At 66.0% G+C, this 56,123-nt stretch carries 54 protein-coding genes and 1 tRNA gene (1 of these 55 cut by a window edge); 32 read left to right on the forward strand and 23 right to left on the reverse strand.

What is annotated here, in order from left to right:
* Positions 1-837 carry the 3' portion of a methylmalonyl Co-A mutase-associated GTPase MeaB gene (gene meaB, locus E0501_RS11870; protein WP_137701558.1) on the forward strand. The gene continues 141 nt to the left of window position 1, outside the view, so only the last 837 of its 978 coding nucleotides appear in the window; the start codon falls outside the window, past its left edge; its stop codon occupies positions 835-837.
* Between the two features lie 96 nt (positions 838-933).
* Here meaB and E0501_RS11875 read toward each other — a convergent pair whose 3' ends face one another.
* Positions 934-1,557: an ImuA family protein gene (locus tag E0501_RS11875; RefSeq protein WP_137701559.1), complete on the reverse strand. Its 624-nt coding sequence runs from the start codon at positions 1,555-1,557 to the stop codon at positions 934-936.
* Between the two features lie 145 nt (positions 1,558-1,702).
* On the opposite strand from E0501_RS11875, the gene E0501_RS11880 reads away from it, so the two are divergent.
* Genes E0501_RS11880 through E0501_RS11900 form a run of 5 tightly spaced genes read left to right on the forward strand, consistent with a single transcriptional unit; the run spans position 1,703 to position 5,691 of the window.
* Positions 1,703-2,617: a BKACE family enzyme gene (locus E0501_RS11880; protein WP_137701560.1), complete on the forward strand. Its 915-nt coding sequence runs from the start codon at positions 1,703-1,705 to the stop codon at positions 2,615-2,617.
* Positions 2,614-3,000 carry a hypothetical protein gene (locus E0501_RS11885; protein ID WP_137701561.1) on the forward strand — a complete coding sequence of 129 codons (387 nt, stop codon included), beginning with the start codon at positions 2,614-2,616 and terminating at the stop codon, positions 2,998-3,000. Before E0501_RS11880 ends, E0501_RS11885 begins: the two co-directional genes overlap by 4 nt.
* Positions 2,997-3,452, forward strand: a complete 456-nt coding sequence (locus E0501_RS11890; RefSeq protein WP_137701562.1) for a lipocalin family protein — start codon at positions 2,997-2,999, stop codon at positions 3,450-3,452. The genes E0501_RS11885 and E0501_RS11890 overlap by 4 nt, the downstream gene beginning before the upstream one ends.
* 5 nt (positions 3,453-3,457) lie before the next feature.
* Positions 3,458-4,936: a carnitine 3-dehydrogenase gene (locus E0501_RS11895; RefSeq protein WP_137701563.1), complete on the forward strand. Its 1,479-nt coding sequence runs from the start codon at positions 3,458-3,460 to the stop codon at positions 4,934-4,936.
* Entirely contained in the window at positions 4,936-5,691 is a 756-nt protein-coding gene (locus tag E0501_RS11900) for an SDR family oxidoreductase (RefSeq protein ID WP_137701564.1), read from the forward strand. Before E0501_RS11895 ends, E0501_RS11900 begins: the two co-directional genes overlap by 1 nt.
* 97 nt (positions 5,692-5,788) lie before the next feature.
* On the opposite strand, the gene E0501_RS11905 is transcribed toward E0501_RS11900, so the two are convergent.
* Positions 5,789-6,646, reverse strand: a complete 858-nt coding sequence (locus tag E0501_RS11905) for a helix-turn-helix domain-containing protein (RefSeq protein WP_137701565.1) — start codon at positions 6,644-6,646, stop codon at positions 5,789-5,791.
* Between the two features lie 105 nt (positions 6,647-6,751).
* Between E0501_RS11905 and E0501_RS11910 the strand changes: the two genes are divergently transcribed.
* The 3 genes from E0501_RS11910 to E0501_RS11920 are packed head-to-tail and all read left to right on the forward strand — an operon-like array spanning position 6,752 to position 8,760.
* Positions 6,752-6,955 carry a DUF2061 domain-containing protein gene (locus E0501_RS11910; RefSeq protein ID WP_137701839.1) on the forward strand — a complete coding sequence of 68 codons (204 nt, stop codon included), beginning with the start codon at positions 6,752-6,754 and terminating at the stop codon, positions 6,953-6,955.
* On the forward strand, positions 6,948-7,844 hold the full coding sequence (locus tag E0501_RS11915) for a fatty acid desaturase (RefSeq protein WP_137701566.1): 897 nt from the start codon (positions 6,948-6,950) through the stop codon (positions 7,842-7,844). Before E0501_RS11910 ends, E0501_RS11915 begins: the two co-directional genes overlap by 8 nt.
* A 19-nt stretch (positions 7,845-7,863) precedes the next feature.
* Positions 7,864-8,760: a DMT family transporter gene (locus E0501_RS11920; protein WP_137701567.1), complete on the forward strand. Its 897-nt coding sequence runs from the start codon at positions 7,864-7,866 to the stop codon at positions 8,758-8,760.
* A gap of 17 nt (positions 8,761-8,777) precedes the next feature.
* On the opposite strand, the gene E0501_RS11925 is transcribed toward E0501_RS11920, so the two are convergent.
* A complete protein-coding gene (locus E0501_RS11925) occupies positions 8,778-9,515 on the reverse strand; it encodes an NUDIX hydrolase (RefSeq protein WP_137701568.1) in 738 nt (245 codons plus the stop codon).
* A gap of 27 nt (positions 9,516-9,542) precedes the next feature.
* Positions 9,543-9,944, reverse strand: coding sequence for a DUF983 domain-containing protein (locus tag E0501_RS11930; RefSeq protein ID WP_137701569.1), 402 nt, complete (start codon positions 9,942-9,944; stop codon positions 9,543-9,545).
* A gap of 228 nt (positions 9,945-10,172) precedes the next feature.
* Between E0501_RS11930 and E0501_RS11935 the strand changes: the two genes are divergently transcribed.
* The 4 genes from E0501_RS11935 to E0501_RS11950 all read left to right on the forward strand — a co-directional run bounded on the left by E0501_RS11935 (position 10,173) and on the right by E0501_RS11950 (position 12,318).
* Positions 10,173-10,742 carry an EF-hand domain-containing protein gene (locus E0501_RS11935; RefSeq protein ID WP_137701570.1) on the forward strand — a complete coding sequence of 190 codons (570 nt, stop codon included), beginning with the start codon at positions 10,173-10,175 and terminating at the stop codon, positions 10,740-10,742.
* Between the two features lie 103 nt (positions 10,743-10,845).
* Positions 10,846-11,430, forward strand: coding sequence for an RNA polymerase sigma factor (locus E0501_RS11940; RefSeq protein WP_235857830.1), 585 nt, complete (start codon positions 10,846-10,848; stop codon positions 11,428-11,430).
* On the forward strand, positions 11,423-11,812 hold the full coding sequence (locus tag E0501_RS11945) for a hypothetical protein (RefSeq protein ID WP_193555894.1): 390 nt from the start codon (positions 11,423-11,425) through the stop codon (positions 11,810-11,812). The genes E0501_RS11940 and E0501_RS11945 overlap by 8 nt, the downstream gene beginning before the upstream one ends.
* Positions 11,809-12,318: a periplasmic heavy metal sensor gene (locus E0501_RS11950; protein ID WP_137701572.1), complete on the forward strand. Its 510-nt coding sequence runs from the start codon at positions 11,809-11,811 to the stop codon at positions 12,316-12,318. The genes E0501_RS11945 and E0501_RS11950 overlap by 4 nt, the downstream gene beginning before the upstream one ends.
* Positions 12,319-12,329: 11 nt before the next feature.
* Here the strand turns inward: E0501_RS11950 and E0501_RS11955 are convergent, their stop codons facing one another.
* Positions 12,330-13,745 carry a diguanylate cyclase gene (locus tag E0501_RS11955; protein WP_137701573.1) on the reverse strand — a complete coding sequence of 472 codons (1,416 nt, stop codon included), beginning with the start codon at positions 13,743-13,745 and terminating at the stop codon, positions 12,330-12,332.
* Positions 13,746-13,828: 83 nt separating this feature from the next.
* Between E0501_RS11955 and E0501_RS11960 the strand changes: the two genes are divergently transcribed.
* The 7 genes from E0501_RS11960 to E0501_RS11990 all read left to right on the forward strand — a co-directional run bounded on the left by E0501_RS11960 (position 13,829) and on the right by E0501_RS11990 (position 22,203).
* On the forward strand, positions 13,829-14,113 hold the full coding sequence (locus E0501_RS11960) for a DUF3572 domain-containing protein (RefSeq protein WP_137701574.1): 285 nt from the start codon (positions 13,829-13,831) through the stop codon (positions 14,111-14,113).
* Between the two features lie 15 nt (positions 14,114-14,128).
* Complete coding sequence (locus E0501_RS11965) at positions 14,129-14,860, forward strand: HAD family hydrolase (RefSeq protein WP_137701575.1); 732 nt, start codon at positions 14,129-14,131, stop codon at positions 14,858-14,860.
* Between the two features lie 484 nt (positions 14,861-15,344).
* Positions 15,345-16,901 carry a trimethylamine methyltransferase family protein gene (locus E0501_RS11970; RefSeq protein WP_137701576.1) on the forward strand — a complete coding sequence of 519 codons (1,557 nt, stop codon included), beginning with the start codon at positions 15,345-15,347 and terminating at the stop codon, positions 16,899-16,901.
* An 84-nt stretch (positions 16,902-16,985) separates the two neighbouring features.
* A complete protein-coding gene (locus tag E0501_RS11975; RefSeq protein ID WP_137701577.1) occupies positions 16,986-18,626 on the forward strand; it encodes a Na/Pi cotransporter family protein in 1,641 nt (546 codons plus the stop codon).
* A 74-nt stretch (positions 18,627-18,700) separates the two neighbouring features.
* Complete coding sequence (locus E0501_RS11980) at positions 18,701-20,491, forward strand: DUF4153 domain-containing protein (protein ID WP_137701578.1); 1,791 nt, start codon at positions 18,701-18,703, stop codon at positions 20,489-20,491.
* Positions 20,492-20,559: 68 nt separating this feature from the next.
* A complete protein-coding gene (locus tag E0501_RS11985; protein ID WP_137701579.1) occupies positions 20,560-21,147 on the forward strand; it encodes a heme NO-binding domain-containing protein in 588 nt (195 codons plus the stop codon).
* Positions 21,148-21,150: 3 nt separating this feature from the next.
* A complete protein-coding gene (locus E0501_RS11990) occupies positions 21,151-22,203 on the forward strand; it encodes a GGDEF domain-containing protein (protein ID WP_137701580.1) in 1,053 nt (350 codons plus the stop codon).
* Positions 22,204-22,207: 4 nt separating this feature from the next.
* Here E0501_RS11990 and E0501_RS11995 read toward each other — a convergent pair whose 3' ends face one another.
* The 6 genes from E0501_RS11995 to E0501_RS12020 are packed head-to-tail and all read right to left on the reverse strand — an operon-like array spanning position 22,208 to position 29,380.
* Positions 22,208-23,578 (reverse strand): FAD-dependent oxidoreductase, encoded by a 1,371-nt coding sequence (locus E0501_RS11995; protein WP_137701581.1) that lies wholly within the window; start codon positions 23,576-23,578, stop codon positions 22,208-22,210.
* Positions 23,578-24,447: an isocitrate lyase/PEP mutase family protein gene (locus E0501_RS12000; RefSeq protein ID WP_137701582.1), complete on the reverse strand. Its 870-nt coding sequence runs from the start codon at positions 24,445-24,447 to the stop codon at positions 23,578-23,580. Before E0501_RS12000 ends, E0501_RS11995 begins: the two co-directional genes overlap by 1 nt.
* The gene (locus E0501_RS12005; protein WP_137701583.1) at positions 24,444-25,064 is read right to left on the reverse strand and encodes a cysteine hydrolase family protein; all 621 of its coding nucleotides are present in this window, start codon (positions 25,062-25,064) and stop codon (positions 24,444-24,446) included. The genes E0501_RS12000 and E0501_RS12005 overlap by 4 nt, the downstream gene beginning before the upstream one ends.
* Before the next feature lie 4 nt (positions 25,065-25,068).
* Positions 25,069-27,129, reverse strand: coding sequence for a hydantoinase/oxoprolinase family protein (locus E0501_RS12010; RefSeq protein ID WP_137701584.1), 2,061 nt, complete (start codon positions 27,127-27,129; stop codon positions 25,069-25,071).
* On the reverse strand, positions 27,126-28,820 hold the full coding sequence (locus tag E0501_RS12015; RefSeq protein ID WP_137701585.1) for a hydantoinase B/oxoprolinase family protein: 1,695 nt from the start codon (positions 28,818-28,820) through the stop codon (positions 27,126-27,128). The genes E0501_RS12010 and E0501_RS12015 overlap by 4 nt, the downstream gene beginning before the upstream one ends.
* A complete protein-coding gene (locus E0501_RS12020) occupies positions 28,817-29,380 on the reverse strand; it encodes a tautomerase family protein (RefSeq protein WP_137701586.1) in 564 nt (187 codons plus the stop codon). The genes E0501_RS12015 and E0501_RS12020 overlap by 4 nt, the downstream gene beginning before the upstream one ends.
* A gap of 192 nt (positions 29,381-29,572) precedes the next feature.
* On the opposite strand from E0501_RS12020, the gene E0501_RS12025 reads away from it, so the two are divergent.
* The 7 genes from E0501_RS12025 to katG all read left to right on the forward strand — a co-directional run bounded on the left by E0501_RS12025 (position 29,573) and on the right by katG (position 37,732).
* Complete coding sequence (locus E0501_RS12025; RefSeq protein ID WP_235857831.1) at positions 29,573-30,382, forward strand: GntR family transcriptional regulator; 810 nt, start codon at positions 29,573-29,575, stop codon at positions 30,380-30,382.
* Complete coding sequence (gene leuC, locus E0501_RS12030; RefSeq protein ID WP_137701587.1) at positions 30,379-31,776, forward strand: 3-isopropylmalate dehydratase large subunit; 1,398 nt, start codon at positions 30,379-30,381, stop codon at positions 31,774-31,776. Before E0501_RS12025 ends, leuC begins: the two co-directional genes overlap by 4 nt.
* Entirely contained in the window at positions 31,776-32,381 is a 606-nt protein-coding gene (gene leuD / locus E0501_RS12035; protein ID WP_137701588.1) for a 3-isopropylmalate dehydratase small subunit, read from the forward strand. The genes leuC and leuD overlap by 1 nt, the downstream gene beginning before the upstream one ends.
* Positions 32,382-32,473: 92 nt before the next feature.
* Positions 32,474-33,487 (forward strand): TRAP transporter substrate-binding protein DctP, encoded by a 1,014-nt coding sequence (gene dctP, locus E0501_RS12040; RefSeq protein WP_137701589.1) that lies wholly within the window; start codon positions 32,474-32,476, stop codon positions 33,485-33,487.
* A gap of 52 nt (positions 33,488-33,539) precedes the next feature.
* The gene (locus E0501_RS12045) at positions 33,540-34,046 is read left to right on the forward strand and encodes a TRAP transporter small permease (protein ID WP_137701590.1); all 507 of its coding nucleotides are present in this window, start codon (positions 33,540-33,542) and stop codon (positions 34,044-34,046) included.
* Entirely contained in the window at positions 34,046-35,353 is a 1,308-nt protein-coding gene (locus E0501_RS12050; RefSeq protein ID WP_137701591.1) for a TRAP transporter large permease, read from the forward strand. The genes E0501_RS12045 and E0501_RS12050 overlap by 1 nt, the downstream gene beginning before the upstream one ends.
* A 201-nt stretch (positions 35,354-35,554) precedes the next feature.
* Entirely contained in the window at positions 35,555-37,732 is a 2,178-nt protein-coding gene (gene katG / locus E0501_RS12055; protein WP_137701592.1) for a catalase/peroxidase HPI, read from the forward strand.
* 87 nt (positions 37,733-37,819) lie between these two features.
* On the opposite strand, the gene E0501_RS12060 is transcribed toward katG, so the two are convergent.
* From E0501_RS12060 to E0501_RS12095, 8 genes are all read right to left on the reverse strand, one after another.
* Entirely contained in the window at positions 37,820-39,022 is a 1,203-nt protein-coding gene (locus E0501_RS12060; RefSeq protein ID WP_161594609.1) for a class I SAM-dependent methyltransferase, read from the reverse strand.
* Between the two features lie 99 nt (positions 39,023-39,121).
* Positions 39,122-40,507, reverse strand: a complete 1,386-nt coding sequence (locus tag E0501_RS12065) for a M20 family metallopeptidase (RefSeq protein WP_137701594.1) — start codon at positions 40,505-40,507, stop codon at positions 39,122-39,124.
* Between the two features lie 3 nt (positions 40,508-40,510).
* A complete protein-coding gene (locus E0501_RS12070; RefSeq protein WP_137701595.1) occupies positions 40,511-42,094 on the reverse strand; it encodes a gamma-glutamyltransferase in 1,584 nt (527 codons plus the stop codon).
* Between the two features lie 4 nt (positions 42,095-42,098).
* Positions 42,099-43,094: an ABC transporter ATP-binding protein gene (locus tag E0501_RS12075; RefSeq protein WP_205123489.1), complete on the reverse strand. Its 996-nt coding sequence runs from the start codon at positions 43,092-43,094 to the stop codon at positions 42,099-42,101.
* Positions 43,091-44,086, reverse strand: a complete 996-nt coding sequence (locus tag E0501_RS12080) for an ABC transporter ATP-binding protein (protein WP_137701596.1) — start codon at positions 44,084-44,086, stop codon at positions 43,091-43,093. The genes E0501_RS12075 and E0501_RS12080 overlap by 4 nt, the downstream gene beginning before the upstream one ends.
* 3 nt (positions 44,087-44,089) lie before the next feature.
* The gene (locus E0501_RS12085) at positions 44,090-44,986 is read right to left on the reverse strand and encodes an ABC transporter permease (RefSeq protein WP_137701597.1); all 897 of its coding nucleotides are present in this window, start codon (positions 44,984-44,986) and stop codon (positions 44,090-44,092) included.
* Position 44,987: 1 nt separating this feature from the next.
* Positions 44,988-45,905 carry an ABC transporter permease gene (locus tag E0501_RS12090; protein ID WP_137701598.1) on the reverse strand — a complete coding sequence of 306 codons (918 nt, stop codon included), beginning with the start codon at positions 45,903-45,905 and terminating at the stop codon, positions 44,988-44,990.
* Between the two features lie 100 nt (positions 45,906-46,005).
* Positions 46,006-47,526 carry an ABC transporter substrate-binding protein gene (locus E0501_RS12095; RefSeq protein ID WP_137701599.1) on the reverse strand — a complete coding sequence of 507 codons (1,521 nt, stop codon included), beginning with the start codon at positions 47,524-47,526 and terminating at the stop codon, positions 46,006-46,008.
* 155 nt (positions 47,527-47,681) lie between these two features.
* Here E0501_RS12095 and E0501_RS12100 point away from each other — a divergent pair, with 155 nt between their 5' ends.
* Positions 47,682-48,467: an IclR family transcriptional regulator gene (locus E0501_RS12100; protein ID WP_137701600.1), complete on the forward strand. Its 786-nt coding sequence runs from the start codon at positions 47,682-47,684 to the stop codon at positions 48,465-48,467.
* A 404-nt stretch (positions 48,468-48,871) separates the two neighbouring features.
* Here E0501_RS12100 and E0501_RS12110 read toward each other — a convergent pair.
* Positions 48,872-48,945, reverse strand: a tRNA-Cys gene (locus E0501_RS12110).
* Positions 48,946-49,019: 74 nt separating this feature from the next.
* Complete coding sequence (locus E0501_RS12115; RefSeq protein ID WP_137701601.1) at positions 49,020-49,952, reverse strand: dienelactone hydrolase family protein; 933 nt, start codon at positions 49,950-49,952, stop codon at positions 49,020-49,022.
* Between the two features lie 178 nt (positions 49,953-50,130).
* On the opposite strand from E0501_RS12115, the gene E0501_RS12120 reads away from it, so the two are divergent.
* From E0501_RS12120 to E0501_RS12130, 3 genes are all read left to right on the forward strand, one after another.
* Positions 50,131-50,787 (forward strand): protein-L-isoaspartate O-methyltransferase family protein, encoded by a 657-nt coding sequence (locus tag E0501_RS12120; protein WP_137701602.1) that lies wholly within the window; start codon positions 50,131-50,133, stop codon positions 50,785-50,787.
* A gap of 45 nt (positions 50,788-50,832) precedes the next feature.
* Positions 50,833-52,254, forward strand: a complete 1,422-nt coding sequence (locus E0501_RS12125; RefSeq protein WP_137701603.1) for a TolC family outer membrane protein — start codon at positions 50,833-50,835, stop codon at positions 52,252-52,254.
* 72 nt (positions 52,255-52,326) lie between these two features.
* On the forward strand, positions 52,327-53,379 hold the full coding sequence (locus tag E0501_RS12130) for a hypothetical protein (RefSeq protein ID WP_137701604.1): 1,053 nt from the start codon (positions 52,327-52,329) through the stop codon (positions 53,377-53,379).
* A 12-nt stretch (positions 53,380-53,391) separates the two neighbouring features.
* On the opposite strand, the gene E0501_RS12135 is transcribed toward E0501_RS12130, so the two are convergent.
* Positions 53,392-54,843 carry a cobyric acid synthase gene (locus E0501_RS12135; protein ID WP_137701605.1) on the reverse strand — a complete coding sequence of 484 codons (1,452 nt, stop codon included), beginning with the start codon at positions 54,841-54,843 and terminating at the stop codon, positions 53,392-53,394.
* A gap of 106 nt (positions 54,844-54,949) precedes the next feature.
* Entirely contained in the window at positions 54,950-55,279 is a 330-nt protein-coding gene (locus E0501_RS12140) for a DUF6280 family protein (protein WP_137701606.1), read from the reverse strand.
* A 215-nt stretch (positions 55,280-55,494) separates the two neighbouring features.
* On the opposite strand from E0501_RS12140, the gene efp reads away from it, so the two are divergent.
* Entirely contained in the window at positions 55,495-56,058 is a 564-nt protein-coding gene (gene efp / locus E0501_RS12145) for an elongation factor P (RefSeq protein ID WP_137701607.1), read from the forward strand.
* The last annotated feature ends 65 nt before the right edge of the window (positions 56,059-56,123 follow it).

Here is a 56,123-nt window from a genome sequence, read left to right on the forward strand (position 1 = left end):
GGCCGGCAGGCCGTCCGTATCGGGCTGTCGGGTACACCGGGGGTGGGCAAATCGACCTTTATCGAGAGCTTCGGCTGCCTTCTCACCGAAAAGGGCCTGAAGGTGGCGGTTCTGGCGGTCGATCCCAGTTCGGCCCGGTCGGGGGGCTCGATCCTGGGTGACAAGACGCGGATGGAGCGGCTGAGCCGCGATCCGCGGGCGTTCATCCGGCCCTCGCCCAGCCAGTCGCACCTGGGCGGCGTGGCGCGGCGCACGCGCGAGGCGGTGGCACTGTGCGAGGCGGCGGGGTTCGACGTGGTGCTGATCGAAACGGTGGGGGTGGGCCAGTCGGAAACCGTGGTGGCCGAGATGTCGGACCTCTTTATCCTGCTCCTGGCCCCGGCAGGCGGCGACGAGTTGCAGGGCGTCAAGCGCGGCATCATGGAGATGGCCGACATGATCCTGGTCAACAAGGCCGACGGCGATCTGAAACCGGCAGCGACGCGGACCTGCGCCGACTATGCCGGCGCGCTCAAGCTCTTGCGCAAGCGGCCGCAGGATCCCGAAGGGTTCCCCAAGGCGATGATGGTCTCGGCGCTGGCCGAAGAGGGGCTGGAAAAAGCCTGGGAGGAGATGACCGCGCTGGTCGAGTGGCGCCGGCAGAACGGGTTTTTCGACGGCGCCCGCGAGGCGCAGGCGCGCTACTGGTTCGGCGAAGAAGTGCGCCAGGGTCTCCTGAAACGGCTGGAGGGCGAAGCCGCGCGCGCGGTGATGGACGAGCTGTCGCGCCGTGTGGCCGAGGGCGATATCACCGCCACGCGCGCCGCCGAGGAAGCCCTGGCACGGATCGGCGCCTGATCCCCTGCTTCATCTGACCCCAAATACCTTCGGGGGTCAGGGGGGCAACGCCCCCCTGCATGTCTCATAGGGTGCGCCGCAGGCGCGCAATTCAGGTCAGGCATCGGCGGCCTGGAGCGCCGGGCCCGGGTGAAACCCGCCGTCCTGCCAGCCGATATCCCATTCCCTGACAGGCTCGGTGCGCGCGCGCAGGCGGCTGAGGCGCCAGCGCTGGCCGCCCGGGTGATGGGCGGGCTGCATCCGCCAGCGGGTTTCCACCCCGGGCGCGCCGCCCTGTCCGGGGGTGAGGATGAGCCCCAACGGCCGGTGCGCACCTTCGCGTGCGCCGGTTTCGGCCGCGAGGTGCAGCCGCCGCACCGGGGTGAGCGGCGGCGGTTCGGGCAGGTCGGCCACCACCAGCGGCACCGCGCCCGCGCGCAGGCATTCCTCCATGCTCCACAAGAGATCGACGGGCCGTTCGGGCGCGACGAAGATGAAGCGTGCGGGATCGGCGATCGGGGCCATGCCATCGGGGTTGAGGGCGGATTTTTCCCACCGCAGCGCGATCCAGAACACCGGCCCCTGCATCTGCCCCGCGACCCAGAGCGCGAAACTGCGCCGGGCGGCGCCGCAGGCCTCGTGCAGGCGGGCCTGCGCGAGCGACAGGTCGGGCGCCAGCCGGATGGCGGGCCGGTCGCGGTTCTGGCGTTGCGGGAGCAGGGGGTGGGCGTGGATCGACATGGGGCAAGGATAAATGTTCACTATTTGTTCCGCAAGCAGGGATTCGGGGCGCGGGGGCGAAAAACGACGTGGGATTTCGGAATTCGCCCTTTACCGCCCGGCATGCTGCGGCATAGTGGCGGCAACCGAGATGGGAGGATTCCAGATGCCGTTGACCATGAACCGTGAGGTTTTCATCACCTGTGCCGTGACCGGATCGGGCGGCACGCAGGACCGTTCCCCGCATGTGCCGCGCAGCCCCAAGGAGATCGCCGAGAGCGCGATCGAGGCCGCGCGCGCCGGTGCCGCGGTGGTGCATTGCCACGTGCGCGACCCCGAGACCGGCGCACCGTCGCGCCGGCTGGACTATTACCACGAGGTCACCGACCGCATCCGCGAGGCCGAGGTCGACGTGGTGCTGAACCTGACCGCCGGGATGGGCGGCGACATGGTGTTCGGCCCGACCGAGCGACCGTTGCCTTTGCGCGAAGAGGGCACCGACATGATCGGCGCGGCCGAGCGGGTGGAGCATGTGAAGCAATGCCTGCCGGAGATCTGCACGCTGGATTGCGGCACGATGAACTTTGCCGAGGCCGATTACGTGATGACCAACACGCCCGGCATGTTGCAGGCGATGGGCCGGATGATGACGCATCTGGGCGTGAAGCCCGAGATCGAGGCCTTTGACACCGGGCACCTGTGGTACGCGAAGCAGCTGGTCGCCGACGGCATCCTCGACAGCCCGGCGCTGGTGCAGCTGTGCATGGGCGTGCCCTGGGGCGCGCCCGATGACATGAACACCTTCATGGCGATGGTCAACAACGTGCCCGACGACTGGACGTTCTCGGCCTTTGCGCTGGGCCGCAACCAGATGGCCTATGTCGCGGCGAGCGTGCTGGCCGGCGGCAACGTGCGCGTGGGGCTGGAGGACAACCTGTGGCTGGACAAGGGCGTGCTGGCCACCAATGCGCAGCTGGTCGAGCGCGCGGTGGGCATCATCGAGCGCATGGGCGCGCGGGTGATCGGCCCCGAGGCCGTGCGCGACAAGCTGGGGCTGGTCAAGCGGGCGCCCGCGGCATGAGGGCCGCGACCCTGGCCGCGCTGGTGCTATGCCCCGGTCTGGCCGGGGCGCAGGAGGCGTGGTGGCAGGGTGTGTGGGCGGCCGAGTCCGGCTGGTGCGCCGTGGCCGAGCGGATCGGCAGCGTGACACCTGCGCCAATCGCGATCACGCCCGCAGAAGTGCTGGGATACGAGAATTCCTGCCGGATCACCCGGGTGGACGAGCACGCGATGGTGGGTGCGGTCAGCCTGATGCTGGAATGCCAGTCCGAGGGCAGCGTGTTCGACGAGGCGCGGCTGATCATGAATGCAGGTGAGGCGATCTGGATCTGGTTTGGCGCGGACGAGCCGATACGGTTTCATCGCTGCCCCGGCCCCTTGCCGGCCTGGTGGCCGGTGGAATGAAACGCGTGGCGGTCCTTCTTGCCCTGCTGCTGGCGGGGTGCACACCGGCGCCCGCGCCCGAGGGCGTGCGCAACCCGCAGGCGCCGATTTCCAGCCAGGTGGATGTGATGGCCGGGCGGATGGCGGGCGACTGGGTGGTGCGCGCGAGCTGGTCCGAGGTGGCCCGGCCGGGCGAGCGGCTGCACCTGCGCGCGGGACAGGGCGGCGGGCTGTGGCTGGGCGAGATCGCGCTGCCGGCGCGGGGCCACGGCCGGTTCGGCGGCGGGGGTGGCATCCCGCAATGGTGGGTTCTGTGGCTGGACGCCGATAACCGTACCGCCGCCATCGGCACCCCCGGGGGCGAGTTCGGCTGGATCATGGACCGCAAGAGCAAGGGCGGCGCCGACCGGATCCGGGCGGCGAAAGAGATCATGGATTGGATGGGCTATGACATGGCCCGCGCGAGGGAGTGACAGGAATGGAAAAGACGGCGGCGATCATCGGCGGCGGCGTTATCGGAGGCGGATGGGCGGCGCGGTTCGCGCTGAATGGCTGGGCCGTGCGGGTGTTTGACCCGGACCCGCAAGCCGAGCGCAAGATCGGCGAAGTGATGGCCAATGCGCGGCGGTCCCTGCCCGGGCTGGGTAACGTGGCGCTGCCCGACGAGGGAGAGATCAGTTTTCACCCCACCGTGGCCGGGGCGGTCGAGGGCGCGGCCTGGGTGCAGGAGAGCGTGCCGGAACGGTTGGACCTGAAACAGAAGGTCTATGCCGAGATCATGACGCATGTGGGCGCAGAGACCATCGTGGGATCGTCGACCAGCGGTTTCAAACCCAGCGAATTGCAGGAGGGGATGCCGCGGGCCGAGCAGATCGTGGTGACGCACCCGTTCAACCCGGTTTACCTGCTGCCGCTTGTCGAACTGGTGACGACGCCGATCAACCATGATGTGCTGATCGCGCGGGCCAAGGACATCCTGACCACGCTGGGCATGTTTCCGCTGCACCTGCGCAAGGAAATCGACGCGCATATCGCGGACCGGTTCCTGGAAGCGGTCTGGCGCGAGGCGCTGTGGCTGATCAAGGACGGGATCGCCACCACCGAGGAGATCGACAACGCGATCCGCTATGGCTTTGGCCTGCGCTGGGCGCAGATGGGTCTGTTCGAGACCTACCGCGTGGCGGGGGGCGAAGCGGGCATGCGGCATTTCATTTCGCAGTTCGGCCCGGCGCTGCAATGGCCCTGGACCAAGCTGATGGATGTGCCGGAACTGACCGACGAGCTGATCGACATGATCGCCGACCAGTCGGATGCGCAATCGGGCCGGTATTCGATCCGCGAGCTGGAACGCATTCGCGATGCCAACCTGGTGAGCAAGATCCGCGGGTTGTCGCGGACCGACTGGGGCGCCGGCGCGATCCAGCGCAAGCATGACCGGGCGATCGAGGCGGCGGCCGGGCTGCGGCGCCATGTCGACGAGGTCGAGGATCTAAGCCAGCCGATCCTGACGGCGCGGCGGGCGGTGCCGACCGAATGGCTCGATTATAACGGGCACATGAATGAAAGCCGGTACCTGGAGGCATTTTCCAACGCCAGCGACCGGTTCATGCTGATGGTGGGCTGCGACGAGCAGTATATCGCCAATGGCGGCAGTTATTTCACCGCCGAAACCCATATCCGCCACCTGGGCGAGGCGCATGCCGGGGCGATCATCACCATCCATACCCGGCTGATCGACGGGTCGGGCAAGAAGATGCATATTTTCATGGAGATGCGCGACGATGCGGGCGAGGTGGTCGCGACCTGTGAGCAGGTGCTCCTGCATGTGAGCCTGGAGACAAGGCGCACCGCGCCGCCCGCGCCGCAGATCGAGGCGGCGCTGGCCAAGGTGGCGGCAGCGCAGGCCGGGCTGCCCATGCCGGAGGGGCTGGGCCGGGGCGTCGGGGCGCCACGCTGATGCCGCGGGTGCTGATCACCGCGGGTGCGTCGGGGATCGGGCGGGCGATGGCCGAGCGTTTCGATGCTGGCGGGTTCGAGGTGTGGATCACCGACATTGACGAGGCGGCGCTGGACAAGGTGCCGGGCCATTGGGTGGCGCATCATTGCGATGCCGCCGACGAAGGCGACGTGCGCGCGGTGTTTGATCTGCTTGCCGCCGCGGGCGGGCTCGATGCGCTGTGTGCCAATGCCGGTGTCGCCGGGCCGACGGCGCCGGTGGAGCAGGTGGCGCTGGAGGACTGGCGCGCCTGCGTGAGCGTGAACCTGGAAGGTGCGTTCCTGGCCGCGAAATACGCCGCACCGCTGATGAAGCGGGCGGGCAGGGGCAGTATCGTGCTGACCTCGTCGACCGCCGGCATATACGGATACCCGAACCGGGCGCCCTATGCGGCGGCGAAATGGGCGGTGATCGGGTTGATGAAGACGCTGGCGATGGAGCTGGGCCCGCATGGCATCCGCGCCAACGCGATCTGCCCCGGCGCCGTGGAAGGCCCGCGCATGGAAGGCGTGCTGCAACGCGAAGCCGCGCTGAAGGGCGTGACCCGCGACGCGGTTTACACGGGCTATGCCAGCGGCACCTCGATGCGGTCCTGGGTTACGGCGCAGGACGTGGCCGAGATGGCGCATTTCCTGTCGACGGAGGCGGCAAGGCTGGTGTCGGGGCAGGTGATTGCGGTGGACGGCCATACCGAAAACCCCGATCCCAAGGTCTGAACCCGCCCCCTGCATCGCGCGCCCAACCGCCCACCCCGCGCGATGCAGGGGGCGGTGTGACGTTTGAGTATTTTTGGCAAGATGAAGCCGGACCGGATCAGGTGAGACTGCGCAGATATGCCAGGTGGTCCGGCAGGTCGCGCGCGGGGATCTTGGCCTGGCGCACGAGATCGTCGAAATGCGCGGTGATCGCCTGCACGCGTTCCGTGTCGCGGAAGGCGAGGTAATTGCGCCCGAGATAGAGCACCGCGAGGAGCGGGCCGAAGATGGTGACCGGCGCCGAGAAGATGCGCCGCGCGTCGAAGAGATAGAGGCGCAGGCGCGGGTAGAGCTGGGCGTGGATCGCCTCGATCCGGTCGAGCTGTTCGCGGCGCAGATCGGCCGACAACCCGGTGTAGTAACCTGTGCCGGCGGCGAAGCTCTGAAGCTCGTATAGCGGCAGGGCGATTTCGTAATCCGACTGGGCGGCGCGCATCCAGGTGAGCCGGTCTTCGGAGGCGCCGATGGCCTGTTCGGCGGTGCGCCCGAGATGCGGTGCGTATTCCCATTCCAGCACCGCGCGGGTTTTCAGCATGTCGGGCAGGGCGGCAGGCACGTGGCGGATTTTGTAGCCCGCGGCCTCGCGGTGCCATTCGAAGATCTGTTCATCGACCAGCGCGCGGGGCGCCTGGGTGAGGGTAAGCGAGGTGGCGAGCAGATCGGAGGCGGTTTCGGGCCGGTCCGACAGAGACAGGAGCCAGTCGGCGGAAACGCCGAGCGCTGCCGCGCATTCGCCCACGACCTGCGCATTGGGCAGGCGGGCGCCGGTGTCCTTGAGCAATTGCGAAATCGTCGAGCGATCTACGCCGATGGCGCGTGCAAGCGCGCTTTGGGTCATGTCGCGCTGTTGCATCGCCTGGGCGAGACGGTCGCGGAACTGCATGGCGCGGGTTCGTTTGTCGATTCTATTCGGCATGTGATGATAATTATCACTAATGCGGAGTTTTGTTAATCATATTCGGAATACGCAACGGCGCGCCGGACAGGTAACGGTTTCGTGACACATAACATGCGAGGGAAGATGGAGAGCCGGCGGCGCACCGTGCTGAAAGCGGTGCTGTGGAATATCCTGGGCCTGACGGTGATGGCGGGTGTCGGGCTGATAATGACCGGTTCGGCCGCCGTGGGCGGGGCGATGGCGGTGATCAATACGGCGATCGGCTTTGCTATGTATCTCATTTACGAGCGTATCTGGGCGCGGGTGAACTGGGGGCGGCATGGGTAGGGTGCCGGCTGTTGAATGGCCCACGCTGGCGCTGATCGCGCTGAGCTATGCGGTCTGGGCGCTGGGCACGACATGGGCGGCCGCGCTGTTCCTGCCGCTGGGCATGGTGATGGTCGTGCTGGCGGCGGCATTGCATTCCTCGCTTTGTCACGAGGTGCTGCACGGGCATCCGACGCGGCATCGCTGGCTGAACGAAGCGCTGGTTTTTCCGCAGCTGACGCTGCTGATCCCTTATGGCCGGTTCCGCGACACGCATATCGAGCATCACCGCGACGAGCGGCTGACCGACCCCTATGACGACCCCGAGACGAATTACCTGGACCCGGCGATATGGCACCGGTTGCCGGGCTGGTGGCGCGGGGTTCTGCGGTTCAACAACACGCTGGCGGGTCGGTTGCTGGTGGGGCCGCTGGTGGCGCAGGTCGCGTTCATGGCCGGCGACTGGCGGCGCATCCGCGCGGGAGAGCCCGGCGTGCTGGCGGCGTGGCTGATCCATGTCCCGGCGGTGGCGGCGGTGATCTGGTGGATGGCCGCGTTTGGCCGGATGCCGGTCTGGGCGTGGCTGCTCGCCAGCTATGCGGCGCTGTCGATCCTGAAAATCCGGACCTTCCTGGAGCATCGCGCGCATGAAGAGGTGCCGGGGCGCACGGTGATCATCGAGGACCGGGGGCCGCTGGCGTTTCTGTTTCTCAACAACAACCTGCACGTGGTGCATCACAGCCTGCCGGGGGTGCCGTGGTATCGGCTCTGGGCGCTGTACCGGGCCGAGCGTGACCGGTTCCGGCAGATGAACGACAGCTATCTCTACCGCTCCTATGGCGAGGTGTTCCGCCGCTATTTCTGGCGGGCGAAGGACCCGGTGCCGCATCCGCTCTGGAAAGACCACTGAATTGAGTGCATGAGAGGGCATGAACTGGATTGCCCTTTCCATTGCCGCCGCCGCGTTCCAGACGCTGCGCTTCATGCTGCAGAAACATCTGAGCATGGGCACGCTGAGCGCGGGTGGAGCGACGCTGGCGCGGTTTTTCTACTCGGCGCCTTTCGTGGTGACGCTGGCGGTGGTTTACGCAACGGCCAGCGGGGCGGGCTGGACGGGGCTGGGCCCGCGGTTCTGGGCCTATGCGCTGACCGGGGGGCTGACACAGATCCTGGCGACGTGGTGCGTGGTGGCGCTTTTCGCGCATCGCAATTTCGCTGTCGGCATCACCTTCAAGAAAACCGAGGTGGTGCAGACCGCGATGGTGGGGCTGGTGCTGCTGGGCGACCGGGTGTCGGCCATCGGCATGGGGGCGATCGTGCTGGGGCTGGTCGGTGTGCTGGTGCTGTCGGAGGCGCCGGGCGGCAAGGGCGGATGGGCGCGGCTTTTCAACCGGGCGGCGGGGCTGGGCCTGCTTTCCGGGGCGTTCTTTGCCGTGTCGGCGGTAACCTACCGCGGGGCCACGCTGGAGGTGGCAAGCGACGATCCGTTCCTGCGCGCGGTGATCGCGCTGGCGGCGGTCACGTTGAGCCAGACCATCGGGCTTTCGGCCTGGCTGGCCTGGCGCGAAAAGGGGGAGTTGCGCCGGGTGATCGCGGCGCGGCGCACTGCGGTCTGGATGGGACTGACGGGCATGGCCGGATCGCTGTGCTGGTTCACCGCCTTCACGTTGCAGAACGCGGCCTACGTCTTTGCCGTCGGGCAGATCGAGGTGATCTTCTCGATCTTCGCGTCGGTGCTGTTTTTCGGCGAGACGATCACGCGGCGCGAATACGCCGGGATCGGGTTCCTGACGGCGAGCATCCTGGTGCTGGTGCTGTTCGGCTAGGGGCAGGGCGCCACGCCTCAGTCGTGGCGGATTTCCTTGCCCGACATCGGCCCCTTGCCCTTGAGGCGCAGAAAGAGGCTTTCCTCGGTTCCGTTGTGAAAGAACGGCACGTTGTTGGGCGGCGAGAGGTCATGCGCGCGCGCCGCGACCTCGGCAAGGACCACCTCGGTGATGAAGGGCAGGTCGAAGTGGCGGACCTTTTCCAGCGGAATCCATTGCAGGTGTGAAAGTTCATCCTGTGCGCCGGCGAAATCGTCGAGATCGTTGGCGATCTCGCTGGCGTCGACCAGAAAGAAACGCGCATCGAAACGCCGCGGGCGGCCGGGCGGCGTGATGGCGCGGAAGACGAATTGCAGCGGGTGCGCATCGGGGACATAGCCCGCGGCGGCGAAATCGGCCCAGTCGGCGGGCGGTTCGATTTCCCATTCGCCCTTCTGGCCGAGGATCAGGCCGGTTTCCTCCCACAGCTCGCGGATCGCGGCGGTGGCCAGGGCATGGGTGTAATCTTCGGCTGAATCTTCAAGCAGGCGGTCACGGCAGACCTGCGGCATGCGCCGCGCCAGCGGCACGCCGGCATCGTCGGGATCGACCGCGCCGCCGGGAAAGACGAACTTGTTTGGCATGAACGCGGCGCTGGCGCCGCGCTGGCCCATCAGCACGCGGGGTTCATCCATGCGGTCGCGCAGGACGATCACCGTGGCGGCGTTGCGAATGGCTGTCTTGTCCACCTTTTGCGGCGGTGTCTGGCTGCTCATCTGGCCTCGCTTCCTTGCGGCGCGGGCTCAGTCCTCGTTTCCGAAGCCGTGCATCTGCCGGGCCCACTGGAACCCGACCACCGCGCCTTTCAGTCTGGGCAGAAGGTATAGCGAGAGCGTGACACATCCAATAGCGAAGATGGTGAAAAGCACCAGAGGTTCGGGCCGCCATGTCACGAAGACCACGTGCAGGAGCGGCGCCATCAGGTGGCCGACAATCAGGATGGTCAGATAGGCCGGGCCGTCATCGGCGCGATGGTGGTGCAGTTCTTCGCGGCACACCGTGCATTCGTCGCGCACCTTGAGATAGCCCTTGAGAAGGGGGCCCGAACCGCAATTCGGACAGCGCCGACGCCAGCCGTTGCGCAGGGCCGGGCCGAGCGGGCGGTCTTCGGTGTCGTGTTCGTGGGTGGCGGTTTGATCGGTCATGTGTGTCCTCGCGCTTAAGCGCTGAAACTGGGGGAAAAGCCCGGCCAATTAAAGGAGGCGCATTGTCCTTGCGGCGGGATGTCGCGCAGCGCGGGCGGGGGTGCGCAAGTTTTTTCGGCAAACTGGCGACGGAAAGAGCGGTCTGCGCCGTGAAAGATATGAACCCGGGCAGGAAGGTCCGGGGCGAAGGACGGACAGTTCACCCAATTGAACAAGCGGAGACGCAACATGAAACGTAGCTATATCATCACCGGTCTGACGATCCTGAGCCTGACGGCAGGTGCCGGGGCGGCACTGGCCTTTGCCAAGCATGGCGAGCGCCACATGCGCGGCGGCCATGCTGGCGGGATGCACATGATGGAAAATTTCGCCGACGCAGATGCCGATGGCGATGGCAAGGTGACGCAGGAGGAAATGAAGGCCTATGCCAAGGCCCGTTTTGACGCCGCGGATACCGATGGCAATGGCAAGCTGTCGGCCGACGAGATGAAGGCCGCCGCCGAGAAACGCGCCGAAGAGGCCCGCCAGCGCCGGTTCGAGCGTATGGCCACGCGGATGATCGAGCGCATGGACGACGACGGCGACTGCGAAATTTCGTTCGAGGAAATGCCCGGCCAGCAGACCGGCATGGAGCGCATGTTCGACCGGCTGGATGCCGATGGCGACGGGGCGATCTCGGAAGAGGAGATGGCCAAGATGCGTGAGCGGATGCGCGATGGCGGCAAGGGCGGTTATGGCGAACGTCGCCATCACGGCCACGGCGACGGGCATGGCTATCGCCGTGGCGATCGTGACTGAGACCGCGTGATGCGCGGGCCGGGGCGGAGACATGCCGCCCCGGCCGGCACCGCCTGTTGCGCGGTGCAGGGGAAGGGGTTAGGCCGGCAGGGTGATGCAGCAGATGGCCTTGGACGATTCAGGAGAGCTCTCTGACGAGGCGCTCATGGTCCTTTTCGCCAATGGCGACGAGGCGGCGGCGCGCATCCTGACCACGCGGCTGACGCCGGTGGTGATGGCCCATGCCTATCGCCTGCTGGGCGACCGCACCGAGGCCGAGGACATCGCGCAGGAGGCGATGCTGCGGCTGTGGAAGATCGCTGGGGACTGGCGGCAGGGCGAGGCAAAGGTGACGACGTGGCTCTACCGTGTGGTGGCCAACCTGAGCACCGACCGGCTGCGCCGGCGCGGGCGCAACGGCCCGCCGCTGGACGAGGTGCCCGAGCCGCGCGACGAGGCGGAAGGCCCGGCCGAGCGGATGCAGACCCAGGCGCGGGCCGAGGCGCTGCAGGCGGCGCTGAACGCATTGCCCGAGCGGCAGCGCCAGGCCGTGGTGCTGCGGCATATCGAGGGGCTGGGCAATCCGGAGATTGCCGGGATCATGGAGATCAGCACCGAGGCGGTGGAGAGTTTGACCGCGCGGGGGAAACGGGCGCTGGGCGCGGCATTGGCCGCGCGGCGCGAGGAATTGGGGTATGGCGATGACTGATACGGATCGCGAAACGGATGACATGCTGGAGAGCCTGTTCGAGGCGGCCCGTGCGGCGCCGGAGCCCGCCGACGCAGCGCTGATGGCGCGGGTGCTGGCGGATGCCCGGGCGGTGCAGGCGGAGACCGGGCCAACGGCGCTGCCCCGCCGTGGACCGGGGCTTTGGGCGATGCTGGGCGGATGGCCCGCGATGGGCGGTCTGGCCACGGCGACGGTTGCCGGGCTCTGGCTGGGCTTTACCCCGGCGCTGGGCGTGGGCACGGCCGTGAGCGGATTGATCACGGCGAGCCCGGGCGACGTGCTGTCGCTGATGGATGTGAGCGAGGGGTTCGGGCTCGACATGGATGAGACGGGGCTGGCAACCGAGGAGGATGCGGGATGAGCGAGACCAGGCAAGACACTCCGAAAATGGGCCGCGGCGTCCGGGTTCTGCTGTTCGCGTCGCTGGCGGTGAACCTGCTGGTGGCCGGGCTGGTTGTCGGGGCCGTGGTGTCGCACCGGACGGGCGACAGCCACCGCCCGCCGCGCATCGACCAGGTGGGCGGGCCGATGGCCCGCGCGCTGAGCCGCGAGGACCGGCGCGCCCTGGGCCGCGAGATGCGCGGGGCCTATCGGGACAGGCGTGGCACACGGGCCGAGATCCGGGCCGAGTTCGACAAGATGATCGCGGCGCTGGAGGCGAGCCCCTATGATTCCGCGGTGGTGCGCGAGAGCCTGGAGCGGCAGATGCAGGGCATAGAGCAGGGGGCGCAACTGGGCTTCGACCTTCTGTTGCAGCGTCTGGACGCGATGAGCGACGCCGAGCGCGCCGCCTATGCCGCGCGGCTGCGCGAGGAACTGACCCGCAAGCGCCGCCCCGAAGGGCGCCGCAAACCGCACTGGCATTGAGTGGGGCCTGTTCAGGCCGCCGGCCGGCGGGTGCACAGGGTGACCTGATTGCGGCCATGCGATTTCGCCGCGTAAAGCGCGCGGTCAGCGCGATCCAGCATCGCCTCGGGCGCCATCGGATCGGGATGGGCGCGGGCCATGCCCGGTGCCGGGGCATCCGAAGCAAGCGTCACGCCGATACTGGCCGTGATGCGGATCGGCCGGGGCTGGCCGGGCAGGTCGAACCCGGTTGCCGCGAGTCTTCTGCACAACCGCTGCGCGGCCATATGCGCGGCATGCCGCCCGGTATCGGGCATGGCGATCAGGAATTCCTCGCCGCCGAGCCGCGCGACCAGATCCTCTTCGCGCATCGCGTCGCGCAACACCGTGGCGACACGGGCGAGGACCGCATCGCCCGCGGCATGGCCGAACCTGTCGTTGATCAGCTTGAAATGGTCGAGATCGACAACCATGACGGCATAGTCACGGCCGGTTTCGGCGGCCTGGTCGGCCAGCCGTGCCAGCCGGGGCATGGCATAGCGGCGATTGTAGAGCCCGGTCAGGGGATCGGTCACTGCGGCGCGCAGGCCGTCGCGCATCGAGGCGCGCAGGCTGTCGATCCGCCGTTTGCGCAGCACCTGGCGGCGCAGCCGCAGCGCCAACTCGCGGGTGTTCGAGCCGTCGCCCATCACCTCGATCGCGCCGCGGTCCAGCGCTTCGGCGCCGAGCCGGGCGTCCGCGCCGGACAGGGCAACGATGATCCCGGCCTCGCGCGTGCCGGGCTGCGAGGTGAGATCGGCCAGCAGGCGCAGGCCGGCGCCGGGCGCATCGATGCCGAGCTCGAGCGCGATGGCATCCGGTCGAAGACCCTGGCCCAGCCGCGCGATCACCTGGTCGCAGGCGACGGGGACGAGACGGTCCTGCAGCATCGGGGCCAGGGCCCCGGCCCATCGGCCGGCGCTGTCGGCGCTGCCGGATACCAGCATCACCGTGCCCGGGCTGTCGAACCTCTCACCCGCCTCGGCCAGGCCGAGCACACGGCGTGCACCTTCGCGCAGGCGTAGCTCCTCGGTGGTTTCGCGCTGGCGCAGCAGGGCGCGCAGCCGGGCCAGCAGCAGGTCATCGGAGAGCGGTTTGACCAGGACGTCATCGACGCCCGCGGCCAGAAGCGACAGGCGGCTCGCCCTGTCAGGGTCGGAGGTGACGACAAGAACCGGTGTCTGGGCCAGGTCGGGATCATCGCGCAGGGCCTTGACCAGCGCCGCAAGCGGCATGTCGCCGAGCCGCGCAGGTGTCAGGATAATGTCGGGCCGTGCCGCGCGCGCGGCGGTCAGACCGTCCTGCGCGCTGCTGGCCTGCACGACCCGGTAACAGGCCGCCGCCAGCTTGACCTTGAGCATCACGCGGTTCGTGGCGATGTCGTCGATGATGAGGACCTTGCCGGGCACAGAAGACCTTTCGAACTTGTGTCTTGTATCGGGTCGATCCTTTCCCCACAGTGGTTAAGAAATCCTTTCCAAGGTTGGTAAAAATGTCGATGTCGCAGGAATCCGCCGAAACGATCGCGCTGCAGGCGCTGGCCTGGCTGGCCGCGAATGACGATCTGTTGCCGGTTTTCCTCGGCTCGACCGGAACGGTTGCCGACGAGTTGCGGGACCGGGCGCAGGATGCCGATTTCCTGGGTTCGATCCTGGATTTTCTGCTGATGGACGATGCCTGGGTGGTGGCGTTCTGCGATACCGCGGGGCTGAGCTATGACAAGCCGATGCTGGCGCGCGCGGTTCTGCCGGGCGGCAAGCAGATGTACTGGACCTGAGACGGGCAAGCGGTGATGGTATCCGACAGAAGCCTGCGCCTCGATGGTATCGTCTTCGACAAGGACGGGACGCTTTTCGATTTCGCCGCCACTTGGGAGGCCTGGGCCAAGGCGTTCCTCGACCGGGTGTGCGACGGCGCCCGGGACCGGGCCATGGACCTGGGCCGGCTGGTGGGATTCGACTATGAAATGCAGTGCTTTGCCCCCGACAGCGTGGTGATCGCCGGCACCCCGGAGGAAGCCGCCCGCGCGCTTCTGCCGGGGCTGCCGGGCATGGACCTTGCGACGCTGATCGGCATCCTGAACGAAGAAGCCGCGCGCGCGCCGCAATCCGAGGCGGTGCCTCTGCGGCCTTTCCTGCAGGGGCTGCGCGATGCGGGCCTGCGTCTCGGGGTGGCAACCAACGACGCCGAGGCCCCGGCGCGCTCGCATCTCGACAGCGCGGGCGTGTCGGGGTTCTTCGATTTCATCGCGGGCTTCGACAGCGGCCATGGCGGCAAGCCCGCCCCCGGCCAGCTGCTGGCGTTTCTGGAGGCGACCGGCACCGCGCCCGACCGGGTGGCGATGGTGGGCGACAGCGCGCATGACCTCGTGGCGGGGCGGGCGGCGGGGATGCAGACGATCGGGGTGCTGACCGGCATGGCCGAGGCGGCCGACCTTGTGGCGCTCGCGGATGTCGTGCTGCCCGATATCGGGCATATCCCGGCCTGGCTGGGCCTTGCGGCGGGCACCGTCCCGGCGGCTTAACGCAGCCGCGGCGCGGCGAAAGCCTGGGGGTGATCCGCGGCTGACATCCGGCTGACATGTGTGCACCGCCGCAGCGCGGCAAATCTTTACGGTGTCTTTAGTTAACCGCGCGTGCGGTAGGCCGCCCCCCGCACACGGCCCGCCCGCCCACCCCGTGCGCCGGGGGGCTTGGCGCGCCATGGCAAATGGCGCGCGCGTAGTGAGGGCGGAGTTTGAGTATTTGGACCAAGAAAGAGCGAAGCATCGGGCGGTCCCATCTCTCTTTCTTGGCAAAAAAACTCAATGGCCCGACCGATCGGTCGGCGGCACGGTGGAGGATCAGGCAGGCGGATGATGGCCCCGCCGCGACGCGTGGAACACGCGGTGCAAAACCTCGGGTGATGATAGCGGTCCTTGTCAGAATCCGACAGAACCCGTCGCGGATGGGAAGGCGAAGGTGGGCGACAGGCCCTTTGATCGGCCCAGGCGATCAGGGAGAGACTCCATGGCAAGAGCGGCAACACGACGGCGCGGCGGCGGGCGTGCGGGCAATGCGGCGCGGCGCGGCGCGGCGGTGATCGAGCAGATGCCTTGGCGGATACCCGTCAATGCCGACCGGCCGACCGAGCCTTTGCCCGAGGAGGGCGTGCAGGCGGTTCACGAAGGCGCGATGCACATCCTGGAAGAGATCGGCATCGAGATCCTGAACCCCGAGGCGCTGGAGATTTTCCGCGAGAACGGGGCGATCGTAGAGGGCGAGAATGTGCGGGTGGGCCGCGAATTCATCATGGAGATGATCGCCAAGGCGCCCGAGCAGTGGACGATGACGCCGCGCAACCCCGACAGGGAACTGACCATCGGCGGCAACCATATCGTGTTCGGCAACGTGAGCAGCCCGCCCAATTACTGGACGATGGAAACCGGCCGCAAGCTGCCCGGCACGCGCGATATGTGCGCCGACCTGATCAAGCTGAGCCAGTATTTCAACTGCATCCATTTCTGTGGCGGTTACCCGGTCGAGCCGCAGGACATCCATGCCGGCATCCGCCATCTCGATGTGCTTTATGACAAGCTGACGCTGACCGACAAGGTGATCCATACCTACAGCCTGGGCAAGGAACGCGTCGAGGATGCGATCGAGATGGTGCGCATCGCCGGACAGCACACGCGCGAGGAATTCGAGGCGAGCCCGAAATTCTATACCAACATCAACTCGACCTCGCCCTTGAAGCACGACCATCCGATGCTGGATGGCTGGATGCGGATGGCGCGCGCCAACCAGGGTCTCGTGGTCACGCCCTTTACCCTGGCCGGCGCGATGGCACCCGTGACCATGGCCGGTGCGGTGGCGCAGAGCCTGGCCGAGGGGCTGATCGCGGTGGCGCTGGCGCAGGTGATCCGGCCGGGCGCGCCCTGCGCGATCGGCACGTTCACCTCGAATGTGGACATGAAGAGCGGCGCGCCGGCCTTCGGCACGCCGGAATACATGCGCGCCACGCAGATGACCGGGCAGATGGCGCGGTTCTACAAGCTGCCGATGCGCTCTTCGGGGGTGTGTGCGGCGAACGTGCCGGATGCGCAGGCGATGTGGGAGACCGAGCACAGCCTGTGGGCGGCGATCCAGTCGGGCACGAACATGGTTTACCACGCCGCCGGCTGGCTGGAGGGCGGGCTGATCGCCAGCCCCGAGAAATTCATCATGGATTGCGAGGTGCTGCAGCAGATGCAGCGTTACATGGAACCCGCGATCTGGGCGACCACCCCCGACGATATCGCGCTGGACGCGATCGCCGAGGTGGGGGGCGATGGGCATTTCTTTGGCCTGCAGCACACCCAAGACCGCTATACCTCCGCCTTTTACCAGCCGTTCCTGAGCGACTGGCGGAATTTCGAGGCCTGGGAGCAAGCTGGCGCCGTCTGGACGCCCGAGCGCGCGCATCACCTTTACAAGCGGATCATCGAGAGTTTCGAGCCGCCCGAGATGGACGCGGCGGTGCGCGAAGAGCTGGAAGCCTTCGTGGCCCGCCGCAAGGAAGAGGGCGGGGCGCCCACCGATTTCTGAGCCCGGGCCGCGCGCCATCCTGCGGAACTGGTGGCGCCGGGCCGCCCGCTGACATAAAACCGTTACAAACGGGTCGGGGCAGCCATGGGCGAGACAAGCGGCATTTTCACGGCATTGGGCGGGATCGGGCTGTTCCTGCTGGGCATGGTGCTGATGACCGAGGGCCTGCAGGGGCTGGCGGGTCAGGCGCTGCGCCGGGTGTTGCGCCGGTTCACCCGTACCCCGCTGCGCGGCGTGGCCGCGGGCACGGTGGTGACGGCGGCGCTGCAAAGCTCATCAGCGACGACGGTGACGGTGATCGGGTTCGTCAGCGCGGGACTTCTGAGTTTCAGCCAGGGGCTGGGCATCGTGTTCGGCGCCAATATAGGTACGACCTTCACCGGCTGGCTGGTGGCGCTTCTGGGGTTCGACCTGGATCTTGAGACGGTGGCGCTGCCGCTGGTGTTCGTCGGTGGCTTGATGCGGCTGTTCGGCGGGCGCCGGGTGGGGCATGGCGGCTCGGCCCTGGCCGGCTTTGCGCTTCTGTTCCTGGGCATCGGGCTGATGCAGCAGGGCATGACCGGGCTGAGCGCGGTGGTCACACCCGAGAGCATGCCCGGCGACACGTTGGCGGGCCGGGCGCAACTGGTGGCGGTGGGGGCGTTGGTGACGGCGGTCACGCAATCGTCGAGCGCCGGCGTGGCGGCGGCGCTGGTGGCGCTGGATGCGGGGGCGATCGGGTTCGGACAGGCGGCGGTGATGGTGGTGGGCATGAATATCGGCACCACGGTCACGGCGCTTCTGGCGACGCTGGGCGGGTCCATCGCGGCGCGCCAGACCGGGGTGGCGCATCTGCTGTTCAACCTGTTCGTGGGCGTTCTGGCCTTCGCGTTGCTGGTGCCGTTCGGGCCGATGGCGGAGCGGGTGATCGCGGCGGGCGGGCGCGAGGAGGCGCGGCTGGCGCTGGTGGTGTTCCACACCGCGTTCAACGTGATCGGCGTGGTCGTGGTCCTGGCGCTGCTGCACCCGTTCATCGCGGTGGTGCGCCGGCTGGTACGCGAGCGGCGCGAAGCGTTGACGGCGCGGCTGGATGAACGGCTGCTGGTACAGCCGGGGGCGGCGGTGGATGCCGCCGGGGCGACGGTGGCGGACATCACGCGGCACATGGCGGGCCTGCTGATCGCGCGGCTGTCGCCGGCGGGGCCGGCCAGGGGCGACGGGCCGCGGCTGCGCCAGGGGATGCGCGCGCTGGAGGAAACCCGCGGCTTTGTCGAGAAGATCAACGCCGCGTCGCTGACCGGGACGGTGCTGGGCCGCTACCTGGACATCGTCCATGTGCTGGATCACCTGAGCCGCCTTGGCTATCGCATCACCCAGGAAGAACGCGCGCGCACGCTGCGCAGCGACCGCAAGCTGACGCGGTTGGGCGCGATCACGCGGCATGGGCTGATCGGTATGCTGAGAGAAGGCGCGACGGCGCAGAAGGCGGCGTGGTTCGGGCGCTGGCAGGAGATCATCCGCGCCCACGAGACGAATTTCCGCAATACGCTGGTGGAGCGTGCGGGCAAGGGACGCGAGGCGCCCGGCGAGGCGATGGCGCAGATGGATGCCGCGCGCTGGCTGCATCGCGTGGCCTACCATGTCTGGCGCAGCCTCTATCACCTGGACCGCATCGAGCGATCGCGCGAGGAGCCGGTCGAGCGGCGCCCGCGCGAGGAAGCCCGCGAGGACGTGCGGGCCGATTGAGCGCGCGCATTTTGCGTCTGCCGTTGCCGGGCGGTTCGCGCTAGGCTGCGCACGGAATCGAGAAGAGGTGCCGTATGGCCGAGATACAACCGGAGAACGTGACGCTGAACCGCACGGAAATGGCACTGGTCGGGGGATTTGCCGGGCTGGCGCTGTGGCTGTTCGTCGATGTGCTGCCGGATGTGATCGACAATGACCGGCTGCTGCTGTTCCTGGCCACGCTGTGTCTGAGCGCGTTCGCGGTACTGCTGGCGCTGGGCGGGCCGGAGCGGATCTGGCGCGCGGCAATCGGGGCGCTGGTGCTGGCGGTGCCGGTTGCGGGGCTGATGCTCTGGGCCAGTTACCGGTTCGACGCGGTTGAGCCGCTCTTGACCGGCGGGCACGGGCTCGTGTCGTTGGGCGCGATCGTGTTCGTGGCGACGCCCTTCGTTGCCGCACGGCTGAGCGAGGCGGGCGGGTGGGCCCGCTATGCGCTGTTGTTCGATGCGTCCTGGATGATCGTGGTGCGCTTTGTCGCGGCGTGGCTGTTTGCCGGGTTGTTCTGGGCGGTGCTGATGCTGTCGAACGAGCTGTTGTCGCTGGTGGGCGTGACCCTGATCGAGGACATCCTGGATTTCGAGCCGGTGCCCTACGTGCTGACCGGGCTGTTGCTGGGGCTGGCGATCCAGGTGGTGCACGAGCTGCGCGACTATGTCAGCCCCTTTCTGATCCATCGCCTGCTGCGGCTGCTCTTGCCGATGCTGTTGCCGGTGGTGGTGCTGTTCATTGCCGCGTTGCCCTTCCGGGGATTGAGCGGATTGTTCGGGTCGCTGTCGCCGGCGGCGACGCTGATGGCGGTGGCCTTTGCCGGGGTGACGCTGATTTCCACCGCGATCGACCGCGACGACGAGAACGCCACAGCGAGCGTGGTGATCCGCGACAGCGCACGGCTGATGGCGCTGACGCTGCCGGTGCTGGGGGGGCTCGCGCTTTACGCCGTGTGGTTGCGGGTGGGGCAGTATGGCTGGACGCCTGACCGGTTGCTGGCGTGGTTCGCTGCCGGATTCATCGCATTTTACGGCGCGGCCTATGCGCTGGCGGTGCTGAGCGGGGCGCGCTGGATGGGCCGCATCCGCGAGGTCAACCGCTGGGTCGCGGTGGGCATTGTCGCGGCGGCTGCGCTGTGGCTGACGCCGGTGGTCGATGCCCAGAAGATCAGTGCGAACAGCCAGCTGGCCCGGATCGAGGAGAACGGGCTGGAGCCGGGGCAGATGGCGCTATGGGAAATGGCGCATGAATGGGGCCATGCGGGCCAGGCGGCGCTGGACCGGATGGTGGCGCAGGCCGAGGAAAGCAGTGATGACGGGATGATCGACGCGGTGGCGCGTGCCCGCGAGGCGCGCACGCTTTTTCTTTATCGGCAGGATATGGAGCAGCAAGGAAAAGGCAGCACCGCCGAGCGGCTGCATGCGGTGTTGGCTGTTCGGCCCGAGGGACGGATCCTGCCGCTGGAGGCCTTCGAGTCGATGTCGGAGTTTATTCAGCGGGACTGGGAAAAGGCTTGCAGTTACAAGCTGAGCGATGGGCGGCCGGGATGCGTGGCGGTGCTGGGCCAGTTCCGGCCCGGTGTTGAGGTGCCGCACGGATTCGTGCTGCTGAATACCGTGTCGGGCCGGGTGCGTGTGAACGGCTTTGTCCTGCGTGACGGAATGCTCCGGCCGTGGGGCGGGGCCTGGGATGCCACCGGATCGACGCCGCCGGGCCGGGCGCTCGAGGCGCGGGCCGACGCGGTGATCGGCGCCGCGCTGGACGGGGCCTATGACATCGTGCCGGCGGGCGTGAAGGCGCTGAAGATCGAGGGTCTGGAATTAATTCCCGACAATTGAAACCGTTGAGGATTTGTTAAACGCGGGCGCGGCATGGTGGCGCCGAGCGACGACAACGCAGGTCCGGCATGCACGGTTTGATAAACAGGGCGATACAGCGGTTCGTGACCGACACCTATGGCGAGGAGGCCTGGCAGAGGGTGGCGCGCGCGGCCGAGCTGGGGTTCACCGATTTCGAGGCGATGCTGATCTATGAAGCGGTGATGACGCAACGCGTGCTGGACGCGGTCTGCGACGATCTGGAAAAGCCCTGTGCCGAGGTGCTGGAAGATCTGGGCACCTACCTGGTGAGCCATCCGAATGTCGAGGCGCTGCGGCGCCTGCTGCGCTTTGGCGGGGTGGATTTCACGGAGTTCCTGCATTCGCTGAACGATCTGCCCGACCGCGCGCGGCTGGCGGTTTCGGACCTGGATCTGCCAGAGCTGGAGTTGCGCGAACATGCGCATGACCGCTTCAGCCTGACAGTCAGCGCGCCGCAGGACGGGTTCGGCCACGTGATGATGGGCGTGTTGCGAACCCTGGCCGATGATTACGGCGCGCTGGTCTATCTTGAGCACAAGGGCGGGCCGCGCGGGCGCGAGGTGATCGACATCACCCTGATCGAGGCCGGGTTCGCCGAAGGCCGGCATTTCGACCTGGCTGCGAGGGTGGGCTGATCCATGCAGCAGAGTGCGGCCATGATCCCCGTTTTCGACCAGCTGTGCCCGATGCATGTGCTGCTGGACACGACAGGCCACGTGGTCCATGCGGGCCCCACCCTGCAGAAGCTGCGGCCCGATGCGCCGCTTGCCAGCCTGCGGTTCCTGGAGCTGTTCGAGTTGCAACGGCCGCGCGCGGTTCGCTCGATGGAGGAGCTGCTGGCGTCATCCGGGATGAAGCTGCACCTGCGGTTCCGCGATGCGCCGCCGACCGATCTGAAAGGGGTGTTGATGCCGCTGCCCGGGGGCGAAGGGGCGATCGTGAACCTGTCTTTCGGGATTTCGATCCTGGACGCGGTGGGCGATTACAAACTGACCAGCGCGGATTTCGCCGCCACCGACCTGACCATCGAGATGCTGTACCTGGTCGAGGCCAAATCGGCGGCGATGGAGGCCTCGCGCATGCTGAACCAGAAGCTGCAGGGCGCAAAGATTGCCGCCGAGGAGCAGGCATATACCGATACCCTGACCGGGCTGAAGAACCGCCGGGCGATGGACCATGTCCTGGGCCGGCTGATCGCGGGCGAACGGCCCTTTGCGCTGATGCATATCGATCTGGATTTCTTCAAGGCGGTGAACGACACGTTGGGCCATGCGGCGGGCGATCACGTGCTGCAGCACGTGGCGCGGATCATGGTCGAGGAAACGCGCGCGGCAGACACGGTGGCGCGGGTGGGCGGCGACGAGTTCGTGATTCTGTTCGACGGGCTGACCGGGCGTGGCGTGCTGGACCGGGTGGCGCGCCGGATCATCGGCCAGCTGGAAAAGCCGATCCCCTTCGATGGGCAGAGATGCAAGATCTCGGCCAGTTGCGGCACCGCGCTGTCGAGCGATTATGACACGCCCGAGGCCGAGCGGATGATGGCCGATGCGGATCTCGCGCTTTATGCCTCGAAGCGCAGGGGGCGGGCCTGCCATACGTTCTGGTCGCGGGACCTGGCCGAAGAGGCGCAGGCCACGCTGCCGCCCGCGTGCCGCGGGGACGCGGCGCATGTGCCACCGCCCCGGCAGTGAGCGATCAGGCCGCGTGCCCGGCGCCGGCGATGTAGCCCAGCGTGACCGCGGACAGGAGCCCGTTGCCCGAGAGATAGCCGGTATCGCCTTGGCCCGAGACGCCGCAGGCCGCGCCGCCGGCGGCGTAGAGATTGGCGAAGTCGCCACCATCCGCGCGGCGCACGCGCGCGGTGCCCGGGTCGACCACGAGGCCACCCTGGGTGTGAAAGAGCGCGCCGGTGACCCGCACCGCGGCATAGGGCGGCGTGAGGCCCGGCGGCGTGAAGACCCGGCCGAAGCGGTCGGGCGTGCCGAAGGGGATCTCGTCCAGCGTCGCGCGCAGCGCATCTTCGGGCAGGCCGGTGGACTGCGCCAGCGCGGTGATGCTGTCGGCTATGCGGATGGCGCCCTGGGCCTCGGCCTGGCGGAAATCCTCGAACTGGCGGGCGATGGCGGCGATGCGGGCATCGAAGATAGCCCAGGCCTGGCCCTCGGGTTGGGCCAGCACGGCGCGGGCGGCCTCGGAATAGCCCTGGGATTCGTTCCAGAAGCGCTCGCCCGCGAGATTGACCTGGATGCCGCCCTCCATGATGACCGCCCAGGAGATCAGGATGCCGTGGGGATGGGCGACGTTGCCGTGACCCTGGTAGGCGCCCAGGTGCCCGGTTTCGGCGCCAAGCGCCTCGCCCCAGATCACCGCCTCGCCGCGGTTGCCGTCATGGCCGAACCACAGCGCCTCGCGGATCGCGGGCATGTGGCGGGCGACCATGTCGCGGTTGCCGCCAAAACCGTTGCAGGCGAGGATCAGCCGGTCACAGCCGACGGTTTCGCTGGCGCCATCGGGGCCGCAGAGGCGCAGGCCGGTCACCCGGTCGCCGGTGTGAAAGAGCCGGTCGGCGCGGCGTTCGCAGATGATGTCGATGCCGGCGGCCTCGGCCGCGCTGCGCAGCCGGTCGATGAGTTCGCGCCCGGCGCGGCTGGGCAATCCGTGCATGCGGCGGCGGGAATGGCCCGGATAATCGAAATCGGTCACCACCGAGAAGGGCAGGCCGTGTTTGTCGGCCAGCCATTCGATGACCGGCCCGGCGGTGCGGGCCATCGCGGCGACCAGGGCGGGATCGTTTTCGTCATGCGCTTTGGCCTGGATGTCGGCGGCGAAGCGTTCGGGCGTGTCGTCGATCCCGGCCGCGGCCTGAAAGCGCGTGCCGGCGGCGGGGATCAGCCCGGCGCTGAGCGCGGTGGAGCCCGAGGGGAGGGCATCGGCCTCGATCACCAGCACCTGCTGGCCGGTCTCCTGCGCGGCGAGCGCGGCGGTGAGCCCGGCGGCCCCGGCGCCGAGGATGAGCGTCTGCACGTGCAGATCGAACCGGTCCGGCGTGGGGGCGATATCGGGCATCAGTCGCGGTCGCTCCCCTCGAAGCGGCGGCCGGTGGCGAGCATGTCGGGCGTGCCGATCACGCGGTTCAGCCCGTCGAAATCGAACATCCGGTCGGCAAAGGGGATGTTCGAGCCGTTGGTGTGCAGCGAGCGGTAATAGTCGGCGGCGGTATGGGCCAGCGCGCGGACGATGCCGCCGGGGAAGATCACGATGTCGAAGCCGAGCTCTTGCAGGTCGTCGGCGGATTTGATCGGCGTGGCGCCGCCCTCGACCATGTTGGCCAGAAGCGGGACGCGGCCCCGGAAGGTCTGCGCCACCCTGGCCAGTTCGTCGCCGGTGCGCGGCGCCTCGATGAAGAGCACGTCGGCGCCGGCGGCGACATAGGCCTCGGCCCGGTCGATGGCGGCGGAGAAGCCTTCGACGGCGATAGCATCGGTGCGCGCGATGATGAGGGTTTCATCGCTGGCGCGGTCATCGGCCATGGCAGCGATCTTGCCCACCATTTCCTGTTTGGAAACCAGAGACTTGTCCGACAGGTGGCCGCAGCGCTTGGGATAGGTCTGGTCCTCGAGTTGCAGCGCGTTGGCGCCGGCGCGTTCGTAAAGGCGCATGGTGCGCTGGGCGTTGAGCGCGTTGCCGAAACCGGTATCGGCGTCGATGATCACCGGGAGATCGACCCGGTCACGCACGAGGTTCATGGTTTCGGCCATCTCGGTGACCGAGGTGAGGCCGATATCGGGGCGGCCGAGGCGGGTATAGGCGACGGCGGCGCCGGAAAGGTAGAGCGCCTCGAAGCCGGCCTCGGCGGCGATCGCGGCGGTGAGGCCGTCATAGACGCCGGGGGTGAGCAGGATCTCGGGCTGTTGCAGACGGGTGCGCAGGCTCATGCCGGATCCTCCAGCATGGCGGCGGCTTCGGCGCAGGTCATCTGGCTGCCGAGCGAGCCGAGCGAGATGAGCGTGGCGTCGTGCACCTCGGGCTTGAAGGCGGCGCAGCCATCGGTGAGCAGCACGGTGTCGATGTTGCGCAGATGCGCGTCGCGCAGGGTGGAGGCGACGCCGCCATTGGTGACGATGCCGCCAATGAGCAGCATGTCGATACCGAGCGCGCGCAGGATGTATTCCAGCCGGGTCTGGTAGAAGGCGGAATAGGCGACCTTTTCGATGGTGTAGTCGGCCGGTTGCAGCGCATCGACCAGTTGGTGGCCGAAGGCGCCCGGGGCGAAATCGCCCTTGCCGAGGAAGGGGCGCAGCTGTTTGAGGTGCGGCGCGATCAGCGGCTCACCCCCGGGGCCGGGGACAAGGGTGAACTGGGCCGAGATATAGGTGCCACCCGCGGCGTGCAGGGCATCGCGCAGGGGCGCGATGCGGTCGGGCAGCGCGGTGATCGCCGCGGCGCCCTGTCCGGCGCGGCCATAGGCGCCTTCGGGGTGCAGGAAATCGTTTTGCAGGTCGATGGTCAGAAGCGCGGTGCGCGCGGGATCGAGCCGGTCGATCTTGGCCATGTGATCAGTCCCCCGTTCGTTCGATGATGGTGTTGCCGAAGCGATCGGTCGTGCCGACGAGCCCGGGTTCGATCAGCACGGTGGTATCGGGCTGTTCGAGGATGGCCGGGCCTTCGATCCGCGCGCCGATGGGCAGCGACAGGCGGTCATAGATCGCGGTGTCGTGCCAGGCGTCGCCGAAATGCACACGGCGGCTGCCCTTGTGCGCGTCCGCCACGCTGCCGCCGGAAGGGGCGAGCGTGGAGAGATCGAACTTGGGCCGTTTGCCGATGACGGCGGTGCGCAGGTTCATCACCCGCCGCGTGCCGTTTGGCAGGAGACGCCCATAGGTGGCGGCATAGGCCGCATCGAAGGCCTGGGCGATCTCCTCCCGGGTGGGCGGCGTGACGCGGGTGCCATCGAGCGTGATCGGGAGCGGCACGGCGACGGTGTGGGTCTGGCCGAGATAGGCCATGTCGAGCTCGACCACCACCTCGCGCGCGTCGAACCGGGTGCGGGCGGCATCGAGGATGGCCATGCCCTGATCGACATGGTCCTGCATGAAAGCGGTCAGCGCGGTCTCGTCCATCTGGTCAACGAATGTGTTGATGGTCTGCACGAAGTCCTGGCGCATGTCGGCGATAACGCAGCCCATCGCGCTGGTCACGCCGGGGTGGCGGGGCACGATGGCGCGGCCGATGCCGACATCGGCCATCATCGCACCCGAGTGCAGCGCGCCGCCGCCGCCGAAGGGCATGAAGGCAAACCGCTTGGGATCAAACCCGCGTTCGATGCTGACAAGGCGGATGGCGCCGGCCATGCGCGAGTTGGCGACGCGCAGGATGGCCTCGGCCGCCTCGACGGTGGAGAGACCCAGCGGCGCGCCGATATGGGTGTCGATGGCGCGCGCGGCGGCGTCGACATCCAGCCGGTCGAGCTTGCCGCCGATGGGGTTCTCGGCGTCGATCCGGCCCAGCACGACATTGGCGTCGGTCACGGTGGGGCGGTCATTGCCGAGGCCATAGGCGACGGGGCCGGGATTGGAGCCCGCGCTTTCGGGGCCGATGTTGAGAAGCCCGCCCTTGTCGACCCAGGCGATGGAACCGCCGCCGGCGCCGATGGTGGTGATCTCGATCATGGGGGTGCGCACGACCATTCCGAAATCGATCGCGGTTTGCGGGCTGAGCATGGACTGGCCGCCGGCGATGAGCGAGACATCGAAGGAGGTGCCGCCCATGTCACCGGTGATGACATCGGGAAAGCCCGCGGTCTGGGCGATGTAGCTGGCCGCGATGACGCCCGCAGCGGGACCCGAGAGCGCGGTGCGCACTGGCAGGCGGCAGGCGGTATCGACGGACATGACGCCGCCGTTCGATTGCACGATCATGAATTCGCCGCCAAAGCCGCCGCCCTTCAAAGCGGTTTCGAGCCGGTCGATATAGCCCGAGACCTCGGGCTGGAGATAGGCGTTGAGCGCGGTGGTGGAAAAGCGTTCGTATTCGCGGATTTCGGGCAGGATCTCGGAACTGGCCGAGACATGCGGGTTGGGCCAGAGGGCGCGGACCGCTTCGACGGCGCGGGCCTCATTCTCCGGGTTGGCGTAGGCGTTGGCGAAGAGGATCGCCACGGCGGCGCAGCCCTGATCCAGAAGGGTTTGTGCCGCGGCACGCACGGCGCCCAGATCGACGGGGGTGTGGATGGTGCCATCGGCCAGCGTGCGTTCGGGCACTTCAAGGCGCAGGTCGCGGGGCACGACGGGGGTGAAATCGCCGCGCAGGCCCCAGGTGCGGGGCCGGTCGCGGCGGCGCATTTCCAGCACGTCGCGCAGCCCTTGCGTGGTGATCACGCCGATGCGCGCGCCCTTGCGTTCCAGCAGCGCGTTGGTGCCGGCGGTGGTGCCGTGCACGACGACCGCGACCGACGACAGATCGCTGACCTGCCGGTTGATACCGTCGAGAAAGCCGCCCGACTGGTCGGGCCGGGTGGTCGGCACCTTGGCGACCGAGGCGGTGCCGGTTTCCTCGTCGAGCACGAAAACGTCGGTGAAGGTGCCGCCGACATCGACGCCGATCATACGTCCGCTCATTTCTGCACCTCCTGCCAGGCGTTGCCGTAGTGGCGGGTGGCCTCTTCGGCGCTGAGATAGCCCATGGCCACGTCATGGGCGACCGATTGCGGATCGCGTTCGCGCGCCGGGCCGTAACCGCCGCCGCCCGGGGTTTCCAGGCGCACGGCCTGCCCCTGTTTCAGGCGAATGCCGCGCATTTTCGAGGCCATCGGCGGGTGATGCCAACCATCGTCCTGCTGGTAGGAAAAGACGTTGAGCGCGGATTCTTCGCCGCCCGCCACGCCCTGGGGCGAGAAGCGGCCGCGTTCGCCGAAAAGAAACGCCTCGGCGCCGTTCTCCTCGAGCACCTCGATCTCGTAGACCGCGCCCAGCCCGCCGCGATGGGCGCCGGCACCGGCGCTGTCGGGGCGCAGGGCCCACTGGCGGAACATCACCGGATAGGCCGCTTCGAGGATTTCCATCGGCGGAATGGTGGCGGTGGAGATGGGCGCGTTGCCGTGGTTGAGCCCGTCGCCTTCGGGCGTGCCGCCATGGCCGCCGCCGTAGAAGGAAAACATCACCCAGGGCTGGCCGTTTGACCGTTTGCCCGCGATCGAGAGCGCGTTGATCGTGCCATAGGCATTGGCGACGACGCGCTGGGGCGCGGCCTTGGCCATGGCGGAAAAGATCACGTCGATCATGCGCAGGATGGTTTCGGTATAGCCGCCCACCGGTGCCGGAAACTCGGCCGAGAGGAGCGAGCCTTCGGGGATGCGCACGTCGATCGGGCGCATGACGCCCGCGTTGGCGGGCAGCGCGGGAAAGACGTGCTTGATGGCGACATAAGCCGTGGCGACGGCGGTGGGCAGGGCGATGTTGACCGGCCCCGCGCAGCGCGGCGCGGTGCCGTCGAAATCGAGCACCATCCGGTCGCCCTTGATTTCCAGCGCTACCCGGATCGGCAGGGGGGTGTCGGTGATGCCGTCATTGTCGAGGAAATCCTCGGCCTCCCACCGGCCATCGGGGAGGGACTGAAGCTCGGAGCGCATCAGCGCCTCGGCCCTGTGGCTGAGCGCGTCGAGCGCGGCGCGGACGGTTTCGGCGCCGTACTCATCGAGCAGTTCATCAAGCCGTTTCACGCCCAGATCGAGCGCGCCCAGCTGGCCGTTGAGATCACCCATTGCCGATTGCGGCAGGCGGGTATTGCGCAGCAGGATGTCGATGATGTCCTGGTTGACCTGGCCCGCGCGAGCCAGGCGGACCGGGGGCAGCACGAAGGCCTCGGCAAAAGCATCGGTGGCGGCCGGGTTGTAGTTGCCGGGCACGGCGCCGCCGACATCGTGCCAGTGGCCGACCGAGGCGAGATAGCAGAAGAGCTCTCCATCGCGGAAATAGGGGCGGACAAGGCGCATGTCGGAAAGATGCGTGCCGCCGAGATGCGCATCGTTGAAGATGAAGATGTCGCCATCGGCCAGGTCACCCTCGGCGGCGGCCTTGTCGATCACGGCCTTCACCGCGAAAGACATGACACCGACGAAGATGGGCAGGCCGGATTTGCCCTGCACCAGCGTATCGCCGGATGCCGCGTGGTAGAGGCCATGCGAGGCGTCATGCGCCTCGGCGATGATCGGGTTGAAGGCCGCGCGGAAGAGGGTGGCGTCCATCTCGTCGGCGATCTGTTCCATGCGGCCGGCGAGAACGGCGAGGGTGATCGGGTCGATATCGCTCATGCGGTGGCCTTTACTTCGGCGATGTCGTTCCAGACGTCCTGCCGGGTGATCTTGCCGTCGGTCAGCTCAAACCGGTCGATGAAACGGATGTCCTTGAACGGGGAGCCGTCGGGCCATTCGCCATAAAGCGTGCCGATGGAATAGACGACCGATACATCGCCGGACTGGAACGCCTCGAAGCGGTCATAGGTTTTCTTGACGAACTTGTAGCGGGGTTTCGACCAGTCGATCAGTTCCTGCAGGGTGGTCATGCCCTGCGCGCCGGGGAAGTTCATCACGAAGCCGTCGCCCAGCATGGATTGCGCGGTGGCAAGATCGCGGGCCTCCATCGCGGCAAGGTAGGCGCGGATCACCTCGCAGGGATCGGGGCGGGCCGGGGCCGGATCGCGGTGGGTGCCGCCGCGCATGTAATCGGCGCGCGGCATTTCATGCAGCATGACGGTGATCGCATCGGGCGCGGCCGGCACCACGAGCCGCGCGGCATCGGTAAGCGCGCGGCCAAGGCGCGATTTTTCTTCGTCGGTATAGCCTTCGAGAATATGGGCCTCGATGATCGGCATGTGATCCCCCTGTTTGCAACCTGTATTTTTTGTAATACAGATAATGGTATCTGGAAAGGTGCAATATTTGGCTGAAAATGAGCGGGATTTGTTGCTTTTGTAAAATCCGCTGCTAGGCTGACAAGCGAATCCGGCCTGAAATACGGCCAGAAATCGGCCTGAAACAAGGGGCCAAGACGCGGGGGGAACGGCGTGCGCGCAAAGGACAAGGCAGGACTGCCGGAAGGTGGCAAGGCCCGCAGGGTCTATCTGCTGTTGCGCGATGAAATGGCCAATGGAACCTACCCCGGCGGCAGCCATCTGCCCGGTGAGCAGCGCCTGGCCGAGCAGTTCGGGGTAAGCCGCGTGACGGTGCGCCGGGCGCTGGAGGCGCTGGATGCCGATGGGCTGATCGAGCGGCGCGCGGGCTCGGGCACGGTTGTGCGCGGGGATGGCGCCACGGGCGAGGCGGTCTCGGTCGATTTCACCACGCTGATTCCGCAGCTTGTCGAGATGGGGCAGAGCACCACGGCGCGTTTGCTGTCGTTTTCCTATGGGCCGGCGCCAGAGGCGGTGGCCCGCGCGATGGAACTGGACGGTAGCGCGCGGGTGCAGACGGCCGTGCGCGTGCGGCTGGTCGAGGGACGGCCATTTTCGCACCTGACGACCTATGTGCCCGAAGAGATCGCCGCGAGTTACACCGAGGCGGACCTGGCAACGACGCCGCTGTTTCGGCTGCTTGAGCGGTCGGGCGTGCGGGTGGCGGGGGCGCATCAATCGGTGACGGCGACGCTGGCCTCGCCTGATGTGGCCGAGGCGCTGGATATCTCGGTCAGCTCGCCCTTGCTGTCGCTGAAGCGGGTGGTGCGCGATGCGCAGGGGCGCGGGGTGGAATACCTCTCGGCGCTGTATCGGGCCGATCTGTTCCGTCTGGAAATGGCGCTGAACCGCGTGGGCGCCGAGGGCGAGCGGCACTGGGAGCCGGTGATTGCCACCGATGACCGGCAGGAGGCGGCGGAATGAGCGCGCGAACCTTGCTGGACAAGCTGTGGGATGGGCATGAGATACTGCGCCGGGATGACGGTGCATCCTTGCTGTGGGTGGACCGGCACCTGGTCCACGAGGGATCGCACCACGCCTTTGCCAAGATCGGTGAGCGCGGGCTGCCGGTGGCCCAGCCGGAGCTGACATTTGCCGTGGCCGATCATTATGCGCCGACGCGCGACCGCGATCACCTGGAGGGCGATATCGCCCGGATGATCCGCACGCTGGAGGACAACGCGGCGCGGCATGGGCTGCGTTTGTTCGGGCTGCGCGACCCGCGGCAGGGCATCGTGCATGTGCTGGGCCCCGAGCAGGGGCTGACCTTGCCGGGCCTCTTGGTAAATTGCGGGGACAGCCATACCTCGACCCACGGGGCGCTGGGGGCGCTGGCCTTTGGCATCGGCGCGACCGAGGTGGCGCATGTGCTGGCCACGCAGACGATCTGGCAGCGCCGGCCCAAGCGGATGCGGCTGACGGTGACCGGCACGCTGGGCGAGGGGGTGTCGGCCAAGGACGTGGCGCTGAACTGGATTGCCAAGCTGGGCGCGGACGGGGCGCGGGGCCATGCGATCGAATATGCCGGGCCGGTGGTGCGCGGGCTGTCGATGGAAGGGCGCATGACGCTGTGCAACCTGTCGATCGAGGGCGGCGCGCGGCTGGGACTGGTGGCGCCGGATGAGGTGACGTTCGAGTATGTCAAAGGCCGGCCTTTTGCGCCCGAAGGCGCGGCGCTGGAGCGGGCGATGGAGGACTGGGCGGCGCTGGTGAGCGATGCCGATGCCACGTTCGACCGCGAAGAGGTGATCGACGGTGACGAGATCGCGCCGACGGTGACCTGGGGGACGAGCCCCGAAGAGGCGTTGCCCATCGGCGCGAGCGTGCCCGACCCGGCGAACCTGCCCGAGGGGCGCGCGGCGCGGGCGCGCGAGGCGCTGGACTATATGGGGCTGACCCCGGGCCGGACGCTGGAGGGCACGCCGGTGGACCAGGTGTTTATCGGGTCCTGCACCAATGGCCGGATCGAGGATTTGCGGCTGGCGGCGGCGGTGCTGAAAGGGCGCAAGGCACGTGTGCCGGGGCTGGTTTCGCCCGGTTCGGCGCTGGTGAAGAAGCAGGCCGAGGCCGAAGGTCTGGACCGGATTTTCACCGAGGCCGGGCTGGACTGGGTCGAGGCAGGCTGTTCGATGTGCGTGGGGATGAACGGCGACCTGGTGGCGCCGGGCAAGCGATGCGCGTCGTCCACCAACCGCAATTTCAAGGGCCGGCAGGGGCGCGGCGCGCGCACCCACCTGATGAGCCCGGCAATGGTGGCCGCGGCGGCGGTGACCGGCGCGCTGAGCGATGTGCGGCCGCTGTTGAAGGGGCGGGTGTGATGGCGGGCTGGACGCAACACGAGGGCCGAGCGCTGGCGCTGCCGATGGAAAGCATCGATACCGATCAGCTGATCCCGGCGCGGTTCATGTCGGTGCCCAGGCGCGACGGATACGGGCCCTACCTGCTGCATGATATGCGGTTCGATGAGGACGGGCAGGCGCGGCCCGACATGCCGCTGAACCGTCATCCAGAGGCGAACATCCTGATCGCGCGGCGCAATTTCGGCAGCGGATCGAGCCGCGAGGCGGCGGTTTACGCGCTGGTCGATTACGGCATCCGCGCGGTGATCGCGCCGAGTTTCGGAGACATCTTTGCCGCCAATGCGGTGAATAACGGGCTGCTGCCGGCGCGGGTGCCGGCGGACGTGGTCGAGGAGATGATCGAGGCGCTGGGCGGCGAAACCGCCGATGCGCGGGTCGATCTGGAGGCCGGCACCGTGTCGGTGGGTGGCAGCGCGGCGGCGTTCGAGCTGGACCCGGTCTGGCGGATGAAGCTGATCAACGGCTGGGACGATATCGACATGACGGCGCAGCACGCCAAGGAGATCACCGCGTTTCGCGACGCCCGTCGCGCGGCGCATCCCTGGGCCTGGCCCAGGGGATGAGAGGACTGCGCCCCATCGGGGTGTGGCGATAACCGGGGGCCGGGTGGCCCCCACAACAGGGCGGGGGAATGCCCCCGGAAAAGGAGACTGAGATGAAACATACCGTTCTGGGCGGGATCATTGCCGCCTCGACCCTTATCGGGTCGGTTGCGCAGGCCGAGGACACGATTTCGGCGGTGCACGCGTTTCCCGAAACACTGATCTATACCAAGAGCTTCCTGTCGTTCGTGGACAAGGTGAACGAAGCGGGCAAGGGCGTGGTGCAGATCGAAGTGCGCGGCGGCCCCGAGGCCATCGGCATGTTCCAGCAGCCCGACGCGGTGCGCGACGGGATCGTGGACATGGTTTACACCCCCGGCAGCTTCTACGCCGGTGTGCTGCCTGAAAAGGATGCGCTGGTGGCGTCGAACCTGACCGCGGTGGAAACCCGCGAAAACGGCGGCATCGACCTGATCGACCAGATCCACCAGGAAAAGATGGGTGTGAAATACCTGGGCTGGTTCGACAGCGGCGTGTGCTACAACCTGTGGACCCGTAACGAGCCCGAGTTCGACGAGAACGGCAACCTGAAGGTCGAAGGCCTGAAGCTGCGCGGTAACGCGGTGTATAACGCGTTCTTCACCAACTACCTGGGCGCGCAGGTGATCGACCTGCCGACCGGTGAGGTTTACTCGGCCCTGCAGCGCGGTGTCGTGGACGCGACCGGCTGGACGCAGATCGGCCTGATTGACCTGAAATGGAACGAGTTCCTGAACTACCGGATCGAGCCGTGCTTCTTCTCGACCGACCTGGGCGTGATCGTGAACCTGGAGAAATGGAACAGCCTGAGCGACGACGCGAAGAAGATCCTGCAGGATGTCGCCATCCAGCACGAGAAAGACAGCGTCGCGGCCCTGCGTGGCAAGCGTGATGAGGACTTTGCCGCGCTGGAAGCGGCCGGCATGAAGGTCGTTTCGCTGGAAGGCGAAGCCAAGGCCAACTACCTGGCCGCGGCCCGCGAAAAGACCTGGGAACGCATGAAGAGCGTGATGTCCGAGCAGCCCGGTGGTACCGGCAACTATGACAAGCTGATCGAGCTGTTCTACGACCTGGACGCAGCCAAGTAAGACCCGTGGGCCCGCCCGAGAGGCGGGCCCGCTTTTTCAAGGGGCAGGACGGATGAGCACAGTGATACGGGCCTATACCGCGTTGTTATACGCGATGGCGTTTGTCGCCGGGGCGATGCTGATATGGCTGATGGTTTCGGTGATCGTGTCGGTGCTGATGCGCAACATGGGCCTGCAGCCCTATGCGTGGCTGTTCACCTCGGCCGAATACGGCCTTCTTTACATGACCATGCTGGGCGCGCCGTGGCTGGTACGCGATAAGGGGCATGTGCATATCGAGCTGGTCACCGCGGCCCTGCCCGAAGCCACCCGCCGGGTGGTGAGCCGGGCGGTGGCGCTGGCCTGTGTCGTGGTCTGCGTGATCCTGACCTGGAAGGGGCTGGACCTGTTCCTGACCAATATCGAGCGGTCCGATTACGACGTGCGGGCCTATTACTTTCCCCGCTGGATCCTGACGATTTCGTTCCCGCTGAGCTTTGGCCTGATGGCGGTGGAATTTTCGCGGTTCGTGTTCGGCGATGACCTGATGCACAGCGGCGAAGCGGGGATACACGAATAATGGAATGGTACGAGGCTCTGGCCCTGCTCCTGGGCACGATCGTGGCGCTGATGGCCACGGGCATGCCCGTGGCGCTGGCCTTTCTGGCGGCCAATATCGTGGGCGCCTGGGTGTTCATGGGCGGCGACCGGGGGGTGGCGCAGCTGTTGAATAACGGGCTGGGCGCGCTGACGAAATACGCGCTGATGCCCATTCCGCTGTTCCTGCTGATGGGCGAGATTTTCTTTCACACCGGGCTTGGTGGGCGGATGTTCAACGCCATCGACAAGCTGTTGGGCCGGCTGCCTGGGCGGTTGAGCTATGTCACGGTGCTGGGTGGCACCGCGTTTTCGACGCTGTCGGGCTCGTCCATGGGATCGACGGCGCTTCTGGGCTCGCTCATGGTGCCGGAGATGGGGCGGCGGGGTTACAAGCCGCATATGAGCATTGGGCCCATCCTGGGCACCGGGGGGCTGGCGATCATCATTCCGCCCTCGGCGCTGGCGGTGCTGCTGGCGACGCTGGCGCAGATCGACGTGGCGGCGCTGTTGATCGCGGGGGTGATCCCGGGGCTGATCCTGGCGGGGTTCTACATCGCGACGATCTGGTTGCAGACGCGTCTCGATCCGCAGGCGGCACCGGCCTATGAGGTGGACCCTATGTCGCTGGGCCAGCGGCTGGGCCTGCTGCTGCGCGAGGTGGTGCCGATGGTGGGCGTGATGGTGGTGATCATCGTGCTGATGATCCGCGGTTTCGTCACTCCGTCCGAGGCGGCCGCCTTTGGCGCGCTGGGCGTATTGATCCTGGCCGCCGCGTTCCGCTGCCTGACCTGGGAGGCGATGCGCAAGTCGATCATCGGTGCGCTGCGGGTGACGCTGATGGCGTATCTGATCGTCTTCGGTTCGGCCACGTTCAGCCAGCTTCTGGCGTTTTCCGGCGCGTCACGCGGGCTGGTCAACTGGGCCACCTCGTTCGACCTGGCGCCAATCGCGATGCTGGGGGTGATGTTCGCGGTGCTGCTGCTGTTGGGTATGTTCATGGAGCAGATCTCGATCATGCTGCTGACCGTGCCGATCTTCTTTCCGCTGGCCAACACGCTGGGGTTCGATCCGATCTGGTTCGGCCTGATTATGCTGCTGTCGCTGGAGATCAGTTTCACCACACCGCCTTTCGGGTTGCTTTTGTTCGTGATGAAGGGGGTGGCGCCGCAGGGCACCACGATGCGGCAGATCTATACCTCGGCGTTTCCGTTCATCGGCTGTTCGCTGCTTTTGGTGGTGTTGCTGGTGGTCTTTCCGCAGCTGGCGCTGTGGTTGCCTTCGCTGTGACTTGATAAGGGCAGGTTATCGCCGCGATGAATAAATGCAACTTAATCTAATGGAGCCTATTTGTTAGATTGATTCTAGGAAATCCGGGGGGACTCGCCCGGCCCGATGCGGACAGTTTTGCGCTGGCCCGCAAATTCGTGGCTGGTCGTGGCCTTTCGTTGCGAACGACGACCTTACTGACAGCCATAATGGGAGAGAGACATGGACGGAAATGACATCGGCAAATGCCCGGTCATGCACGGCGCCACGACCTTTGCGACGCGCTCGAACAAGGACTGGTGGCCGAACCAGCTGAACCTGAACATCCTGCGCCAGAACTCGGCCAAGTCCGACCCGATGGGCGCGGATTTCAACTATGCCGAGGAGTTCAAGAAACTGGACCTCAAGGCGCTGAAGCAAGACCTCTACGCGCTGATGACCGACAGCCAGGACTGGTGGCCGGCTGACTATGGCCACTATGGCGGCCTGATGATCCGGATGGCGTGGCACGCGGCGGGCACCTACCGCACGGCAGATGGCCGTGGCGGCGCCGGAACCGGCATGCAGCGTTTTGCGCCGCTCAACAGCTGGCCCGATAACGGCAACCTGGACAAGGCGCGCCGCCTGCTGTGGCCGGTGAAACAGAAATACGGCAACAGGATTTCCTGGGCCGACCTGTTTGTGCTGGCCGGGAACGCAGCGCTGGAATCGATGGGTTTCGAGACCTTCGGCTTTGGCGGCGGCCGCGCCGACGTGTGGGAGCCCGAGGAAGACGTCTATTGGGGTGCTGAATCGGAATGGCTGGCGACCTCGGATGCCGAGGGCAGCCGTTACACCGGCGACCGTGAGCTGGAAAACCCGCTGGCGGCCGTGCAGATGGGCCTGATCTACGTGAACCCGGAAGGCCCGGACGGCAACCCCGACCCGCTGGCCTCGGCTCAGGACATCCGTGAAACCTTTGCCCGGATGGCGATGGACGATTATGAAACCGTGGCGCTGACTGCAGGTGGCCACACCTTCGGCAAGATGCACGGTGCCGGCCCGGCAGATCACGTCGGCCCCGAACCCGAGGCCGCGCCGATCGAGGCGCAGGGTTTTGGCTGGCTGTCGAGCTACAAGTCGGGCAAGGGCCGCGATGCCATCACCTCGGGCCTGGAAGGCGCGTGGACGCCGAACCCGATCCAGTGGGACAACGGCTATTTCGACGTGCTGTTCAAATACGAGTGGGAAAAGGTGAAGAGCCCGGCCGGTGCCTGGGTCTGGACGCCCAAGGACATCCAGGAAGAGGACATGGCGCCCGATCCCGAGGATCCGTCGAAGAAGGTACCGATCTTCATGTCCACCGCGGATATCGCGATGCGCATGGACCCGGCCTATGAAAAGATCTCGCGCCGGTTCCATGAGAACCCGGACGAGTTCGCCGATGCCTTCGCCCGCGCGTGGTTCAAGCTGACCCACCGCGACATGGGCCCGAAAGCGCGCTACCTGGGTAACGAGGTGCCGGCCGAAGACCTGATCTGGCAGGATCCGGTGCCCGCGGGCAAGGCGCTGTCGGATGCCGACGTGGCCGACCTGAAAGCCAAGATCCTGGCGACCGGCCTGACGGTGTCGGAACTGGTACAGACGGCCTGGGCCTCGGCCTCGACCTTCCGCGGTTCGGACATGCGCGGCGGGGCCAACGGCGCCCGCATCCGCCTGGCGCCGCAGAAGGACTGGGACGCCAACCAGCCCGAGCAACTGGCCAAGGTTCTGACCGCGCTGGAAGGCGTTCAGAAGGATCATGGAGCCGTGTCGATGGCCGACCTGATCGTTCTGGGCGGTGCCGCAGCGGTCGAGAAGGCCGCGAAGGATGCCGGTTTCGACGTGACCGTACCGGTCTCGACCGGCCGTGGCGACGCCACCGAGGATCAGACCGACGTGGAAAGCTTTGACGTGCTGGAACCCATCGCCGACGGTTTCCGCAACTACGAGAAGGCGAAATACACCGTCTCGGCCGAGGAGCTGCTGGTCGACAAGGCGCAACTTCTGACGCTGACCGCGCCCGAGATGACGGTGCTGGTGGGTGGCATGCGCGTGCTGGGCGGCAATCACGGCGGCGCGAAACACGGTGTTTTCACCGACCGCGAAGGCCAGCTGACGAACGATTTCTTCGTCAACCTGCTGGACATGTCGACCGAGTGGAAACCCACCTCGGATGACGCCGACACCTTCGAAGGCCGCGACCGCAAGAGCGGCGACGTCAAGTGGACCGCCAGTCGCGTCGACCTTGTCTTTGGCTCGAACTCGCAGCTGCGGGCGCTGGCCGAGGTTTATGGCCAGGCCGATAACGGCGCGAAGTTCGTCAACGATTTCGTCGCTGCCTGGACCAAGGTGATGGAAGCCGACCGCTTCGACGTCTAAGCCGGATGCAGATATCCGGGCGCGCCCGGCGCGCCCGGAGCAAGATCAAGGGCCGCCCCGGAAAAGGGGCGGCCCTTTTTCATGCCTCTATCTGCGTGTGAACACCGCGATCTCGCGGTTGGCAAAGGGCGACTGCCGCGTTTCCATTTCGAAATTGCCCAGATCATCAATGAGCCGTTGCAGCGCAGCGCGCGTGAACACGAAGGTCTGGTCGACCTTCCGGCTGCTGACGCCGATCAGCGGAAGATGATCGAGGCCTTCGGGAATATCGCCAAGACGCCGGAATTTCTTGTCCTGCAGGGTCGGGAATTCGATGATCAGGCGTTCGCGGGTCAACTCGACCGCTTTTGCGAGAAAGGAACTGAAATCGGCGATATGATGCAGCACGTTCAATACGAGCACATCGTCATGCGGGCCGATCTCGTCGGACTTGAGAAAATCGCCGCAGATGAACCGGGCGTCGCTGTGGAGCAGTTCGCCGATGCGCTTGGCTGCATCCAGCCGGCTTTGGCGCAGGTCGATGCCGGTAAGTTGCGTGGCGCCAAAACGTTCATACCAGAACAGCATGTCCCCCATCGCGCAGCCGATATCGAGAACGGAGCGATCACGCAGTGGGGTATCCGCGATCTGGTCGAATGTCTGGCGGCGTGAGCCGTTGGTGTGGGAAAACCGCTGGTGCGATGTGGTCATTTGCCGGGGCAGGAGCACCTCCTGGTATTCCACACCCGGAAAGCCGAGAACGGCATCGATATCTTCCTGTGGCGGCAGCGGGACATGACGGCCGCGCAGGGCGGCGTGAACAAAGCATCGGTCGGTTTGCGGCATCTCATCGGTGCCGTTTGCGTTGAAGAGCACGTCATAGGCGATGTTGTGCGCCTCCAGGACGTCGACAAGCTGTTGGTACAGGGAGAACAGATCGACCTGTTCGAGGATCGAATGCCACATATCGGCAGGATAAGCGGGTGTGCCGGGCCGGGTTTCCTCGATTTCAGTGCGCGCCGTGGCGCGATCGAGCAGGTCGTCGATCGGGGCGACGATGACTGTTGCCTTGTCGATCTCGCCGCGAGCCAGGCATCCTTTCAGAACCTCGTCCTCCAGCAGGTTCCAGGTGATGAGCGGCGCGCCGGACCTGAACCGTTTGGGCGCCAGTAGCAGCAGGTTGTAGTGGAGCACGGCATCGCTGGCTGGGATGTGTCCCCGCTGAAGTTCGTAGGCAAAGACCGCGTCCTGGTGATTTCTTTCGATCCAGGTCGATTTGCCCGAATTGGTGGGCCCCACCACTAGACGCATGTTTCTCTCCGACACAAAGACTGGCCTTTGTGTTTCACAGCGCATCCATGGGGACAAGGCTCTTGCCGGATTGGTGGGCTGGCCATTCGCGGCGACGTCTCAGCCGGGGGTGCCACCTTCGCCGATGTCCCAGAAGAGGCCCGCCATGACGCGCAGCGCGTCGCGGCAGACGGGTTTGAGGACGTGTTCGTTGGGGGCGTGCTGCGAACAGGCGCGGTAGGAATGCGGTATCCAGATCGTCGGTAGGCCAAGGATGCCGGCAAAGGCATCGTTGGGCAGAGAGCCTGCGAGGTTCGGCAGGACATGCGGTGTCTGGCCCGAGGTCTCTTGAAGCGAGGCGCGCACATATTCGACCCAGGGATGATCGGGATCGAGCCGGGTGGCGGCGAAAAAGCCGCGTTCGAAGGGTTCGATCCTGACCCTCTGGAAGCCGTGTTCATCGAGGTGGCGGCGCAGCGACGGCAAAACCGCCTCGGTATCGGTGCCGACGACGAAGCGCAGCTGGCAGGTGGCGCGCGCCGAGGCGGAAATGGCGTTGACCGGGGCCTCGGGGACGCCGCTTTTCATCGCGAGGATGGCAAAGCTGTTCCAGGCATAGGCGCGTTCGGCCGGGGTGAGGCTTTCTTCGCCCCAGTCGAGATCGATCGCGGGGCCTTCGCCGCCTTCGATCGGCAGGTCGCGCAGGGCGGCGCGGACCTTGTCGGTCAGGCTGTCGGGGCGCCATTCGGGGATTTGCAGCTGTCCGCGCGCATCGGTGATGGTGGAAAGCGCCTGCGCCAGGATCATCGCCGGGTCGGCCAGCAGCCCGCCCCAGTTGCCGGAATGGTGCGCGCCTTCGCGCAGGTCGACGGAAAGATCGAAGGTGATGCCCCCGCGCGAGCCCATGAACATGGTGGGCGTTTCAGGCTGAAGGCGGGGGCCGTCGGAGGCGATGAGCACGTCGGCCGAGAGCCTGTCCTGGTGCGCCGCAAAGAATTCGGACAGGCCGGGCGAGCCGGTCTCCTCGCTCATTTCCAGCACGATACGGGTGTTGAAACCCAGTTTGCCGCGGGTTTCGAGCACGGATTCCAGCGCGGCGAGGTTGATGAGGTGCTGGCCCTTGTTGTCGGCGCTGCCGCGGCCATAGAGGCGGTCGCCTTCCTCGATCAGCTTGAAGGGTTCGAGCCCTTCGCGCCACATGCCGTGCTGCGCGCGGATCACGTCACCGTGGCCATAGGTGAGGATGGTGGGCAGGTCGTCGCCTTCATGCCGTTCGCCCACAAGGAAGGGGCCACCGCCGGGCACGGGGTTGTCGAACAGCTCGGTCGTGAAGCCCAGACGTTCCAGCCGGGGTTGCATCGCCTCGACCAGGTAGCGGCGCAGCTCGGGGGCGGCGTCGGGGTTCTGGCTTTCACTGGGATAGGCGACGAGATCGGCCAGATCGCTCTGGAACTGGCCCTTGTCGAAATAGCGGGTGACGGCGTCGATGGCGGATTGGCGGGACATGGCTCAGGCCTCGTGCGGTTCGGAGATGGCATCGCCCCAGGGCGACATGATTTCAGTGCAGCCGGAATTGAGCCCCTTGCGGCGCATGACGCCGGCCGGGCAGGCGAAGGCGTAGGGAAAGACGGCACGGCGCGCGGTGCGCACCTCATGCTCAACCCCGAGCGCGGCGACGGTTTCGGCGGGCAGGGTTTCATCGGCCACGACAAGCGGACCGCCCGAGACGTCGATCCGCGGATGGTGAAACGCCTGGCCCACGTCCATGCCGAAATCGGCGACAAAGGCCGAGAGCTGGGCCACGGCCGAGACGATCTTGCGCCCGCCGCTGGCGCCGAAGGCGAACATCGTGTCGCCCGGGGCCTTGCCGATGACGGGGCAGACATTCATCAGGCAGCGTTTGCCCGCGCCCAGCGAATTGGGCCGGCCCTGGACCGGGTCGAACCACATGATGCCGTTGTTCATCAGGAAGCCGGTCGAGCGCGAGACGACGCGCGACCCAAAGAGCGAGAGCAGCGTCTGGGTTTGCGAGACCATGTTGCCGTGCCGGTCGACGACCGAGAAATGCGTGGTGCAGCCGGGGGCGGCGGGGTGTTCGGCGTTGTCGCCCATGGTGGACAGGCGGGTTTCGTAGGCGCCCTTGAGCCCACGGGCATAGGCGGCAAAGGCGGTGCCATCGGGTGCCGTGCCGGCAAGCCCCGTTTCGGCGGCGATGGTCAGCGCCTCTTGCAGGGTGGGGCCGGCGGTGAGACCGGGGACCGCATGCATCTGCGTGCCGCGATAATCGAAGCTGAGCGCGGGGGCGAACTCGGCCCGGTAGGCGCGCAGATCGTCCTGCGACAGGCGGCTGCCCTTGGCCTGCATGTCGGCGGCCAGTGCGGCTCCTAGATCGCCATCGTAAAGCGCGCGGGCGCCATCGCGGGCGATCTGATCGAGGCTGTCGGCCATTTTCGACTGGTCGAGCCGTTTTTCGGCCAGCGAGGTCCAGGCGCCGATCGTGGGCCATTGGCCGTCTTCGAGGAAGAGCGCGGCGGCGTCGGGATCCTTGGCCAGTTCGCGGGTGCACGACGCGATGATGAGCGCGGCATACCAATCGACCAGCATGCCCTGGCGGGCATGGGCGATGGCGGGGGCCAGGAGCTCGGCCCAGGGCATCCGGCCCCAGCGGTCATGCGCCTGGCCCAGCCCGTCGACCACGCCGGGCACGGCGACGGCGGTGGCGCCCTGAACGTTGCGGTTTTCGACGACTTCTTCCCAGGGGAAGAGATCACCGGCCACGCCACGGCCCGAGAGCGGGTAATCGGCGATATCCAGCGCGGCAGGCGCGCGCATGCCGTGGTTGAGGGCGATGGCGTCGCCCTTGTCGGCGCGCCAAAGCATCATGGCGCCGCCGCCCGCCGGGCCGCTCATCCAGGGTTCGAGAACGCCGAGCACGAAGGAGGTGGCCACCGCCGCATCGACGGCATCGCCGCCGGCGGCCAGAACCTCGGCGCCGGCCTGCGCGGCCAGGCTGTGCTGGGCCGCGACAACGCCGCCCTTGGTTTCGATCACCGTCTTGGTGACGGTCTGGGTGCGGGAGAGAGACGCGCTCATGAGCTTATCCTTGGAACATCTCGGTTTCGGGATCGTAGAGGTGGCATTCAACATGCCCGTCACTGGTCGGGATAGGGCGCGGCGCGGTGGCGGCGCAGAATTCGGTGGCCGAGGCGCAGCGCGGATGGAAGGCGCAGCCCGAAGGCGGATCGATCGGGTTCGGATAGGCGGCGCCAAGATGGGTGTCGGGAACGCCGAGGCCCGGCTCGGGCGTGAGCACCGAGTCGAGCAGCGCGCCGGAATAGGGGTGGCGTGCGGTCTCGAAAAGCGCGCCGGTTTCGGCCTCTTCCACGATCCGGCCGAGATACATGACGGCCACGCGGGTGGCCAAATGTTCGACCACGGCGAGGTTGTGGGAAATGAAGAGATAGGTCAGCCCAAATTCGCGCCGAAGCTCGCCCAGGAGGTTGAGGATCTGGGATTGCACCGAGACATCCAGCGCCGAGGTGGGCTCGTCACAGATGACGATCTCGGGTTTCATGATCAGGGCGCGGGCGATGGCGACGCGCTGGCGCTGACCGCCCGACATCTGGCTGGGATAGGTGTTCATCACCCGGGCGGGCAGGCCCACCACATCGAGGATGTCGCGCACCGCCTGCATCTGGCTGGCCCGGTCGCCGATGCCATGCACCCGCAGCGGCAGCGAGATGATGTCGGCGATGGATTTGCGCGGGTTGAGCGAGCTGTAGGGATCCTGGAAAATCGGCTGGATGCGGCGGGCGAGCTTCAGCCGGTCCTGGCCGCCGAGCGCCTCGCCATCGACGAGAACCTGGCCGCTGGTGGGCGCTTCGAGCCCCAGAAGGATCTTGGCCAGCGTGGATTTCCCGCAGCCGGATTCGCCGACAAGGCCCAGCACCTCGCCCCGCCCGAGTGTCAGGGTCACGTCGTTGACGGCGGTCAACGGCTTGCGCACGCCCATCAGGCCCTGCTTGACGGTATAGACCTTGGAGACGCCGCGCAGTTCGAGAACCGGGGTGTCGGGGGGTGACATTGCATTCATGCCGGGGCCTCCTCTTCCGTGCGCCGGCCCTGGGGATGCACGCAACGGAACATGTGGCCGTCCTCCTCGCGCCTGGGGATATCGCCGCGGCAGGCGTCAACGGCGTGTTCGCAGCGGGTGCGGAAGGCGCAACCGCTGATATCTCCGATCAGCGAGGGCACGATGCCGGGAATGGTGCCCAGCGTCGAGCCGCGTTCGGTCTTGCCGGGCAGCGGGATGCAGCGCAGAAGGCCACGGGTATAGGGATGGGTGGGGGCGTTGAAGATTGCCCCGGCCGTGCCGGTTTCGACCAGTTCGCCGGCATACATCACCGCCACCTTGTCGGCGACGCGGGCAACCACGCCAAGGTCATGTGTGATGAGGATCATCGCCATGTCCATTTCGCGCACGAGATCGACCAAGAGGCGCAGGATCTGCGCCTGGATCGTCACATCGAGCGCGGTGGTGGGTTCGTCGGCGATGATGAGTTCCGGCCCGCACATCAGCGCCATGGCGATCATCACCCGTTGCCGTAATCCGCCCGAGAGCTGGTGCGGGTATTGGCCAAGGCGGCTGGCCGCCGAGGTGATGCCGACCTTTTCCAGAAGTTCGACGGCACGGTCGCGGGCGGCTTCGCGCGAGACGTTCCTGTGCAGCAGCAGCGCTTCGGTCAGCTGGTCGCCGATCGTGTAGGCGGGGTTGAGCGAGGTCATCGGTTCCTGGAAGATCATCGACATGCGCGCACCGCGCAGCGAGCGCATCTTGCGTCGGCTGGCGCGGGTCAGGTCGACCCCGTCGAAATCCATCCGGTCGGCGCGGCGGTCGATCTGTTTGCCCAGGAGGCCCATGACCGCCAGCGAGGTGAGTGATTTGCCCGAGCCGGATTCACCGACTATCGAGAGAACCTCGCCGCGCTGCAGGTCGAAATCGATGCCGCGCACGGCGTGCAGCGTGCCGCCGCCGACGGGGATGTCGATGCTGAGATTGCGGACGGAAAGAAGCGGATCGGCCATCGGTCAGTTCCTGTTTTCCGGGGCGGTGACATCGCGCAGCCCGTCACCCATCAGGTTGATCGCCAGCACCAGCAGGAAGAGCACCGCGCCGGGGATCAGCACCAGCCAGGGCTCAAAGAGCATCATGTTCTTGCCTTCGCTGACCATCAGGCCCCAGCTGGGCGTGGGCGGTTGCACGCCAAGGCCGAGGAAGCTGAGCGCCGCTTCGAGCAGGATGGCGTGGGCCATTTCCAGCGTGACGACAACGATCAGGTTGTTGACGATGTTGGGCATGATCTCGGTCAGCAGGATGCGGGGCGTCGAGGCGCCGATGGCCTGGGCCGCGGCGACGTATTCGCGCCGGCGCACCTGCAGCGTGGAGGCGCGCATGACCACGGCAAAGCGATCCCAGAGCAACAGGCCAAGCACGACGATCACCACGGTAAGGGAGCCGCCGAGGATGGCGACGACGGCGAGTGCCACCAGCACCACCGGCATGGCCAGCCGCACGTTGATGAGGAAGGTCACCACCGCGTCGACCTTGCCGCCGAAATAGCCGGCAGCCACGCCCATGGCGGTGCCGATCACGCCCGAGATGACGGCAGCGATGACGCCGATCATGAGCGAGACGCGCGCGCCGTAGATGAGGCGCGAGAGGTAATCGCGGCCGAGGTGATCGGTGCCGAGCGGGTGTTCCCAGGTACCGCCGAGAAAGACCGGCGGCTGCATCCGGTCCATCAAGCTCTGGGCATAGGGATCATGCGGGGCAAGCAGCGGGGCGAGCAGCGCGATGATCGCAAGGATCGCAACGACGATGGCGCCGATGAGAAGGCCCTGGTGGCCGAAGACACGCTTGCGCAGGAGCTGGCCGGGCGTGGGGCCGGTGATTTCCTGCAGGAGGGGGTCTGTCATATCGGTCATGTCAGCTGCTCCTCATGCGCGGATCGAGCCAGGCGTTCAGCACATCGGCGAGAAAGGTGAAGACGATGTAGAACATCGAGAAGATCAGGATCAGCGCCTGCACGGTGGGCAGATCGTTGCGCCCGATGCTTTCCCAGGCGAGGAAGCCCGCGCCGTGCAGCGCGAAGATCGATTCCACCACGATCGAACCGCCCAGCATGAAGCCCATCTGCACGGCGGCGAGCGACACCACCGGGATGATCGCGTTGCGCAGGGCGTGCTTGAACATCACCCGCATTTCGGGGGCGCCCTTGGCCCGGGCGGTGCGGATGTAGTCGGAGTTCAGCACTTCGAGCATGCCGGCACGCGTCAGCCGCATGATGGCGGGCATGGCGTAATAGCCCAGGACGATGGTGGGCATGACGAAATGCCGCCAAGTCGAAGCGCCCGAGGGCGGCAGCCAGCCAAGTTGAATTGCGAAGACCACGATCAGGATGAGCCCGAACCAGAAGCTGGGCATCGCCTGGCCGGCAACCGACAGGAAGAGCGCGACCCGGTCAATGAGCGAGTTGGGCCGGATCGCTGCGGCAACGCCCAAGGGTACGGCCGTAAGAAGCGCAAAGCTGATACCGCAGACGCCGAGGAGCATGGTGACCGAAAGCCGTTCGGCGATCAGCGACGCCACCGGCAACTTGAAATAGTAGCTTTCGCCGAAATCGCCCTGCAGCGCGGAGAAGAGCCAGTCGCCATACTGCACCAGCATCGGGCGGTCGAAGCCGTATAGCTTGCGCAGGGCCTCGATGTCTTCGCCCGAGGCGGTTTCGCCCGCCAGGGCGGCGGCGGGATCGCCGGACAGGAAAAGTAGCGAGAAGCTGATGAACGAGACGGTGAAGGCCACGAGAATGGCCAGCCCGAGACGTTTCAGGATGAATTGCAGCATGGCGTTTCCTTGGCCCGGGCAGGCGCCGGGACGTCAGGTAGAAGTGACGAGGGGCACGGATGCGCCCCGCGGCGCCGGAGCGCCGCGGGGCGGGACGCGATCAGTTCCACGTCATGGTGGTGAAGCGCAGAACCTCGTCAGGGGTGGGCGAGTAGTTCACGCTCGTCTTGAACACGTAGTTGGTGTTGTAGCTGAAGAGCGGTGCCCAGAAGGCCTGATCGGTGATGCGCTTCAGGGCCTTGCCGTAGTTTTCGATCCGGACATCGGGATCCGTCGCGCTGTCGGCGATGTTGAGATATTCGAGAACCTCGTCATCGCGGGTGTCGTCCAGCGAGCCGTGCTTGAAGAACTGGCTGACCATGGCCGAGGCATCGTTGATCGAGTAGCTGCCCCAGGTCAGGAAGGCCAGCGGCACTTCGCCTTTCATGTTGAGCTCGCGCAGGGCCGAGTATTGCAGCATCTTGAAGTCGGTCTTGATGCCGACCGCGTTCAGGTAGGAGGCCAGGGCCTCGGCATAGTCGCGGTTGCGGTAGGCGTAGAACTCGGTCGTGAAGCCATCGGGATAGCCAGCCTCGGCCAGAAGCGCCTTGGCTTTCTCGGGGTCGTATTCATAGGAGGTGACATCCTGCACGCAGCCGAACTGGCTGGGGAAGCAGGGCGTGTTGATCACCTTGGACGAGCCCTTGAGCAGGCTGTCGACGATCGCCTGGCGGTCGATGGCGTGGTTGATCGCACGGCGCACGCGCAGGTCCTGGAACGGGTTCGGGTCCATGCTGGAGCGGCCGGCCGCATCCATCGTGATATAGCCCACCCGCATGGTGGATTCGTTGGCGACGGTGAACTGATCCATGGATTTCAGTTTCTCGGACTGGTCCGCCGGCACCTGCCAGATCAGATCGAGCGTGCCCGAGAACAGTTCGGCGATCTGGGTGTTCACGTCGGGCACGGTGCGGATGTCGATCGTCTTGATCGTCGGCTGGCCTTTGGGGCTGTCATGGTAGTTTTCGTTCTTTTCCAGCACGAAATGCTGGCCGGGCACGACCGAGACCACCTTGTAGGGGCCGGTGCCCACGGGTTTGAGACCCATGCCCGAGGCGCCTGCCTCGGCGTAGTATTCGTTGGGATACATCGACACCGGGCCGGACAGGAATTCGATGGCGGCCGGGAACTTGTCCTTGAGGTGGATGCGGACGGTGTAATCGTCGATCTTCTCGGCCGATTTCATCCAGTTGACGTTGCGCTGGGTTTTCACGCCGTTGGCTTCGTCGGCGACGAAGTTGACGGTAAAGACCACATCATCGGCGTTGAAGGCTTCACCATTGTGGAAGGTGACGCCTTCGCGCAGCTTGAATTCCAGCGTGGTGTCGTCGATCCATTCCCAAGAAGTGGCGAGGTTGCCCTTGTATTCGTTGGTCACCGGATCGCGGTAGATCAGGCCATCCCAGACCGCGCGCTGAAGCACAACGCCTTCGCGGGACGAGTTGAAATAGCTGTCGACATTCTCAAGCTCCTTGGTGAAGGCGACGTTGAGCTTGTCCTCGGCCTTGTCGGCCAGCGCGGGCAGGCCCGCGGTGGCGAATGCCACGGCGGTGATTGCGGTTGTGAGTGACAGTTTTTTCATGAGTACCCCCTTGGTTGGACCCGGCGGCGGCCGGGCGGCTGTTTCAGTTTTTGGAGCCAGAAGTATTACATAGTAATACGAAGGCGCATTATTTAATATTGTAATCGCGCGGGGCGTGATTCGGTCAACAGTTTTCAGGCAAGCGGGAGGGGGCATTGGACGACCGCACAAAGACAAAGCAGAACACGCTTTACGTGGCTTCGCTGGCCAAGGGCCTTCGGCTGTTGCGGACCTTCGATGAAACGCATAGCGAGTTGTCGCTGGCCGAGCTTGCCGCCCGGTCCGGGCTGGACAAGAGTGCGGCGCAACGGCTGGCCAACACGCTGCATCTGGAAGGGATGCTGGACAAGGACGCGACCACGCGCCGGTATCGGCCATCGCACGCCTGGCTGGAAATGGCCTATGCCTATTACTGGTCGGATCCGCTGGTGGCGCAGGCGATGCCGAAACTGATCGAGCTTTCGCAGCAAATCGGTGAAACCGTGAACCTGGCCGAGCTGTCGGGTGATCACATCATTTATGTCACCCGGCTGCCGTGCAAACGCTCAAGCTTTGCCGCGACGGTGGTCGGGCGGCGGGTGCCGGCGCTTCTTACCACGTCGGGGCGGGCGATCCTGTCGAGCTTTCCGGCCGAGGAGCGCGCGGCGGCACTGCGCAACTGGCCGGTGCGCGGCTACACGCCGCATACGACGGTGGATCGCGGGGAACTCTTCCAAGCAGTGGAGACGGCTTTGACGGACGGCTACGCGATTGCGCATAACCAGCTTCTGCCAAACGAAACGGCAGTTGCCTGCCCGGTCCTGAGTCCCGAAGGCCGTGCGTTTTCGGCGGTTCAGGTTTCGGTTTCGTCGTTGCAGTGGAGCGAGGCGCGGATCAAGGCGGAAATCCTGCCGGTGCTTCAGGACACGGCGCATGGATTGATGGGCAAGATGAAACGCTAGCTATTCCTGAGCACGGTGGAGAAAAAGGGCGTAACGGTCATCACCGACCAGAGCGGACGCCCGGTGCGCTATCGGACGGTTGCTGAGGAAATGCGCAAGGTTAAGGCGACGATGCAGAACCCCGAGGCGGCGAATTATGTCACCCACGGGCTGCGCAAGAACGCGACAATCGAACTATACCTAGCCGGATGCGACGATGAGATGGTGGAAGCCGTCACGGGCCATTCCGGGGTGGAAATGCTCAAGAAATATGGAGGCCAAATAAGACAAAGGGAACTCGCAAAACGGGCGCAAGAGGCCCGGAATCAAATGGAACGGAACAAATCCAGAACGTTAATGTTTCAACGGCTGTTTAAAAAACCGAGCAAGTGGAGTCACGACATGGCGCAGTTCATTGAAAATATTGGAGGCGAGTACCGGAATCGAACCGGTGTACACGGATTTGCAATCCGCTGCGTCACCACTCCGCCAACTCGCCATCCGTGGTGTCTGAGGCCGCCTTATTGCCGGTTTTGCGGGCCTTGTCCAGACGAGAGTATCGCGCGCGGCGGGCTATTGCAGGTGCTTTTTCATGAAGGCGGCGGCGCGGGTGGTGGAATCGCGCGTGGCAAGGTCATCGGCGAAGGTGCGCACGTTCGGCGGGCGGAAATCGAAGCCACGGCCGACGCCTGGGTAAACGATGAGTTTCACGTCGCGGCCCGCCTGTTTCATGAACTGCACGGCTGTCTCGATCGAGCGGCGACGCTGGTATTGTTCGTATTCGCCGATGAACACCATCGTGGGTATTTCCAGCCGGTCGAGATCGGGGTGGTAGCGGTAAACCTGCAACGGTTCGGGCGCGTTCGGATCCTGCCAATGTGGATAGAAAGACACATAGCAGGCCACGTCGCGCGTTTGGCGTTCAAAGGCGACCGCCACGCGCAGGGTGTAGAAGCCGCCTCGGGTGTGGGAGTAGAGGCAGGCCTTGTTGCTGCTGACATCGGGCAGGGCGAGCAGGAAATCGATCCCTGCATCCACGTCACCTTCGCTGGCGGGGTCGTGTTCGAGCGGGAAGCGTTCGACAAAGCGCGCCTCGTAGACATCGGGGGCCAGCACGACAAAGCCGCGCGCAGCCATGCGGCGGGCCAGGCGCTGCACGAATTCATCGAGCCCGCGGCGCCCATGCTGGAACAGGACGGCCGGAAATTTTCCTTCGGTTTCAGGGCGATAGAGAATGGCAGGCACCTCGGTACCGTCATCGGGGTTTTCGTAGCTGACCCGTCTTTCGATCACCGCGTGGTTTTCCGGAACGGGCAGCAGGCCCCGGTCATACCAGTCGTCCGCCCACCAGAACTTTTCGCCTACGGGCCTGGTGTTGACGGGCGCATCGAAGCTGCGGCCGGTCACCGTATCGGCGGCATTCGGGGCATCTTGCGCGGTGAGCGGCGCAGCCCAGGCAAGCGCCGCCGCGGCGGCTGCGGCGAGAATGCGATTGGCATGGATCATCGGCGTTTCCCCCATCGGCTCGGATGATGCAAAGCTAGGCAAGCCTGTCTCGGGCCCCTGCGTCAACGTTTTTTGCACGGGTCCTGGCGTTGCAAATCAGCTGCGAGGCGTTGCCGCGACCGGGCAGATGTGTCAAAAACTAAAGTAGGACTCCGATTTCAAAGCACAGGCTTGCCCCATGACAGATTTCGCCACGCGTCGCACGATGATGGTCGATACGCAGATTCGTCCCTCGGACGTGACCAAATATCCAATTATCGAGGCGCTGCTGGCGATTCCGCGCGAAATGTTCGTGCCCGATGACAAGCGTGACGTGGCCTACGTGGGCGACAACCTGGACCTCGGGGGAGGCCGCGTGATTCTCGAGCCGCGGACCTTGGCCAAGATGCTGGACGCACTGGACGTGCAGGGCGACGAGCTCGTGCTGGATGTCGGCGCCGGCCGGGGATACTCGGCGGCGGTGATCGCACGCATGGCCGAGGCGGTGGTGGCCGTCGAGGAGAACGAGACGATGGCGGAAGAGGCGCAGGCGGCCCTGGCCGAGGCCGGTGTCGACAATGTGGTGATGCATACCGGCCCCTTGACCGAAGGGGCGGCCAAGCATGGGCCCTATGACGTGATTACGCTTGAAGGTGCCGTCGGGCATCTTCCGCAAGCCCTGATCGACCAGCTGAAGGATGGCGGCCGCATGGCCGTGCTGTTCGAAGGCGCGGGTGGTCTGGGCCAGGTGCGTATCGGTTACAAGATCGACGGGCATATGAGCTGGCGCTTTGCCTTTGATGCAGGGGCGTCGGTTCTGCCAGGATTCGAGAAGCACACCGCTTTTGCGCTTTAGGCGCGCGAGCAGAAAAAGGCGGGGCAGTTGGACAGGAGCAAGACCATGGAACTGGCGACGATAACGGGAAAACTGACCAAGGTGGCCTGCGTGGCCGTGCTGACATGCGCGGTGCCCGTCGTGGCGGTGGCGGAAAGCATCGCCGACGCCATGGTGTCGGCCTACAAGCATAACGGGCTGATCGACCAGAACCGTGCTTTACTGCGGGCGGCTGACGAGGATGTGGCAGTTGCCGTCTCGGCGCTGAAGCCGATCCTCAACTGGTCGGCGGATGTGACCTATTCCCGCGGTCGGACCTTCAACCCGGCGACGATGGTGACATCGCGGTCATCGTCGACCACCGAGGCCACTGCAGGCCTGGTGTCAGAGCTGCTTCTCTATGATTTCGGACGCAGCAGGATCCAGATCGACATAGCGAAGGAAACCGTGCTGGCGACGCGCCAGGCACTGGTGTCGGCCGAGCAGACCGTGCTGCGCGATGCGGCGGTGGCCTATCTCGAAGTGCACCGTCAGAATGAATTCGTGCGTCTGCGTCAGAACAACGTGCGCGTGATCACCGAGCAACTGCGCGCCGCGCGCGACCGGTTCGAGGTGGGCGAAGTGACCCGCACCGACGTGTCTCTGGCCGAGGCGCGCCTGGCCGGGGCGCGGGCACAACTGGCGGGGGCGCAGGGAGCTTTGGCCAGTGCGGTCGAACTGTTTCGTGCCGTGGTAGGCCGCAAGCCGGGGCGCTTGGCCCCGCTGCGCAAGGTGCCAGGCACCGCGAGATCGGTCGAGTCGGCCAAGGCGGTCGCGTTGCGGACGCATCCCCAGATGCTGAAGATTCAGCATGAAGTTACGGTGGCCGAGCTGGGCATCGCCGCGGCGCAGGCCGCGATGAAGCCCACGGTTAAACTGCGTGGCCAGTATGGTCTCTCGCAGTCGCTCGACTCGCGCGGGTTCTCGAACGGTGGCAGCGTCGGCGTGGAAGTGACCGGCCCGATCTACCAGGGTGGGCGGCTGAGTGCGCTGGCGCGCAAGGCAATGGCGCAGCGCGATGCGACACGCTCGGGCCTGCATATCGTGCGGCACAACCTGGCGCAGGCGGTCGGTAATGCCTGGGCGCAGTTGCAGGTGGCCCGCGCAAGTCGCGCTGCCGGCGAACAGCAGGTGCGCGCAGCCCAGGTGGCATTCCGTGGCGTACGAGAAGAAGCAACACTAGGTGCGCGTACCACCCTGGATGTGCTGGACGCGGAGCAGGAACTTCTCGATGCGCGGACGAACCTGGTTTCGGCGATGATCGACGAGCATGTCTCTTCCTACGACCTGCTGGCGGCGATGGGCTACATGACGGCCGAGCGGCTCAACCTGAATGTGCCGCGCTATGATCCGGCAGCCTACTACAACATGGTGAAGGACGCGCCGACGCTTCGCTCGAAGCAGGGCCAGAAGCTGGACAAAGTGCTTCGGGCGCTAGGGAAAGAGTAAAACTGTCCCTATCGGTTGTGAGAATCCCTGTGCCGCGCTAAGATCGCGGGTGAGGTAGAGTGGTAAAAATAAATGTCTGATCCCGTGACCAATGTGGAAATCGAGGATGTCCTGTCGTCCATTCGGCGGCTGGTATCCGAGAACGCGCGTGCATCCGTCAGTGCTGAAAAAGCCCCCGCAAAAGAGGGGGAAGAGGCCGAAACCGATGATGCCACGGCGTCGGTCGAGGAAGACAATGTCGCGCCTGCACGCGGTGAAGCCGCTAGCGATGAGAATATGCTGCTGCTGCTGACTCCCGCGCTGCGGGTGCCCGAGGCAGGGGAAGACGGGACCGGGGAGGAAACAGCCGAAGAAGCCCCGGCGCAGGAGGAATTCGCAAGCGCCGAGGATGCGGAACCAGACGATGCCCCGCACGCGACGTTCGCGGCTGTTGTCGAAGACGCCGTGTATGACGCTTTGGACGAGGCCGCAGATGAGATTGCCGAAGAGGCCGTGACCGGGACCCCGGCCGAGGAAGAGGCCCTTGCCGGCGAGGCGGACCGGGGCGAGGGCGATGTCGCGGGGGGCGATGACCTGAAAGAACGCATTGCCGAGCTTGAGGCTGTTGTGGCCGAACAGGAAGGCGAGTGGGAACCTGACGGGGATGAGGATGATCCCTATGCCGGGGGGGCTGTCGAAACTCTGACATGGGAAGACCATGTTGAGGAACCCGCGGAAAACCTGCAGGCGCATGACCATGTCTGGGAAGAAGACCGCCTGGATGAGCCGGTCCAGGAAACCGAGCAAGTCGAGCTGACGCCGAGTACCGAGCCGGAACCGCGTATGGCCGAAGAAGTCAGCGCACCTACCCCTGCAGATGACGGACCCGGCCCCGACGATTTTGAATTTGCCACGGCAGCGGCGACCCTGGGAGTGAGTGCGGCCGATGACGAGGCGGACAGCGTTGACCTGTTCGGCGCCGAGAACGAAGCGGCCGTGATCGACGAAGAGATGCTGCGCGAAATGGTGGCCGAGATCGTCCGGCAGGAGTTGCAGGGCACACTGGGCGAGCGGATCACACGCAATGTGCGCAAGCTGGTCCGGCGTGAAATTCACCGGGCCCTGGCCGCGCAGGAGCTGGACTGACCTACGTGCAGGTCAGACCGGTGCGGAGAGTTCCATCAAAAGATCAAGATCAAGATGCTGGGTGACATGCGCGCCGAGACGGTCGAGCACGGCGTCTGTTTCCGTGTCATAGTTGATCTGCGCGTCGCCACCCAGTGCAGCCAGGAAATCGGCCCGGAAGCGATCCGAGGCAAACAGGCCGTGCAGGTAGCAGCCGCGCACCCGCCCGTCGGGCGACGCCGCGCCATGGCGCGCGCCATTCACGGTGAGCCAGGCATGGGTGCAATCCGGGCCGCTGGTTTCGCCGATATGAATCTCGTAACCCGAAAGCGCCGCGCCCGTGGGCCGGTAGGTGGCCTGTTGCAGGGCAAGGTGTTTCTCGGGCTTCATGATCGTCTCGACGTTCAAAAGGCCCAGCCCCGCAACCTTGCCCGGCGCGCCTTCGATCCCGTCTGGATCGTCGATGGTTTTGCCCAGCATCTGGTAGCCGCCACAAATGCCTAGGACATGCCCCCCGCGCCGTAGATGTGCGGCCAGGTCGATGTCCCAGCCCTGGGCGCGGAAATGGGCAAGATCCGAGATCGTCGATTTCGAGCCGGGGATCAGCACCAGATCGGCATCGCCGGGCAGGGGGCGGCCGGGCTCGATGATCTCGACGCTGACGCCCGGTTCGGCCGAGAGGGGATCGAGATCATCGAAATTAGCAATCCGGGCGAGGCGCGGCACCGCGATTCTGAAGGCGCCGTCGCGGGCGGTTGAACGGATATCCATCACGTCTTCGGCCGGCAGGCGCCAGGCTTCGTCAAACCAGGGCAGAACGCCCAGAGAAGGCCAGCCCGTCATCTCCGTGATGGCCGTCAGGCCATCGTCGAAGAGCGAGACATCGCCGCGAAACTTGTTGATGGCAAACCCCCGGATGCGTGCAGCGTCTGCGGCGGGAAGAACTGTCTTTGTGCCAACGATCTGGGCGATCACGCCGCCGCGGTCGATATCGCCGACAAGGACCACGGGAACGTTTGCGGCTTCGGCAAAGCCCATGTTGGCGATGTCGCCGGCGCGCAGGTTGATCTCGGCCGGGCTGCCCGCACCTTCGATCAACACGATGTCGGCGGTGCCGGCGAGGCGATGAAAACTCTCCAATGCCGGCGCCAGGAGCTGGGGTTTGGCCTTGGCGTAGTCACGCGCCTTGAGCGTGGCAAATCGCTGACCCTGCACGATGACCTGAGCGCCGATGTCGGTTTCGGGCTTCAAAAGGACCGGGTTCATGTCCGTATGCGGCGCGCGGCGCGCGGCCATGGCCTGAAGCGCCTGGGCGCGGCCGATCTCACCGCCGTCAGCCGTGACGGCCGCGTTGTTCGACATGTTCTGCGGCTTGAACGGGGCCACGCGCAATCCGCGCTGTGTCAGCGCGCGGGCGATGCCGGCCACCAGCATCGATTTGCCGACATTCGAGCCTGCCCCCTGAATCATGATGGCGCGAGTCACCTGAGCCTCCTGTTCTCCGGTCGTCACTTAACCGGGACGGGGGGCAAAAGAAAACCGGCCTTCGCCGTGGCGAAGACCGGTTTTGAAGACACGGAGGTCTGGCGCGTCAGGCGGCTTCAGCCTGCTCAGCGGCCGCCGCGGCATTGCGGCGCTCGCTTTCCTCGCGCGACAGTGCGACCGAGGTGCGTACACCCTTGGCCACGAATTCCATCAGGCCCTGAACGACACGTTCGTTCGGGTCGATCCCGGCACAGGACAGCACTTCGCGCCCATCGCGCGAGCGCGCCCAACGGGCGATCTGCTCGGGCCCGTTGCCGTATTTCTTGTCGTCCGCAATAGCGTCGTCCAGAGCAGCCAACACAACAGCTGCGAACAGTTTACGTGCACGGTTGCCCTGTTCATTGTTAAAGGCCGTGCCGTCAACGAAATCCTTCATGTTTCGTCCTTTGTTATTGCTCTTGTAATTTCGGCGTGGAGTTCCTTATGACGAGTTTCATCCGATTCGGATAGGCCGCAAATGCATAGCTTGCATGAAAAATTTGCATAGCTTCTGCAGGTGCAGCACGATATTTCGTCTTCTTGCCCTCCGCGCGAGCCCCAGATATAGGTGCGCTCAAACTTTGATCAACCTTTTGCCACGGTTTTGACACAATGCCCAAGATCAACGGAAACGAGATTCGCCCCGGTAACGTACTGGAGCACAACGGCGGCCTATGGGCCGCGGTGAAAGTAGACCACGTGAAGCCCGGTAAGGGCGGTGCCTTTGCGCAGGTGGAACTGCGCAACCTGCGTAACGGAAGCAAGCTTAATGAGCGGTTCCGCAGTGCCGACAAAGTCGAGCGGGTGCGGCTGGAACAGAAGGATCAGCAATTCCTGTATGAGAATGACGGGATGCTGGTATTCATGGACGCCGAAACCTACGAGCAGATCGAACTGCCCGCGGAAATCCTGGGCGAACGGCGCCCGTTCCTGCAGGACGGCATGACGATCGTTGTGGAATTCTACGAGAACGAGGCGCTGAACGCGACATTGCCGCAGAAGGTGACCTGCAAGGTGGTCGAAACCGAACCGGTGGTCAAAGGCCAGACCGCGGCGAACAGTTTCAAGCCTGCGATCCTGGACAATGGGATCAAGGTGATGGTGCCGCCCTTCGTGGGCCCCGACGAAGATATCGTGGTGAATACCGAAACGATGGAATATTCCGAGCGCGCCTGACAGGCCGGAAAACTTCCAATTTGCGATGTCCCCCGGTCCACTATGGCCGGGGGTTTTCTCTTGGT

The organism is Marimonas lutisalis (assembly GCF_005434965.1).
GTDB lineage: Bacteria > Pseudomonadota > Alphaproteobacteria > Rhodobacterales > Rhodobacteraceae > Marimonas_A > Marimonas_A lutisalis.

Coding starts and splice junctions, on each gene's coding strand:
- E0501_RS11875 (WP_137701559.1), bottom strand. CDS start 1,557: ATGTCGATCCACGCCCACCCCCTGCTCCCGCAACGCCAGAACCGCGAC.
- E0501_RS11880 (WP_137701560.1), top strand. CDS start 1,703: ATGCCGTTGACCATGAACCGTGAGGTTTTCATCACCTGTGCCGTGACC.
- E0501_RS11885 (WP_137701561.1), top strand. CDS start 2,614: ATGAGGGCCGCGACCCTGGCCGCGCTGGTGCTATGCCCCGGTCTGGCC.
- E0501_RS11890 (WP_137701562.1), top strand. CDS start 2,997: ATGAAACGCGTGGCGGTCCTTCTTGCCCTGCTGCTGGCGGGGTGCACA.
- E0501_RS11895 (WP_137701563.1), top strand. CDS start 3,458: ATGGAAAAGACGGCGGCGATCATCGGCGGCGGCGTTATCGGAGGCGGA.
- E0501_RS11900 (WP_137701564.1), top strand. CDS start 4,936: ATGCCGCGGGTGCTGATCACCGCGGGTGCGTCGGGGATCGGGCGGGCG.
- E0501_RS11905 (WP_137701565.1), bottom strand. CDS start 6,646: ATGCCGAATAGAATCGACAAACGAACCCGCGCCATGCAGTTCCGCGAC.
- E0501_RS11910 (WP_137701839.1), top strand. CDS start 6,752: ATGGAGAGCCGGCGGCGCACCGTGCTGAAAGCGGTGCTGTGGAATATC.
- E0501_RS11915 (WP_137701566.1), top strand. CDS start 6,948: ATGGGTAGGGTGCCGGCTGTTGAATGGCCCACGCTGGCGCTGATCGCG.
- E0501_RS11920 (WP_137701567.1), top strand. CDS start 7,864: ATGAACTGGATTGCCCTTTCCATTGCCGCCGCCGCGTTCCAGACGCTG.
- E0501_RS11925 (WP_137701568.1), bottom strand. CDS start 9,515: ATGAGCAGCCAGACACCGCCGCAAAAGGTGGACAAGACAGCCATTCGC.
- E0501_RS11930 (WP_137701569.1), bottom strand. CDS start 9,944: ATGACCGATCAAACCGCCACCCACGAACACGACACCGAAGACCGCCCG.
- E0501_RS11935 (WP_137701570.1), top strand. CDS start 10,173: ATGAAACGTAGCTATATCATCACCGGTCTGACGATCCTGAGCCTGACG.
- E0501_RS11940 (WP_235857830.1), top strand. CDS start 10,846: ATGGCCTTGGACGATTCAGGAGAGCTCTCTGACGAGGCGCTCATGGTC.
- E0501_RS11945 (WP_193555894.1), top strand. CDS start 11,423: ATGACTGATACGGATCGCGAAACGGATGACATGCTGGAGAGCCTGTTC.
- E0501_RS11950 (WP_137701572.1), top strand. CDS start 11,809: ATGAGCGAGACCAGGCAAGACACTCCGAAAATGGGCCGCGGCGTCCGG.
- E0501_RS11960 (WP_137701574.1), top strand. CDS start 13,829: ATGTCGATGTCGCAGGAATCCGCCGAAACGATCGCGCTGCAGGCGCTG.
- E0501_RS11965 (WP_137701575.1), top strand. CDS start 14,129: ATGGTATCCGACAGAAGCCTGCGCCTCGATGGTATCGTCTTCGACAAG.
- E0501_RS11970 (WP_137701576.1), top strand. CDS start 15,345: ATGGCAAGAGCGGCAACACGACGGCGCGGCGGCGGGCGTGCGGGCAAT.
- E0501_RS11975 (WP_137701577.1), top strand. CDS start 16,986: ATGGGCGAGACAAGCGGCATTTTCACGGCATTGGGCGGGATCGGGCTG.
- E0501_RS11980 (WP_137701578.1), top strand. CDS start 18,701: ATGGCCGAGATACAACCGGAGAACGTGACGCTGAACCGCACGGAAATG.
- E0501_RS11985 (WP_137701579.1), top strand. CDS start 20,560: ATGCACGGTTTGATAAACAGGGCGATACAGCGGTTCGTGACCGACACC.
- E0501_RS11990 (WP_137701580.1), top strand. CDS start 21,151: ATGCAGCAGAGTGCGGCCATGATCCCCGTTTTCGACCAGCTGTGCCCG.
- E0501_RS11995 (WP_137701581.1), bottom strand. CDS start 23,578: ATGCCCGATATCGCCCCCACGCCGGACCGGTTCGATCTGCACGTGCAG.
- E0501_RS12000 (WP_137701582.1), bottom strand. CDS start 24,447: ATGAGCCTGCGCACCCGTCTGCAACAGCCCGAGATCCTGCTCACCCCC.
- E0501_RS12005 (WP_137701583.1), bottom strand. CDS start 25,064: ATGGCCAAGATCGACCGGCTCGATCCCGCGCGCACCGCGCTTCTGACC.
- E0501_RS12010 (WP_137701584.1), bottom strand. CDS start 27,129: ATGAGCGGACGTATGATCGGCGTCGATGTCGGCGGCACCTTCACCGAC.
- E0501_RS12015 (WP_137701585.1), bottom strand. CDS start 28,820: ATGAGCGATATCGACCCGATCACCCTCGCCGTTCTCGCCGGCCGCATG.
- E0501_RS12020 (WP_137701586.1), bottom strand. CDS start 29,380: ATGCCGATCATCGAGGCCCATATTCTCGAAGGCTATACCGACGAAGAA.
- leuC (WP_137701587.1), top strand. CDS start 30,379: ATGAGCGCGCGAACCTTGCTGGACAAGCTGTGGGATGGGCATGAGATA.
- leuD (WP_137701588.1), top strand. CDS start 31,776: ATGGCGGGCTGGACGCAACACGAGGGCCGAGCGCTGGCGCTGCCGATG.
- dctP (WP_137701589.1), top strand. CDS start 32,474: ATGAAACATACCGTTCTGGGCGGGATCATTGCCGCCTCGACCCTTATC.
- E0501_RS12045 (WP_137701590.1), top strand. CDS start 33,540: ATGAGCACAGTGATACGGGCCTATACCGCGTTGTTATACGCGATGGCG.
- E0501_RS12050 (WP_137701591.1), top strand. CDS start 34,046: ATGGAATGGTACGAGGCTCTGGCCCTGCTCCTGGGCACGATCGTGGCG.
- katG (WP_137701592.1), top strand. CDS start 35,555: ATGGACGGAAATGACATCGGCAAATGCCCGGTCATGCACGGCGCCACG.
- E0501_RS12060 (WP_161594609.1), bottom strand. CDS start 39,022: ATGCGTCTAGTGGTGGGGCCCACCAATTCGGGCAAATCGACCTGGATC.
- E0501_RS12065 (WP_137701594.1), bottom strand. CDS start 40,507: ATGTCCCGCCAATCCGCCATCGACGCCGTCACCCGCTATTTCGACAAG.
- E0501_RS12070 (WP_137701595.1), bottom strand. CDS start 42,094: ATGAGCGCGTCTCTCTCCCGCACCCAGACCGTCACCAAGACGGTGATC.
- E0501_RS12075 (WP_205123489.1), bottom strand. CDS start 43,094: ATGAATGCAATGTCACCCCCCGACACCCCGGTTCTCGAACTGCGCGGC.
- E0501_RS12080 (WP_137701596.1), bottom strand. CDS start 44,086: ATGGCCGATCCGCTTCTTTCCGTCCGCAATCTCAGCATCGACATCCCC.
- E0501_RS12085 (WP_137701597.1), bottom strand. CDS start 44,986: ATGACCGATATGACAGACCCCCTCCTGCAGGAAATCACCGGCCCCACG.
- E0501_RS12090 (WP_137701598.1), bottom strand. CDS start 45,905: ATGCTGCAATTCATCCTGAAACGTCTCGGGCTGGCCATTCTCGTGGCC.
- E0501_RS12095 (WP_137701599.1), bottom strand. CDS start 47,526: ATGAAAAAACTGTCACTCACAACCGCAATCACCGCCGTGGCATTCGCC.
- E0501_RS12115 (WP_137701601.1), bottom strand. CDS start 49,952: ATGATCCATGCCAATCGCATTCTCGCCGCAGCCGCCGCGGCGGCGCTT.
- E0501_RS12120 (WP_137701602.1), top strand. CDS start 50,131: ATGACAGATTTCGCCACGCGTCGCACGATGATGGTCGATACGCAGATT.
- E0501_RS12125 (WP_137701603.1), top strand. CDS start 50,833: ATGGAACTGGCGACGATAACGGGAAAACTGACCAAGGTGGCCTGCGTG.
- E0501_RS12130 (WP_137701604.1), top strand. CDS start 52,327: ATGTCTGATCCCGTGACCAATGTGGAAATCGAGGATGTCCTGTCGTCC.
- E0501_RS12140 (WP_137701606.1), bottom strand. CDS start 55,279: ATGAAGGATTTCGTTGACGGCACGGCCTTTAACAATGAACAGGGCAAC.
- efp (WP_137701607.1), top strand. CDS start 55,495: ATGCCCAAGATCAACGGAAACGAGATTCGCCCCGGTAACGTACTGGAG.